Source organism: Adhaeribacter rhizoryzae (assembly GCF_008629685.1).
Classification (GTDB): Bacteria; Bacteroidota; Bacteroidia; order Cytophagales; family Hymenobacteraceae; genus Adhaeribacter; species Adhaeribacter rhizoryzae.
Window position 1 is genome coordinate 1 of record NZ_VWSF01000030.1, and the last position, 57,671, is coordinate 57,671.

At 45.2% G+C, this 57,671-nt stretch carries 45 protein-coding genes and 1 riboswitch (1 of these 46 running past the window's edge); of the genes, 31 read left to right on the forward strand and 14 right to left on the reverse strand.

What is annotated here, in order from left to right; translation table 11 throughout:
- Window positions 1-627 precede the first annotated feature (627 nt).
- The 4 genes from F0145_RS23690 to F0145_RS23705 form a co-directional block, all read right to left on the reverse strand.
- Complete coding sequence (locus F0145_RS23690; protein ID WP_150092712.1) at window positions 628-1,068, reverse strand: RrF2 family transcriptional regulator; 441 nt, start codon at window positions 1,066-1,068, stop codon at window positions 628-630.
- A gap of 13 nt (window positions 1,069-1,081) precedes the next feature.
- The gene (dnaA, locus tag F0145_RS23695; protein ID WP_150092800.1) at window positions 1,082-2,506 is read right to left on the reverse strand and encodes a chromosomal replication initiator protein DnaA; all 1,425 of its coding nucleotides are present in this window, start codon (window positions 2,504-2,506) and stop codon (window positions 1,082-1,084) included.
- 104 nt (window positions 2,507-2,610) lie between these two features.
- Entirely contained in the window at window positions 2,611-3,549 is a 939-nt protein-coding gene (locus F0145_RS23700; RefSeq protein ID WP_150092714.1) for a bifunctional metallophosphatase/5'-nucleotidase, read from the reverse strand.
- A gap of 22 nt (window positions 3,550-3,571) precedes the next feature.
- Window positions 3,572-4,333, reverse strand: coding sequence for a 5'-nucleotidase C-terminal domain-containing protein (locus F0145_RS23705; protein ID WP_150092716.1), 762 nt, complete (start codon window positions 4,331-4,333; stop codon window positions 3,572-3,574).
- A 200-nt stretch (window positions 4,334-4,533) separates the two neighbouring features.
- On the opposite strand from F0145_RS23705, the gene F0145_RS23710 reads away from it, so the two are divergent.
- Genes F0145_RS23710 through F0145_RS23720 form a run of 3 tightly spaced genes read left to right on the forward strand, consistent with a single transcriptional unit; the run spans window position 4,534 to window position 8,177 of the window.
- Window positions 4,534-6,393 carry a carbamoyltransferase family protein gene (locus F0145_RS23710; RefSeq protein WP_150092718.1) on the forward strand — a complete coding sequence of 620 codons (1,860 nt, stop codon included), beginning with the start codon at window positions 4,534-4,536 and terminating at the stop codon, window positions 6,391-6,393.
- Window positions 6,393-7,799 carry a GDSL-type esterase/lipase family protein gene (locus tag F0145_RS23715; RefSeq protein ID WP_150092720.1) on the forward strand — a complete coding sequence of 469 codons (1,407 nt, stop codon included), beginning with the start codon at window positions 6,393-6,395 and terminating at the stop codon, window positions 7,797-7,799. The genes F0145_RS23710 and F0145_RS23715 overlap by 1 nt, the downstream gene beginning before the upstream one ends.
- Window positions 7,800-8,177: an SxtJ family membrane protein gene (locus tag F0145_RS23720; protein ID WP_150092722.1), complete on the forward strand. Its 378-nt coding sequence runs from the start codon at window positions 7,800-7,802 to the stop codon at window positions 8,175-8,177.
- Window positions 8,178-8,181: 4 nt separating this feature from the next.
- On the opposite strand, the gene F0145_RS23725 is transcribed toward F0145_RS23720, so the two are convergent.
- On the reverse strand, window positions 8,182-8,925 hold the full coding sequence (locus tag F0145_RS23725; RefSeq protein WP_150092724.1) for a DUF72 domain-containing protein: 744 nt from the start codon (window positions 8,923-8,925) through the stop codon (window positions 8,182-8,184).
- Between the two features lie 121 nt (window positions 8,926-9,046).
- Window positions 9,047-9,226, reverse strand: a complete 180-nt coding sequence (locus F0145_RS23730; protein ID WP_150092726.1) for a hypothetical protein — start codon at window positions 9,224-9,226, stop codon at window positions 9,047-9,049.
- Window positions 9,227-9,583: 357 nt separating this feature from the next.
- Between F0145_RS23730 and F0145_RS23735 the strand changes: the two genes are divergently transcribed.
- From F0145_RS23735 to F0145_RS23775, 9 genes are all read left to right on the forward strand, one after another.
- A complete protein-coding gene (locus tag F0145_RS23735) occupies window positions 9,584-10,411 on the forward strand; it encodes a LexA family transcriptional regulator (RefSeq protein WP_150092728.1) in 828 nt (275 codons plus the stop codon).
- A 318-nt stretch (window positions 10,412-10,729) separates the two neighbouring features.
- Window positions 10,730-12,568: a methylmalonyl-CoA mutase family protein gene (locus tag F0145_RS23740; protein WP_150092730.1), complete on the forward strand. Its 1,839-nt coding sequence runs from the start codon at window positions 10,730-10,732 to the stop codon at window positions 12,566-12,568.
- Between the two features lie 275 nt (window positions 12,569-12,843).
- A complete protein-coding gene (gene scpA, locus F0145_RS23745) occupies window positions 12,844-14,985 on the forward strand; it encodes a methylmalonyl-CoA mutase (protein ID WP_150092732.1) in 2,142 nt (713 codons plus the stop codon).
- A 37-nt stretch (window positions 14,986-15,022) separates the two neighbouring features.
- Window positions 15,023-16,363 carry a DUF3472 domain-containing protein gene (locus F0145_RS23750; protein WP_223816223.1) on the forward strand — a complete coding sequence of 447 codons (1,341 nt, stop codon included), beginning with the start codon at window positions 15,023-15,025 and terminating at the stop codon, window positions 16,361-16,363.
- Between the two features lie 47 nt (window positions 16,364-16,410).
- Window positions 16,411-17,724, forward strand: a complete 1,314-nt coding sequence (locus tag F0145_RS23755; RefSeq protein WP_150092734.1) for a PAS domain-containing protein — start codon at window positions 16,411-16,413, stop codon at window positions 17,722-17,724.
- A 6-nt stretch (window positions 17,725-17,730) separates the two neighbouring features.
- Window positions 17,731-18,084 carry a histidine kinase gene (locus tag F0145_RS23760; protein ID WP_150092736.1) on the forward strand — a complete coding sequence of 118 codons (354 nt, stop codon included), beginning with the start codon at window positions 17,731-17,733 and terminating at the stop codon, window positions 18,082-18,084.
- 446 nt (window positions 18,085-18,530) lie between these two features.
- Window positions 18,531-19,235, forward strand: coding sequence for a response regulator transcription factor (locus F0145_RS23765; RefSeq protein ID WP_150092738.1), 705 nt, complete (start codon window positions 18,531-18,533; stop codon window positions 19,233-19,235).
- Between the two features lie 89 nt (window positions 19,236-19,324).
- On the forward strand, window positions 19,325-20,029 hold the full coding sequence (locus tag F0145_RS23770; RefSeq protein ID WP_150092740.1) for a hypothetical protein: 705 nt from the start codon (window positions 19,325-19,327) through the stop codon (window positions 20,027-20,029).
- Between the two features lie 180 nt (window positions 20,030-20,209).
- Complete coding sequence (locus F0145_RS23775; protein ID WP_150092742.1) at window positions 20,210-20,920, forward strand: pirin family protein; 711 nt, start codon at window positions 20,210-20,212, stop codon at window positions 20,918-20,920.
- 95 nt (window positions 20,921-21,015) lie between these two features.
- On the opposite strand, the gene F0145_RS23780 is transcribed toward F0145_RS23775, so the two are convergent.
- Window positions 21,016-21,297, reverse strand: a complete 282-nt coding sequence (locus F0145_RS23780; protein WP_150092744.1) for a hypothetical protein — start codon at window positions 21,295-21,297, stop codon at window positions 21,016-21,018.
- 227 nt (window positions 21,298-21,524) lie between these two features.
- Here F0145_RS23780 and F0145_RS23785 point away from each other — a divergent pair, with 227 nt between their 5' ends.
- The 4 genes from F0145_RS23785 to F0145_RS23800 all read left to right on the forward strand — a co-directional run bounded on the left by F0145_RS23785 (window position 21,525) and on the right by F0145_RS23800 (window position 23,583).
- The gene (locus F0145_RS23785; RefSeq protein ID WP_150092746.1) at window positions 21,525-21,800 is read left to right on the forward strand and encodes a DUF2798 domain-containing protein; all 276 of its coding nucleotides are present in this window, start codon (window positions 21,525-21,527) and stop codon (window positions 21,798-21,800) included.
- Between the two features lie 36 nt (window positions 21,801-21,836).
- Window positions 21,837-22,412: an AraC family transcriptional regulator gene (locus tag F0145_RS23790; protein ID WP_150092748.1), complete on the forward strand. Its 576-nt coding sequence runs from the start codon at window positions 21,837-21,839 to the stop codon at window positions 22,410-22,412.
- Window positions 22,413-22,510: 98 nt separating this feature from the next.
- Window positions 22,511-22,807: a hypothetical protein gene (locus F0145_RS23795; RefSeq protein WP_150092750.1), complete on the forward strand. Its 297-nt coding sequence runs from the start codon at window positions 22,511-22,513 to the stop codon at window positions 22,805-22,807.
- A gap of 236 nt (window positions 22,808-23,043) precedes the next feature.
- On the forward strand, window positions 23,044-23,583 hold the full coding sequence (locus tag F0145_RS23800) for a hypothetical protein (RefSeq protein ID WP_150092752.1): 540 nt from the start codon (window positions 23,044-23,046) through the stop codon (window positions 23,581-23,583).
- An 80-nt stretch (window positions 23,584-23,663) separates the two neighbouring features.
- Here the strand turns inward: F0145_RS23800 and F0145_RS23805 are convergent, their stop codons facing one another.
- From F0145_RS23805 to F0145_RS23815, 3 genes are all read right to left on the reverse strand, one after another.
- On the reverse strand, window positions 23,664-25,196 hold the full coding sequence (locus F0145_RS23805; RefSeq protein WP_150092754.1) for a sulfatase family protein: 1,533 nt from the start codon (window positions 25,194-25,196) through the stop codon (window positions 23,664-23,666).
- 218 nt (window positions 25,197-25,414) lie between these two features.
- Window positions 25,415-25,816, reverse strand: a complete 402-nt coding sequence (locus tag F0145_RS23810) for a hypothetical protein (protein ID WP_150092756.1) — start codon at window positions 25,814-25,816, stop codon at window positions 25,415-25,417.
- Window positions 25,817-25,922: 106 nt separating this feature from the next.
- Window positions 25,923-27,167: a sulfite oxidase gene (locus F0145_RS23815; protein WP_150092758.1), complete on the reverse strand. Its 1,245-nt coding sequence runs from the start codon at window positions 27,165-27,167 to the stop codon at window positions 25,923-25,925.
- 422 nt (window positions 27,168-27,589) lie between these two features.
- Here F0145_RS23815 and F0145_RS23820 point away from each other — a divergent pair, with 422 nt between their 5' ends.
- Both F0145_RS23820 and F0145_RS23825 read left to right on the forward strand, forming a co-directional pair.
- Window positions 27,590-28,912, forward strand: a complete 1,323-nt coding sequence (locus F0145_RS23820; RefSeq protein ID WP_150092760.1) for a M16 family metallopeptidase — start codon at window positions 27,590-27,592, stop codon at window positions 28,910-28,912.
- 18 nt (window positions 28,913-28,930) lie between these two features.
- Window positions 28,931-30,997 (forward strand): insulinase family protein, encoded by a 2,067-nt coding sequence (locus F0145_RS23825; RefSeq protein WP_150092762.1) that lies wholly within the window; start codon window positions 28,931-28,933, stop codon window positions 30,995-30,997.
- A 285-nt stretch (window positions 30,998-31,282) separates the two neighbouring features.
- On the opposite strand, the gene F0145_RS23830 is transcribed toward F0145_RS23825, so the two are convergent.
- Window positions 31,283-32,197, reverse strand: a complete 915-nt coding sequence (locus tag F0145_RS23830; RefSeq protein WP_150092764.1) for a DUF72 domain-containing protein — start codon at window positions 32,195-32,197, stop codon at window positions 31,283-31,285.
- 372 nt (window positions 32,198-32,569) lie between these two features.
- Between F0145_RS23830 and F0145_RS23835 the strand changes: the two genes are divergently transcribed.
- The 3 genes from F0145_RS23835 to F0145_RS23845 all read left to right on the forward strand — a co-directional run bounded on the left by F0145_RS23835 (window position 32,570) and on the right by F0145_RS23845 (window position 34,976).
- Entirely contained in the window at window positions 32,570-33,220 is a 651-nt protein-coding gene (locus F0145_RS23835) for a septal ring lytic transglycosylase RlpA family protein (protein ID WP_150092766.1), read from the forward strand.
- A gap of 288 nt (window positions 33,221-33,508) precedes the next feature.
- Window positions 33,509-34,123, forward strand: coding sequence for a YdeI/OmpD-associated family protein (locus F0145_RS23840; RefSeq protein ID WP_150092768.1), 615 nt, complete (start codon window positions 33,509-33,511; stop codon window positions 34,121-34,123).
- A gap of 103 nt (window positions 34,124-34,226) precedes the next feature.
- A complete protein-coding gene (locus F0145_RS23845) occupies window positions 34,227-34,976 on the forward strand; it encodes an MBL fold metallo-hydrolase (protein WP_150092770.1) in 750 nt (249 codons plus the stop codon).
- Window positions 34,977-35,332: 356 nt separating this feature from the next.
- Here F0145_RS23845 and F0145_RS23850 read toward each other — a convergent pair whose 3' ends face one another.
- The gene (locus F0145_RS23850) at window positions 35,333-38,224 is read right to left on the reverse strand and encodes a CHASE domain-containing protein (RefSeq protein ID WP_150092771.1); all 2,892 of its coding nucleotides are present in this window, start codon (window positions 38,222-38,224) and stop codon (window positions 35,333-35,335) included.
- 174 nt (window positions 38,225-38,398) lie between these two features.
- Window positions 38,399-39,616 (reverse strand): mannonate dehydratase, encoded by a 1,218-nt coding sequence (gene uxuA, locus F0145_RS23855; RefSeq protein ID WP_150092773.1) that lies wholly within the window; start codon window positions 39,614-39,616, stop codon window positions 38,399-38,401.
- 383 nt (window positions 39,617-39,999) lie between these two features.
- Between uxuA and F0145_RS23860 the strand changes: the two genes are divergently transcribed.
- The 8 genes from F0145_RS23860 to F0145_RS23895 all read left to right on the forward strand — a co-directional run bounded on the left by F0145_RS23860 (window position 40,000) and on the right by F0145_RS23895 (window position 51,552).
- Window positions 40,000-41,643 carry a TldD/PmbA family protein gene (locus tag F0145_RS23860; protein WP_150092775.1) on the forward strand — a complete coding sequence of 548 codons (1,644 nt, stop codon included), beginning with the start codon at window positions 40,000-40,002 and terminating at the stop codon, window positions 41,641-41,643.
- Window positions 41,644-41,779: 136 nt separating this feature from the next.
- Window positions 41,780-43,111 carry a TldD/PmbA family protein gene (locus tag F0145_RS23865; protein WP_150092777.1) on the forward strand — a complete coding sequence of 444 codons (1,332 nt, stop codon included), beginning with the start codon at window positions 41,780-41,782 and terminating at the stop codon, window positions 43,109-43,111.
- 213 nt (window positions 43,112-43,324) lie between these two features.
- Window positions 43,325-43,951, forward strand: a complete 627-nt coding sequence (locus tag F0145_RS23870; protein ID WP_150092779.1) for a DUF4159 domain-containing protein — start codon at window positions 43,325-43,327, stop codon at window positions 43,949-43,951.
- 104 nt (window positions 43,952-44,055) lie between these two features.
- Window positions 44,056-45,054: an AAA family ATPase gene (locus F0145_RS23875; protein ID WP_150092781.1), complete on the forward strand. Its 999-nt coding sequence runs from the start codon at window positions 44,056-44,058 to the stop codon at window positions 45,052-45,054.
- A 1-nt stretch (window position 45,055) separates the two neighbouring features.
- A complete protein-coding gene (locus F0145_RS23880; RefSeq protein WP_150092783.1) occupies window positions 45,056-45,934 on the forward strand; it encodes a DUF58 domain-containing protein in 879 nt (292 codons plus the stop codon).
- Window positions 45,935-46,057: 123 nt separating this feature from the next.
- Window positions 46,058-47,590, forward strand: coding sequence for a BatA domain-containing protein (locus F0145_RS23885; RefSeq protein ID WP_150092785.1), 1,533 nt, complete (start codon window positions 46,058-46,060; stop codon window positions 47,588-47,590).
- Complete coding sequence (locus F0145_RS23890) at window positions 47,587-49,743, forward strand: DUF4175 family protein (RefSeq protein ID WP_150092787.1); 2,157 nt, start codon at window positions 47,587-47,589, stop codon at window positions 49,741-49,743. The genes F0145_RS23885 and F0145_RS23890 overlap by 4 nt, the downstream gene beginning before the upstream one ends.
- A 6-nt stretch (window positions 49,744-49,749) precedes the next feature.
- Window positions 49,750-51,552 (forward strand): hypothetical protein, encoded by a 1,803-nt coding sequence (locus tag F0145_RS23895; RefSeq protein WP_190277626.1) that lies wholly within the window; start codon window positions 49,750-49,752, stop codon window positions 51,550-51,552.
- A 237-nt stretch (window positions 51,553-51,789) separates the two neighbouring features.
- On the opposite strand, the gene F0145_RS23900 is transcribed toward F0145_RS23895, so the two are convergent.
- The gene (locus F0145_RS23900) at window positions 51,790-53,298 is read right to left on the reverse strand and encodes a hypothetical protein (protein ID WP_150092790.1); all 1,509 of its coding nucleotides are present in this window, start codon (window positions 53,296-53,298) and stop codon (window positions 51,790-51,792) included.
- 259 nt (window positions 53,299-53,557) lie between these two features.
- Between F0145_RS23900 and F0145_RS23905 the strand changes: the two genes are divergently transcribed.
- Entirely contained in the window at window positions 53,558-54,142 is a 585-nt protein-coding gene (locus F0145_RS23905; protein WP_150092791.1) for a hypothetical protein, read from the forward strand.
- 164 nt (window positions 54,143-54,306) lie between these two features.
- Window positions 54,307-54,417, forward strand: a riboswitch (SAM riboswitch).
- Between the two features lie 97 nt (window positions 54,418-54,514).
- A protein-coding gene (gene metH / locus F0145_RS23910) for a methionine synthase (RefSeq protein WP_150092792.1) crosses the window boundary here: on the forward strand, window positions 54,515-57,671 show its 5' portion. The gene runs 548 nt beyond the window's last position; 3,157 of the gene's 3,705 nt are visible here — the first part of the coding sequence; it begins with the start codon at window positions 54,515-54,517; its stop codon lies off the right edge, out of view.

Consider the following 57,671-nt stretch of genomic DNA (forward strand, 5'->3'; position numbering starts at 1 on the left):
GTTATGCAGCAGACGGTAGTAACTCCGCTGCTCGGCTTCGCTCGCACTTAGCTGATGTATCACCACACTTTGCTTTTCTATTATCTTTTCTACTACTTGCTTGACCCGTCGCTCTATCCGAATATTGCTAAATATTGCATCTGCCATTTACCCCCAACAGCTCCCCGCTCCATTTTGTGTCCTAATCGTAGCCCTAATTTAGGGAAGGAGTTCGGCCTACCCGTATTGTTGCGGATTTGCTTTGTTGGGAGGTTTAATGTTTAAATCTAATAATTATTTATGTTTAGAAAAGCCGTAGCTACGAAGCAGATTACAGCAGTTTGGGCGATGAGGGCCTTCTAAGGTTGTGGTGCGTAGCATTCCGACAATAGGAGGAAAACAAGCTTAGACAGCCCGAGTGACCAAACGGGGCCCCGCGGCCGGGAGTAAACTTATACTTATAAATTTAATTAGCACGTCAGCATTGAAAGATGGAATCTTTTAAAAGATAAAATTAAAAACTTAAGCTACTTATGGAATATCGTTAAAAGCATTAGCATTAGTAATAACTTACTTAAAAGCTAACACAAATATTGCCCCAATAAGGCACTACCAAAATTTAAACGAGGATAGAATATTGGGTGTAAGCTAAACTGATTCTTCGTTTACCAATACCTTTATTTTTTGTAAATCGGAAAGGTAAGTTGTATCCAGAATAGCCGCAGTAGCATCGCGCACCTTTTTCATTACTAGCCGGATTTCGCAGGTTTCTTCGTTCAGGCACTCGTCGCATTTGCGGTAATACAAATGACTTACGCACTGAATAGGTGCCAGTGGTCCGTCAATCATCCGCACAATATTGCCTACCGATACCTGTGCGGGGTCTTTAGCCAGGGAATAACCGCCATTTTTACCACGCGTACTTTGCAACACGCCCTGGGTTTTCAGATCTACCAGAATAGCTTCTAAAAATTTGCGGGGAATCCGTTCGGTGTTCGCAATTTCGGATATTAGGATAAGGCCTTTATCCGCATTTTTAGTTAAATACAGAAGTGCTTTAAGTGCGTATTTGGCCTTTTTCGAAAGCATAGCAAATTATTCCCTACCCTGCTTTAACTTTAAATTTCTTTTGCAACTCCTGAATAGAAGCTTTAAATTTTTTATCGGTATCTATTAAATCCGAAACGGTTTGCACCGAGTGAATTACTGTGCTATGGTCGCGGCCGCCAAAATGGTAACCAATAGATTTTAAAGAATGGCTCGTAAATTCTTTTGCAAAATACATGGCAACCTGCCGGGCCGTTACAATTTCTTTTTTCCGGGTTTTGGCTTTTAAAGAATCTACGGTTACTTCAAAATATTCGGCTACTGTTTTCTGAATAAAATCGAGGTTTACTTCGGCTTCCACATCTTCAATAATGTGTTTTAAAGCACCTTTTGCCAGTTCCAGATCAATTTCTTTCCGGTTCAGCAGCGATTGGGCCATGAGCGAGGTAAGTACGCCTTCCAGTTCCCGCATGTTGGTATCTACGGAATAGGCTAAATATTCTACTACGTTATCCGGAATATCAATGCCATCGGACTGCATTTTTTTCTGGATAATGGCCATCCGGGTTTCAAAATCCGGACTTTGCAAATCGGCGGTTAAACCCCATTTAAACCGCGATAATAAGCGTTCTTCCAATCCTTTCAGGCTGCGCGGCGGCAAATCCGAAGTCATTACGATTTGCTTACCGGCCTGGTGCAGGTGGTTGAAGATGTGGAAGAACATTTCCTGGGTTTTTTCTTTACCGCTCAGGAACTGCACATCATCAATAATTAAAATATCGACCAACAAATAAAAGTTGGCAAAATCCTGGATGGTATTGGTTTTTACCGATTCGATAAACTGGTTCGCGAATTTCTCCGACGAAACATACAACACAAACTTTTCGGGGTTGTTGCTTTTAATGTGGTTGCCAATGGCTTGTACCAAATGCGTTTTTCCCAGCCCTACGCCTCCGTAAACCATTAAGGGGTTAAAAGAAGTAGTTCCGGGTTTATTGGCTACGGCATAACCAGCCGAACGGGCCAAACGGTTGCAATCACCTTCAATATAATTATCGAAATTATAAGACGCGTTCAGTTGGGAGTTCAGGAAGTTCCGGTCGATGCTTTTGGACTCAAACGGATTTTTTAAAAAGTGCTGCTCCGGCTGGTACGAATTGGCAATAGCCTGCGGTACTTTTTTAGTAGGAATATTTACCGTTTGGGGTTTATTAAAATTATCGCCCCGGTCAATAATAATCTGGTATTCCAGGCGACCTTCGCTGCCCAGCTCCTGGTAAATAACTTTTTTTAATAAACCAACATAATGTTCTTCCAGCCACTCGTAAAAAAACTGAGTTGGCACCTGTATCGTCAGTACATTATCTTTCAAAGCAAAAGGCACAATCGGTTCGAACCACGTTTTGTAGCTCTGCTCGCCGATGTTGTCTTTAATTACTTGCAGACAATTCCGCCATACTGTCGCACAGTCTTTTACCATTACACTCACCTGATACCACGTATTAATTAAGCTTGAAGACTACCCGTTTACAAAGGGGGGGCTACAAAAATGTGAAAAATTTAGATAACAAAAAATTATTTTATTCAGGAAGTTTTTACAAGAGAACCCACCGGTACTACCGCACTGGCTACGCTGTTTTTGGTTTTGCTGCGCCGGTTAAATGTAAAATCCAACCGACCTAAAAACAATCCATCTTTTCCTACCTGGTTAATCAGCGTTTGGGTACCGTCGGCATGTGAAATTATTTTGGGCTCCGGCATAAACAAGTGCGAATGGCCGCCTAAAATTACATCAATACCGGCTACTTGATGCGCCAATTTCTGGTCGTTTACTTTTTCGGGCTCGTTCGTAAAATCGTAGCCTAAGTGCGATAAGCAAATTACTAGCTGGCATTTTTCTACTGCGCGCAGTTGTTTTACCATTTCTGCGGCGCGTTGCAGGGGATCGAGGTAAATAGTTTGACCGTAGTTCCGGGTATCTACCAATCCGGCCAGCTCAATGCCTAAACCAAAAATGCCTATTTTAATATTTTCTTTTTCAAAAGTTTTATAATCACGGAAACGGCCTTTCAGAACGGTACCGCTAAAATCGTAATTAGCCGTCAGGAATGGGAAACCCGCATTGGGTAACTGGCGCTGCAAACCGGCTAAACCGTTATCAAAATCGTGGTTACCCAAAGTAGCGGCATCGTATTGCATCTGGGTCATGAGTTTATACTCCAGTTCCCCGTCGAACAAATTAAAGTAAGGCGTTCCCTGCCAAATATCGCCGGAATCGAGCAATAACACATTTTTCTCCTGACTTCGGATTTGTTTTACCAGGTGCGCCCGCCGGGCCATGCCGCCCAAACCGGCATTGGGCCGGCCATCCATCGGGTAAGGATCGATGCGGGAATGCACATCGTTGGTATGCAAAATAGTTAACCGCACGTGGTCGGCGGCCCAGGTAGGCGTTGGTACACCCAGCAAACTTAATCCGGCAGCGCCGGCTACTGTATTTCTGATAAAATCTCTTCTGTTCATCTCCTAAATATTACCCGTTCGCCTACAGTATTTTTATCCGGCCGTCTACGCGCGCTTCAATGGGTTTATTCTGGGCGGTTAGCTGCCTGATATGCTTAATCAGGGCATCGCGCACCAGAAGGCCCGTTGGTTCCACTTTAGTGGCTTCCTTCAGTAAAAACAAATCATCGCCGCCGTTTGCCAGGTAATCAGACACCACTATGGTATAACTTTTAGCGGGGTCCAGGGGCTTACCGTTTATTTTAATATTAAGCGGTTTATCGTTTTTAATGGTAAAAGTCGCATTTTTTAATACCAGATTTTTAGATTGCGCACCGTGCACAAATAATTTCTGCAAAGTGGTACCGGGCAGGGTTAGCACCACCAATTCGTTCTCGAAAGGCGAAAGCTCAAATATATTGCTTAGGGTAACAGGGCCTTTTGGGATAGTAGCGCGTAAGCCACCGGTAGTCATCAAACTTAAATCAATTGGCTTTTGGTAAAGCGGCAGCACCTGAGCCATTTGTACATCGGCCACAAAATTACCCAACGCCGATTCGCCGTTATTTGCTTTCCGGAGTTCCTGCGCCGAATAACCCAACACCTCGTTCATTTGGCTTTCCAGTTTCTGCCGGTAAGGTGCAATCAGGGTTTCTATTTCGGGATTAACCGGAACACTGGCATCTACTTTTATATCGGTTTCGGGCGGAAGCTGGGCCGTAGGCACCAAGGCCGGCTGGCAGGCAACCAGGAATAAACTAAACCAAAAACTATAAAAAATATGCCGGGGGCGAAAAAAACGCATTAAACTAAAATTTATTAAAAGTTTACAAAATTAGGCTATTTTAGAAGCTTAGGCAAGTAATTTCAGCATCCAGCCGTTAAGCCCGAAAAGATTCCGGGAGTTATAAAGATAAAGAAGGCGTAAGCTTAATATATGCTATTGCGGCCAGACCAATTCTGCTACTTTAAGCAAAACCATTATCTTGCGCGATTATCAGGCCTATGAATATATTAGGAATATCCGCTTTTTACCACGATTCGGCTGCTGCCCTGCTGCAACAGGGGCAAATAATAGCCGCCGCGCAGGAAGAACGGTTTACCCGGCGCAAGCACGACCCCAGTTTTCCGCTGCAAGCCATTAAATATTGCCTGCATGAGGCGGCACTGCAGCTAAAAGACATTGAAGCCATTGCTTTTTACGACAAGCCTTTCCTAAAATTTGAGCGGCTCCTGGAAACCTATTATGCCTTTGCGCCAATGGGGTTACGGTCGTTTTTGACTGCCATGCCCGTGTGGCTGAAAGAAAAATTATTTCTGAAACGCTTATTACGAAAAGAACTCGCCAAAATAGACCCGATAGCTGCTAAAAAAATAAAATTATTATTCCCGGAGCACCACCTCTCGCACGCGGCCAGCGCTTTTTATCCGTCGGGCTTAACAGAAGCCGCTATTTTAACCGTAGATGGCGTGGGCGAATGGACTACTACTTCGCTGGCCCTGGGGCGCGGCCAGGATATTACTGTTTTGCAGGAGCTGCGTTTTCCGCATTCATTGGGTTTGCTGTATTCGGCGGTTACGTATTTTCTGGGCTTTAAAGTAAACGCCGGCGAATACAAGGTTATGGGCCTGGCGCCTTACGGCAACCTCCAGGCCGAAAGCACCCAAAACTACATTAGGTTAATTAAAAGAACTTTGGTGCAGGTACAGGAAGATGGCTCGATCTGGCTGAATCAGAAATATTTTAATTATGCCACCGGGCTTACCATGCTACCTGATATCAAATGGCAAAATTTATTTGGCTTTCCAAGGCGGTTACCCGAATCGGAGCTAGAACAAAAGCACTGCGATATGGCTTTGGCCATTCAAACGGTAACCGAAGAAATAATGCTGAAACTGGCCCGGGAAGTAAAGCGGCTAACGGGCGCGGCCGATTTATGCCTGGCCGGCGGCGTAGCCCTGAACAGTGTAGCCAACGGTAAATTACAAAACAGCGGGTTATTCCGGCATATATTTATTCAGCCGGCCGCCGGCGATGCCGGCGGCGCTTTGGGAGCCGCTTTAGCCGCCCATTACCTTTATTTTAAGCAAGAACGAACAATTACCCCCGGTCCCGATGCCATGCAAGGCACTTACCTGGGTCCGGCTTTCCCAAACTGGGCGGTAGCCGAAATAATAAAAAAATACCGGGCGGTAGCCGAAATAGTAAACGAAGAAGATTTAACAACCCGAACGGCTACTTTACTCGCCGCAGGCAATATTGTGGGCTGGTTTCAGGGGCGGATGGAGTTTGGCCCGCGGGCGTTAGGCAACCGGAGCATTCTGGCCGATCCGCGCAACCCCGAGATGCAGAAAAAATTAAACCTGAGTATAAAATTCCGGGAAAGTTTTAGGCCGTTTGCCCCCACCGTATTGGTCGAAGATGCACAGCAATATTTTCAGTTACCGGGAACTTCGCCGTATATGCTTTTAGTACAGCCCATAAAACCAAGCTTACGCCGCGCACTACCTAAAAAATTTAACAAATTAACGCTCACCGAAAAACTGTATTGCCAGCGTTCTGCGCTGCCCGCCATTACCCACGTCGATTTTTCGGCCCGCATCCAAACCGTTCACGCCGAAACCAACCCGCTTTTCTGGAAATTATTACAGGCTTTTAAAAAAATAACCGGCCACGGCCTGTTGGTAAATACCAGTTTTAACGTACGCGGCGAACCCATTGTGTGCACGCCCGCAGATGCTTATACCTGTTTTATGCGCACCCAAATGGATTATTTGGTTATGGGTAACTATATTTTTACCAAAGGCCAGCAACCCCCTTGGCCCGAGAAAACAGATTGGCAGAAACAATACGGACTGGATTAATGAAACCCGAACCCAATATTCGAAATATTGAAACCCGGTTGGGCGGCATTTGGGCTATTTTGTTAGCTTTATGCCTAAACCCCTGGCTGGTGGCTTACCTGCTCACGGCTGATGGCAAATTCGAGTCCGGGAAAGTACCTTTGGTTTTGGGCTTTATTTCGGCCACGCTCATATTATACGGCTTTTTGTCCTTGGCGCAAAAAATCCGGCTAAGTGCTGCTTTTAGCAAAATATTGCTGTTACTCGCCAGCGGCTTCATTGCTTTTTATTGCACGGTTTTGGCCGATCGGCTGATTGGCAAATTATTGCTACCACCGGCGCAAAACCTGATTTTCCCGGCTAATTCAGCGGTTACATATAATACCCCAGAGTTTAACGTTACGGCCCGTATTAACTCTTTGGGGTTCCGGGACAGGGAATATTCGCTGCATAAAGGAAATAAATTCCGGATAATCGTCATCGGCGATTCTTTTACTTTTGGCTGGGGCGTGAATATTCAGGACACTTGGGTAAAGCTCCTGGAAAAGAAATTTCAGAAAGAACATCCGGAAATTGAAATATTAAACTTAGGGCGGAGCGGCGGCTCTCCGGAAACCTACGAAGCAATAGCAGCCCAGGCGGTACCGGTTTTACAACCCGATTTGGTAATTATTGCGCTGCTCCAAGGCAACGATTTACAGCAACTACTCCCAACCACCGAAGCTGATACCACTACCGCGCCATCGCCCAAATTAAATTTAAGCCGGTTACTAAATATTGCCACCGCCAATGCGTACCCGAATATTTTACGGTTATTGACCGCTACAACTTTACAAACCGAAGTTAAACCCGTTTGGCAGGAGCAAGCCGCTTCTATTACGCAACACCTCACCCCTACCGAAAAAATTAGATTTAGAAAATTAGATGCTACTGCCAAACAGTTGTTTTTAAACGGCGAACTAAATCCGGACTTGATTTATAGCTTTCTGAAAGACCCGAAAATTTACCTGCACCTGCAGCAAACCACCAGTAAACCAGTAAAACAGGCCCAGCAAAAGCTTGCCCAACATTTAAATAATATCCGGGAATTAACAGTTCAGCACCACGCCCGCTTACTAACCCTAACCGTACCAAACAAATATTATCTTTGCGAAAAAGCTATGCGGGAACATACTAGTCTGGGTGTCGCTGTAGATCCAGCCATCATTCCGCGTAATATTCCGGATAGTTTAGTAATGGCGGTTACTAAAGCCATTGGTATTCCTTTTTATTCGGCCACGGACAAGATGCAAGCCTACTGCCCTACGCAACAATTATATTATACTTACGACAGCCATTTTACCCCTTTAGGCAATAAATTATTCTCGGAAGCTATATTTGCGGAGCTAAAAGAACCGGTAAAGGCTATTATGAGTAAAAGAAAATAAATGAATAATCTCTCCTTATCGCGCGAAAAGAAACTGGAAACAGCCCTGGTGCTGGTAGTAGGTTTGCTGGTATTACACGTAATATTTAAATACGAAAGTTTTTTGCTGGCGGCGCAAATTATTGGGGCACTATGTATTCTATCGGAACACGTGCTTACCCTGGTAGCCTGGGGCTGGACCAAACTGGCACTCGCGTTAGGTTACATTAACGGTATAATATTGCTTACCCTTATTTTCTTTCTGGTACTTTGCCCGGTGGCATTTTTATACCGGTTTAAAAACAAAGACCCGCTGCAACTGAAAAAAAAATCTTCCGGCTCTTATTTTATTACCCGCAACCACACCTACACGGCCCAGGATTTAGAAAAATTGTGGTAACCGCTTACATATTCTGGAGCATTTCCTGTAAAGTTTTGGCGTTCTGAATAGCGCTGCCAAACATGGTATTGTTAAAAAATACCCACACTTCTTTGCCATCGAGCAACCAATCGTTAATCATAAAAGCGTAGCGTTCCAGTTGCTCATCGGTATATAAAGAAGAATACAGGCGCTCGTCGCCGTGCAGCCTCAAATACACTGTTTCGTTGGTGGTAGTTTCGAGGTAAGGCCAGCGCTTGCCCGCACTGGCAATTACATAAGTAATATCATAATCGCGCAGCAAATCCAAAGCTTCTTCGGTTTGCCACGATTTATGCCGGGTTTCCAGCGCAAATTTGGTATAGGGGTATTTCTCCCGCAGGGTACGGTAAAAACCTTCGGCCACGGGCCGCTCAAACCGAAAACTACTGGCAATCTGAATCAACAAAGGCCCGAGCCGATCGCCCATGAGTAAATACCGGCTCATAAACTTATCCAGCGGTTCGTCTATGTTTTCGAACTTGCGTTTATGGGTTATTTCCTGGTTTAGTTTGGCACAAAACTTAAAAGTAGATGGGGTTTCGGTTAGCCATTTATCAATGGTTTTGGCCATGGTAAAATGGTAAAAGCTGCTGTTAACTTCGGTGCAATTAAAATGCTGGGCGTAAAAAGCTAAATATTCCGCCGACTTCATTTCTTCGGGGTAAAACAAGCCTTTCCAGCGATAGCTCCAGCCGGAGGTTCCAATAAACAAATTTGCATCTGCCATGGCCTAACCTACGGAAAACCGGTTCAAAAAGATAGCATCTAATTTTATAAGCCGGCCGGAATATTCTATCCGGCCGGGCTTGGGGTATTACAGGAATATAATTGGTTACTGGTAAAAATATTCATTCGGTCTCCTGTTTCTCTTGTTTTTTGTTGCTTATCGATTTTAATAAGCCCACCGCTAAGGCGGCAAATATGCTGTGTTCGGTATGAATGCCCCGCCAGATCACATCTATCCCAATTACCAGTAAAATAAAAAGAGCAGCACCGGTGGTCCAGGGGTTTTCTTTAAACTGTTTCATTGTTGTAAGCTTTTATGTTTAAGTGATAAAATTGTTTTTGTTAGCTGTTGCGCTTGGTTTACTGCCATTATTTGTTTTAAACCTGGTTGCCACATTTTATTAATATTTGGCTCTGCCAGTAATTTCTTTTACCAATATTTTGCTCATTCTTAGTGTACAAATATTCCGAATCAGGCTTTATAGCATATTTTAGAACCTGCTACCTACTGCCTGCCTTGTTCCCACGGCAAGCTGTTTTACTTTCTTATACATTTTCCGTATCATTGTATTACCACGTATATATACGTGCAATTACCACGAAAAGGCTATCAATTGCAATAAAAATTCGTGTAATTACCTAAATAATTCTTTAAGCAATTGAAAGAGAGGCTGCTAAAATTAATTGAAGCGTTAGGCATGAATGTGCTCAGCTTTAGCAAATACATTGGCGTAAGCGATGGTACTACCCGCATGTACACCACGCGCGGGAGTAAACCGGGTTCCGACTACCTGGAAAAGATTATTCTTGCAAATGATAGGATAAATATTGAATGGCTGCTAACCGGCCGCGGTGAAATGTTTCGCCCCGATTCTTCAACTCTAACTAAGCAAACGCCAGCAGCTACGGTAAAACCCAACCAGATCATCCATATTAACCAGGATAATGAAAACGGCATTATTATCCCGATGATCGATCAGAAAGCGGCCGCCAATTACCTCTCGGGCTATACTTCGCAGCAATATTACAACGAACTGGCGCATACCACCTTACCGCCTTACATGGCCAAAGGCGGCATTCATTTCTGGCTACAGGTTAAAGGCGACAGCATGGAAACTACTTTTTACGACGGCGACTGGCTGTTGTGTGAGCAGATTCCGCGGGAAAACTGGCTGGATTTAAAAGATTACGACGTGCACGTAGTTGTTAGCAACGACCGGGGCGTACAGGTAAAACGCCTGAAAAATCGCCTGAAAAAAGGTTTTATCCGGTGCCGTTCCGATAACCGCGCGCACAAGCCTTACTCGCTGGTGTACGACGATATTTTAGAAATATGGCGGGTAAAATGGTACCTCTCGAACTACATGCCCAACCGGAACGAAGATTTATTTAACAAAGTAGATGCCTTAGAAGAGAACCTGGAGGATGTGCGCACGCTAACCGAAAGCCTGATGAAGCAACTTCACGAAATACAACAGAAAAAATAACTTTTATTCCGGCTTTCATCTCCAAAGCCTTATTCTTAAACAATTTATTTATCCGGGTTAAGTTTGCTTTCTACCTCCGGCTACTTCAGCTATATTTCTAAAAATGTTGCCTTAAATATTGCTGCTTTTGCCAGCTGTTGAGTATTATTTAAATGGTTACGGCGGCCAATAAAGCCACTTTTATTATTTGGTACATGCGGGGGTGGTAGTTTAGTACGTTCGGAAGGTAAGCCGTTCTTAATTTAAGGCGGCGGCCTCATGCATTAACTTTAAGTAAGCCCGAAACGTTTACCTTTACAGCAACCCGTACTAAAACGCATGGAGCAGAAACAAAACCAATCGCTTCTTTTTAACCAGTTTGCCGCTGCTGCGGCCACCGATTGGGCCGAAAAAATTAAGAAGGATTTAAAAGGTGCCGATCCGGCTACATTAGCCTGGCATAGCGCCGAAGAAATAACGGTAAAGCCTTTTTATACCGCCGAAGATATTGTTGACCTACCCCAGTCCGAAACGTTACCGGGTAAGTTTCCTTACATTCGGGGCCATAAAACCAGCGCCAACCACTGGCATAATTTACAGGATATTTCGGTTACCCACGATAGCCGGGCGGCCATAGACAAAGCGCTACTGGCTTTAACCGGGGGTGCCGACGGCATTCATTTTAAAATAAACGACCCGAGTACCTTTGATTTTGCTTATGCCCTAACCCACCTGGATGTCCAAAAATATACGGTTTGTTTTTCGGTAACGCGCCAGCCAGCCAGCTTCTTAAAAAATTATGTTGCGCAGCTTAAAAATCACCAGATCTCGCCGCACGGTCTGAAAGGATTTATTAATATTTCGCAGCCTTTGGCTTCTGAAACCTGGCAACTCGAATTTAATCAGCTGGAGGAAATTGTAGAACTAACCAAAGACGCGGTAGGTTTTTACGGCATTACGGTTAATGGTGCCATATTTGGTAATCGGGGCGGCACCTTGGTACAGGAACTGGCTTTTACCTTAGCCGCCGCCTTAAATTATACCGATGAATTGGCTTCCCGTGGCATTCTGTTGCAAACCATTTTCCGGAACATGCAGTTTCTGGTGAGCACCGGCACCAATTACTTTTTTGAAATAGCTAAATTACGAGCCTTGCGCTGGCTTTGGTCGGGTATTGTAAAAGCTTCGGGCGAAGCCCCGGAATTTGCAGCTTACCTGCGAATACATGCCCAAACTGCTAGTTGGTTTGCCACCACCTTCGATCCGCACACCAATATTTTACGGGCCACCACCGAAGCCATGGCCGCCATTATTGGGGGCTGCGACTCGGTGGCAGTAGCGCCTTTTGATGCCACCTTTAACCAAAACAATCCCTTTGCCGAACGCATTGCCCGCAATATCCCGCTAATCTTACATCATGAGGCCTATCTCCACCAGGCCATCGACCCGGCAGCCGGCTCTTATTACCTCGAAACCTTAACCTGCGAACTCGCCGAAAAAGCCTGGGCCTTGCTGCAAGAAGTAGAACAACTGGGCGGTTACACCAAAGCCTTGCAAACTGGCTTTATTCAGGAAAAATTAAATAAATCCGCCGAAGAAAAATTCAGAAATATTGCTTCTGGCAAAGAAGTATTGGTGGGCACGAATAAATTCGCGAACCAGCACGAAAAAATAAATTTCGACGCCGAAGCCCTGTTGCACAGTGCAGCTTTTGATAATACCCGGGCCAGTTACCCGTTTGAAGTAATGCGCCTGGCCGCCATGCTGCATTACCAGAAAAAAAACGCCCGCCCCAAAGCCGTTATTGCCATTATTGGCCACGATATTCAGGAACACATTCACGCCGCTTTTGCCAAAGAGTTTCTCGATTGCGGCAGCTTCCAGACCGAGATTTTGCACTTCGATTCCGTAAAAGCAGCCTTAGAAAAATTGCTCTTTATAGATTGTAAAATACTCGTGTTTTCCAGCACCGAAGCAGAATATTCCCAATTCTCCCAGCATTATTTCGCCGCCCTGAAAAACCACAAACACCGGCCTATCCTTATTTTGGCTGCGCCGCCCGAAAACATGAAAGAAGAACTCGCAGATAATGGTTTCGATGCCCGTATTTTCCAGAACTGCAACGCTCCTTCTATTATTGGCCGCATTCAGGAAAGATTGTTTACGAGTGAGGTTTAAATATTAATTACTAATAAGACATAGATAGCTAGGCAAAACAGATTCCATATAGTAAATGTCATTCAGGAGGAAACTTTTTAGCCTATTTCAAGGGCAGTAGCTATGTAAAATAGAAGGATTAGAAAGTATAAATAAGACTACCTTGTAGGGAGGCTTTTGAATCAGTTAAATAGGTTCCTCCTGAATGACAAAAGTGAAAAGTATAATCATGAGAAGTAAAATTTAAAATACTCCTCATTCATAATTTTTAATTTCTAATTCATAATTAACAGAACGTGCAACCTGATTTTTCGAAGATAGATTTTAAAGAATTAACGGCGGGAGTAAATCCGCCCGGAGCCGCTATAAAACCGGAAACCTGGCAAACGCACGAGCAGATTCCGTTGCAGAATTTTTATACGAAGGAAGATACGACCAATTTTGAGCATTTAGGTTTTGCGGCCGGTTTGCCCCCGTATTTGCGCGGACCGTATAGTACCATGTACGTTAAAAACCCCTGGACCATCCGGCAATACGCCGGCTTTAGTACCGCCGAAGAAAGCAATGCCTTTTACCGCCGCAACTTAGCCGGCGGCCAGAAAGGTTTATCCGTCGCCTTCGATTTAGCTACTCACCGGGGCTACGATTCGGACCATCCGCGCGTAGTGGGCGATGTGGGCAAAGCCGGCGTGGCTATTGATTCGATTCTGGACATGAAAATATTATTCGACCAGATTCCGCTGGACCAGATGAGCGTTTCCATGACCATGAACGGGGCCGTTCTGCCAATATTGGCATTTTACATTGTAGCGGCCGAAGAACAAGGCGTAAGTCAGGATAAATTAAGCGGCACCATCCAGAACGATATCTTAAAAGAGTTCATGGTGCGCAACACCTACATTTATCCGCCGGAGCCCAGCATGCGCATTATTTCGGATATTTTTGCGTACACCTCGCAGCACATGCCCAAGTTCAACTCCATTAGCATCAGCGGGTATCACATGCAGGAAGCCGGCGCCACCGCCGACCAGGAACTGGCCTACACTTTAGCCGATGGGCTGGAATACGTGCGTACCGGTTTAAAAGCAGGTTTAAATATTGATGCATTTGCGCCGCGGCTTTCGTTTTTTTGGGCCATTGGCATGAACCATTTTATGGAAATTGCCAAGATGCGCGCGGCTCGTATATTGTGGGCCAAACTCATGCAGCAATTTCACCCTAAAAACGAAAAATCATTAATGCTGCGGGCGCACTGCCAAACTTCTGGCTGGAGCTTAACCGAACAAGACCCATTTAATAATATTGCCCGCACCACTGTAGAAGCCTTGGCTGCAGCACTGGGCGGCACCCAAAGTTTGCACACCAATGCATTAGACGAAGCTATTGCCTTACCCACCGATTTTTCGGCCCGGATTGCCCGGAACACGCAGTTGTATTTGCAGCACGAAACCCACCTAACCAAAACCGTAGACCCTTGGGGCGGCTCGTATTACGTAGAAGCGCTCACGCACGAACTATCGCACAAAGCCTGGGAATTAATTCAGGAAGTAGAAGAATTGGGTGGCATGGCCAAGGCTATTGAAACCGGTCTGCCGAAAATGCGCATAGAAGAAGCCGCTGCCCGCCGCCAAGCCCGGATTGATTCGGGAAAAGACGTAATTGTGGGCGTAAATAAATATCGTTCCAGTACGCCCGACGATTTCCCGATTGAAATATTAGATATTGATAATACCGCCGTACGCGAAGCCCAATTGCAACGCCTGCAATATTTAAAAGAGAACCGGCACCAGCCGGAAGTAGATGCTGCCTTAAATGCTTTAACCGAAGCCGCCCGCACCAACACCGGAAATTTATTGGCTTTGAGCATAGAAGCCGCCCGCAAACGTGCTACCTTAGGCGAAATATCAACTGCTTTAGAAAAAATTTACGGGAGACACAAAGCCGTGACCAGAGCCATATCGGGCGTGTATGCCGCCGAACTATCCGACGACGAAAACTTTAAAAAAGCCCAGGAACTGGCCAATAAATTTGCGCAACTGGAAGGTCGCCGGCCCCGCATTATGGTGGCTAAAATGGGCCAGGACGGCCACGACCGCGGCGCTAAAGTAATTGCCTCTTCTTTCGCCGATTTAGGTTTCGATGTAGATATTGGGCCATTATTTCAAACACCCGAGGAAGTAGCCATGCAGGCCGCCGAAAACGACGTGCACGTAGTGGGCATCAGCAGTTTGGCGGCCGGCCACAAAACACTGGTACCCCAATTAATTGCCGAATTAAGCAAGCTGGATCGCGACGATATTTTAGTAATTGTAGGCGGCGTAATTCCGGCGCAGGATTACGGGTTTTTAAAAGAGGCTGGCGTAGCCGGAATATTTGGTCCGGGTACGGTAATTAGTGTAGCCGCGCAGGAAATATTAGAGCGGTTAATGCAGGAGTAATCATTTCAACTTTTAAAAAATCAGAAAAACTGCTATAGTGAGAATAATTATTTGCAAGCTCCTCGTCCTCTTTCTTGTCTTAAATATTTACTTCCAGCAAAACTGCCATGCTCAGGCAAATACAAAAAAACAAGCTGCGCCCGCTTCTGCTACCGAAGTACCGCTCGGCGGCAATACCTGGAAATCCCAAACCGGTAAAGCGGGCGGCCAACTAGATAAAACCGGTATTACCAACTGGACGGACCAAAAAAACACTTTTACCACGTATGTACGGGTTGCAAAACCAGGCAATTTAAAACTTTGGCTGCGTTTACAAGTGCCCAATGGCAAAAGCCGACTTAGGGTTACATTACTGGGCAAATCCCGGGAAATAAATATTACCGGCAATTTACCCCAAGATTATTACGCCGGAGAATGGCAAGTAACAGCCCCCGGCTACCTGGCCATAGAAATAGCCGGCCTTACAAAAACCGGAAACCAGTTTGCCGAAGTAAGCAGTTTAAAACTTGTCGGCGAAGCTATAGACAATAATATGGCTTTCGTGAAAAACGACGAGGGCAACTTTTTTTATTGGGGTCGGCGCGGTCCATCGGTGCACCTGAATTATACGGTTCCGGAAAATATTACCGCCGAATGGTTTTACAACGAAATTACGGTACCGGCAGGCTCCGATGTGATTGGTTCTTATTTTATGGCCAACGGTTTTGCCGAAGGATATTTTGGCATCCAGGTAAATTCGCCCACCGAGCGGCGCATCTTGTTTTCGGTCTGGAGCCCTTACCAAACCGATGACCCCACTAAAATTCCGGAAGACCAGCGCATCAAGCTTTTAGGAAAAGGCGAAGGCGTGTACGCCGGCGCGTTTGGCAACGAAGGCTCGGGCGGGCAGAGTTATTTAAAATATAACTGGCAAGCCGGAACTACTTATAAATTTTTGCTGCACGGGCTACCGGCCCAGAATAATTACACCAACTATACTGCTTATTTTTATAATCCCGAAACGCAAAACTGGCAGTTAATTGCCAGCTTTAGCCGCCCCAAAACAAGTACTTATTTAAAACGCTTGCACTCGTTTTTGGAAAATTTTATTCCCGAAACCGGCAATATTACCCGCCAGGCGCAATTTAGCAACCAATGGATTTGTGACCCGCAAGGCCAATGGCTGGAACTAACCGAAGCCCGCTTTACCGGCGATAATACCGCTCGTAAAAATTACCGCCTGGATTACGCCGGGGGCTTACTAAATAATACTTTTTTTCTGCAAAACTGCGGTTTTTTTAATAAATATACGCCCCTGAGCACTACTTATAAAAGGCCCCAAACCAATAAGCCACCCCAGGTAAACTTAACGCAGCTGCCAGTTGTGGTCAGGCCTTAAAATATTACGGTAGCAGTTTGGTAACTTAAAAATACACCTTGCTTTAGATGTTAAATACCCCATTAGATTTACACGAATTTTTTATAAATATTCCGGAAGCCCTGGTAGCCATTGCCCCAGATTACACGGTGTTAGCCGCCACAAATAAATATTTAACTTTGGTTTTGCGCACCCGCGAAGAACTAATTGGCCGCAATTTATTAGAAGCATTTCCCAATAGCCCTTCCGACCCCGATTCTAAAAACGAGTCGCTGCTGCGTAAAGCCATTGACCAATGCTTTCAGGAGAAAAGAACCATTTCATTTGAAGTGTTGCGCTACGATATTGCCCGGCCCGAATCTGTGGGTGGGGGTTACGAAACGCGGTACTGGCAGGCCTCGCACACGCCCGTTCTCGACCAGGAAGGTAACGTAAAATATATTATCCGGCGCACAGCCAACGTAACCGAACGCGAATTAGCCAAACAAGCCCAACTGGAATCGGAAAACAAATTTAAGTTTATGACCGATGCGGTACCGCAACTTATACATACCGCCGATACGCAGGGCAATGTTACTTACGTGAACCAACGCTGGCTGGCGTATACCGGCTTAACAGAGCAAGAATTATTAGGAACGGGCTGGCACCAAACATTTCACCCCGACGACCTGGCTGCCGTGCACCGCAAAATGCTGGCAGCCTTACCCAATAACCAAGAGTTTCAGGCCGAAGTCCGGATTAAAAACAAAGAGGGCCATTACCGCTGGCATTTAACCAAAAGCTTGCCCCTGGTTAGTTTGGCGGGGCAAGTGCAGATGCGCGTAGGCAGCAACACCGATATTCATGACACCAAGTTAATGGTGCAGGAACTGCTGGCCAGCAATGAGCAAATGGCGCAGCTATCGGACCAGGTGCAACTAGCCCTGCAAAAAGCCGAAGCCGAACGCATAACGCTGGAACGCTTAATTATGCAGGCGCCGGCGTTCTTCTGCATTTTAAATGGGCCGGAACACCGCTACAGCCTTATTAACCCCGAATACCAGAAACTTTTTCCGGGTCGTGAATTATTACACAAAACCGTAGCCGAGGCCCTGCCCGAAATTGTAGAACAAGGTTTTATTCAGTTATTAGATAAGGTTTACCAAACCGGGCAGGATTTTGTAGCCGAAGAAGTACCCGTAAAAATTGGCCGGACTAACGTGCAAACCCTGGAACAGATTTATATTAACTTTACTTACCAGGCTATTTATAACGAAGCCGAAGCGGTAACCGGCATTTTGGTTTTTGGCTACGAAGTAACGCAGCAGGTTATTTTTCGGCAGAAACTAAAAGAACTTGGTTTTGCCGCAGCTACCAGCGCCCAACCAGATAAGGCTTTATAAAAGCGGATGAACATAGCCGAAATCGATTTTCAACAGCTTCGGATTAAGCATATTCTCTACAAATCTAAAGTACGCTCGGTGCTTTATGTTAACGGCGGAGAATATGCGGCTTCGTTTTTTACCACCAACAGCCCGGTAAACGAATGGTTTAACACGGTTGGCCGTAAATACCGCCACGAACCCGGCATGCAGGCCTTACTACAATTGCAACAAGATATGGACAACACCGCCCGCCAATTATTTAACCTGTATAAAGCCGGCAAAATAGACTTGGCCCAGCAGGGCCTCAGCACCATCGAAGAAAAATCTCAAAAATTTGTTTCTCTGCTTTTAGAGTTAGAGAATAAGTTGAAGGATTAAGAAGTACTCCTTCAATTTATTTTACCCTTAAACCTTTGCTCTGGAGAAACTTTTAGCTGTTAAGTTTTTAGTTGTATGGTCGAAGAAAAAGTTCCGGTTTACCTCCTGTTTAAATTCTTCCAGAAAGCTTATATCTAAATTACTGGAATTAATTCTGCTCAATGGTATAATGTAAAGTTGTTCGGGCAAGGATGGCTCTCCACCTACTCCTTCAGCAAAAGCTTCTCCACCTCCCATCCAAAAACCCGATCTAATTAGCAGCTATTTGCGGACTAAAAATTAAGTTAAATAATTTACAAGAGTACTTACCTTAAGAATAATCATTTAATAATCAGAGCCGTATTATCCCATTAACATTTATCCCCAAAAAATATAAAAATCAGAAAATTTAATTGTACTATATTACAGGATTAATAAAGTAAAAGCCGGAAATTAGAAGCAGCAGCATGCGTTCAACAGATTCTGACCAGAATAATATTACAATTACCCTACAGCAAAAAATACAAAATAAAATTACCGAAATAGCAGCCGTTGCCGACGACCTACCCGGCGTAATTATTATTCACGATATTAGAAGTTTGTCGGTGGTGTATATGTCGCCGCGCGGAACCAGTACGTTGGGGGTAAGTCTGGAAGAAGTAATTGCCTTAGGGCCAGATTACCACAAGGCGTTTTTTAATCCCGAAGAATCGCAGGAGTATGTACCCCAGATTATTGAATTTCTGCAACGCAACAACAACGCCGAAAGCTTGTCTTTGCTGCAGCAGGTAAAAGGCCCGCACCAAACAAACTGGACCTGGTATGCCTCCACCATGAAAATATTACTTTGGAACAAGGCCGACGAACCCGTCCTGACCATAACCATTGCTATTCCTATCGATACCAAACATCACATCTCGGCTAAAGTTGGCCGGTTACTCGACGAGAATAATTTCCTCCGCAAGCACTTTCACTTGTTTTCGCAACTTTCTAAAAGAGAGCAGCAGGTATTAAAGCTGTTAGCCTTGGGCAAAAGCGCCACCGAAATTGCCGATGCATTATTTATTGCCACCGCTACCGCCGAAACCCACCGGCGCAATATCCGGCAAAAACTAAACGCTGAATCGGCTTACGAACTTTCGCAGTACGCCCGGGCTTTTAATTTAATCTGAGCTACCTTAAATTATCTGTTTATTTGGCATGATGCTTGGATTTAACTAGTTCTGGATGAACTCGCTAAAATCCTCATCTGCCTACTAACATGAAAAGATTAATAATAGCGGCTGGTTTACTCTTTGGAGTTGCCCTGGCCCAAACCGTTACGGCCCAGGTAGCGGTAATAAATATTGGCAGCCAGCCGGTTTGGGGCCCGGTCGGGTACGATTACGTAGAATATTATTACTTGCCCGATATTGATATGTATTATCATGTGCCCACGCAGCAATACGTGTACCTGGTAAACCGGCGCTGGGTCTTTGCGCGGGTTTTGCCACCCCATTTGCGGGGTTACGATATTTACCGGGACTACAAAGTAGTAATTAACGAACCCCGGCCTTATTTGTACCACGACCGTTATCGCAAATATTACGGGCATTACCGCGGCAGCATGGGCCAGGCAATAATCCGCGACAGCCGCGATTCGCGGTATTTTGTTAATCCGGGGCATCCGGCTTATAACCGGCCCAACTATGCTTATCGCAACCAAAACCATTACCGCGACCAGTACGACAATCGTTACGAGCGTTACGAATCAAATAATCGGCGGCCAAACGACCGGAACAATCAACGCGAAGACCGGCGCAACGACTACCGAACCGAAAATAATAATCGTTTTCGCAGCGACAATGATAACCGCTATCGTAAGGATAATGATGCGCGGTTCCGGGATAATAACGAGAGTCGGTTCCGTAATAACCAAAACGACCGGGATAGGTTTAACTCCCGCAGCTACCGCGCGCGAGACTAATTCTGCGGTAATAGCTTATTTTTATTATTTGTTCTAAAAGCCAGGTTTTTGCCTGGCTTTTTTGTTTAAGGTTTCTTAATTTCTTAACCTGACCTTAAAACAAATTTACATACAACCAGTTAATTTAATGTCAGAGCTTACTAACATTCGTTAGCGAGATTATTTACACCAACGTTACTTATGAAAACCACTCTTATCCGAGCCAATGAACGGGGCTTAAAAGATCTTGGCTGGCTGCAAAGCAATTTATCGTTTAGTTTTTCGGGTTATCAAAATCCGGTACGGCAGGGTTTTGGCTTGTTAAAGGTGTTTAACGATGATTTTGTATATCCCCGAAATGGTTTTGGGCTGCACGCGCACCTGAATATGGAAATTATTTCGGTTATGCTGCAAGGCCGCATGAGCCACAAAGATAATTTGGGCTACACCGAGGTGGTAGAAAAAGACTGGGTGCAAATAATGAGCGCCGGCAGCGGCCTGCGCCACGAAGAACACAACGTAGGCGAAGAAGATGTGAATTTTCTGCAAATCTGGATAGAGCCCAAGCTGCAAAATATTATGCCCCGGTACCAGCGCCGGCAATTTCCGGAAGATAAGCGGCACAATAAATTAATTACCATTGTGAGTAACGAAGAGGGCCAGGCGCATTGCTGGATTAACCAAAACGCCCGCCTGAGTTTGGGCTATTATGAGCAAGGCCAGCATATTACTTATTCGCTTAACCCACTTAACCGCTGCATATTTATTTTTAATATTAGCGGCCAGCTAACCATTGCAGACGAAACTTTGCAGCCGCGCGATTCTCTAGGTATTTGGGAAACCGATACCATTGCTATTACTACCAACGCCGAATGTCGCTTTTTAATAGTAGACGTGCCCATTAATAATTAAAAAAGCCACCGTTGCGGGTGGCTTCCAAAGTAAAATATTAGCTACTGCTGAAAAATCGTCGGTTACCGGCAGGTTAATGCAGCAGCTTTTATTTTTTATTCTTTTGGTTTATCTACTACGCCATCGTTATCGCGGTCGCGGGCACCTGTATCACCATCGGTTCTTTCGTAAGCATTATCCATGCTTTCTAAATTCGAGGGGTCGGTGCTGGTAGGTTGGTTGCCCGAAACATTATGGTCGTTCGGATTTTTATCTTTAGCATCACTTTCTTCCACGTTGGTGTCTCCGGAATCGGTGCCGGTGCTGCAAGCGCCTACACTCAGGCCCATTACCAACGCAAAAGCCACCACCCGTATTTTTTCTGTTATAATTTTCATAGTTTCTAGGTTAGTTAATTCTGTTTTCAATAACCTTAAACCTTAAGGTTGGGAATATAATGGTACCCAATAAGGCTTAATTCCGTAGTTTACGCAAGGCTATACGCATAAGTTAAACAGGATAAAGGTAAAATAAACCAAAGTTTAGCTTCCGGCAATTTTAAAAAGGCTTACTCCTATTTATTCTATAATTTTGAAGCCGGTAAGCGCCCCCGAACTAAAAACAAATGGCTAAAAGCAGAAAACTACCCATAAAAAAACCATCTACCCGCAAACCGGCGAAGAAAAGCTTTGATAGGCGGGGGCTTTTACGCCAGTTACTCATTATTTTTCTGCTGAGCTTTTTTATCTCTACTGCCTTAATTATTTACTTATTCGGCATGACCGAAGATTTTTTCTCCCGTTTGTTCTCGTGCCTGCTGGTAGTTTTCCTATTTATTTCTAGTATGGTGCTGGGCATTATTCCGGCCATCAACTACTTGGGCAATAAATGGCTAAAATAGTTATTTTTGTAAAAGAAGTTAATAAGTTCAACCGCCGTGAAAAACGCTCAACTGCACATTAAAAATATGGTTTGCCCGCGCTGCATTAGTACCGTAACCCGGGTACTAACCGAAGCCGGTTTGCCCGTAGCAGCAGTTACGCTCGGCGAAGCCCAAATATTAGCACCCGAAACCAACATAGATTTTGATGCACTAAACCAGGCTTTACAGCAGGAAGGCTTTGAACTGATTTACGACCGCGAAACACAACTTTCCGAAAAAATAAAAAACCTGCTGATTCATTACCTCGAACATTTTCAAACCCATTACGAACCTGTTACAACTTCTGCTTTTCTTTCAGATAAACTAAACCTGCCTTACCAGCAGTTAAGCAAGGTATTTTCGCGCCAGGAAGGTACCACCATCGAGAAATATTTTATTCGCCTGAAAATTGAGAAAGTAAAAGAACTGCTTAGTTATAACCAGCTTACTTTAAGCGAAATTGCCTACCAGCTAAAATACAGCAGCGTGCAGCACCTCTCTAACCAGTTCAAAAAAGTTACGGGTTTCTCGGTAAGCGACTACAAAAACAGCACGGCTGCCCCCCGCACCTCACTCGATTCGCTTATTTAACCCAAGCCACCCATTTACCGGTTCATCTATTTTGTCCCTGTCGCGGTATCAAGCACAAAAAATATATAAGCAAAAATAACAGGTAATACCATTATCAAATGAATACTGCGCTTATAAATAAAACAAAGGCTGTACCTCCCATCCCGGTCATTCTGCAGAATGACTGTGGTGAGTGGATATTCGTTTGTTATTATTTTATTGTTTCTAAAGCGCAATTCCTAATTAATATCGGTATAAATACTAGCGCCCCTATTCCGCTTAAAACAGGAGGGAAGGTTCTAGCACCTTTAATTATATATGCTTTAATTTATCTGGCTATTTATTTCCGGGGAAGAACAATAAATATCCCAAAACCGGAAAAAAAACAATCAGCCTTTTTCCTGAATGCGCTTTAAAGTTAATATGACTTACTTTATTTCATCCTGCTTCTGTTATAAATTAAACTTCCTGGCCCTGTTTAAATAATTACGATAACTATTTGGCCTCTGATAAATTACCTGACCGAATATTTAAAAATATATTGGCTCAAATTTTGCAACAGCTTAGATATTTTCTATTTTACCACAAACGATACTTCGTTCGGTATTTTATTATTTACGTAAAAGGATTATATGAATAAACATTTACTTGCATGATAACTTATAAGCATCATAAAATATGGATACTGGCAGTTCTTCTGTTGTTGAGTACCGCAACCATCGCGCAAAATAATAAACCTACGCATGCTGCGGGACCGGCGCACGCGCACAAAGCAAACCACGGCGGCACGGTAAAATCGGCCGGCGATTACCACATTGAATTAGTAGACCGGAAAGACCAATATTATATTTATTTGCTGGATGCCTCCGAACACGCTGTTAGTTTAAAAGGGGTAACCGGACTGGCCATTTTGCGCGACGGCGACCGTACCGTGCATACCCAAAGCCTTAGCCCTACTTTTAATACCCATTTTGTTCTGCAAACCAAAGGCGTAGCGCACAGTGCCGTAATTATTAACTTTATGGTGAACAACCAGAATATTACGGCTAAGTTCGAGAAAGGCAGTACTGGCGCCAGCGCGATGAACTTTTTCTGCCCGCAAAAATGCACCGGCAGCGATAGTAATATTGCCGGCGTTTGCCCTAAATGCGGTACCGCCCTGTTAGATCGCCGGTTATTGGCAAAAGAATAAAGATAGCCTGCTTTTTTTGTGCTGAATTGTTACAGAAATTAATACTCACATTTTATCCTGCGCAGCAATAACCGGTTCTTTTACCAGGTACCTTTATTTATATGATCGTTTTTCTTATTCTGAATTCTTTTTAGCGGAATTTGCAGGCCATTGGTTCCTTCCAGCCAATCCCAGAGTTGGGTGTTTAAATCTTTGGCAATTTGCTGGTGCGCTGCACTTCGGATTAAATTATTTACTTCCAGCGGATCTTGGGTTAAATCATAGAGTTCGTTTATATCCCAGGTTCCGTGGATGCGGGTAAATTTATAGCGGTCAGTGCGAATGCTGTGCATGGTGGGCGTTTGCGGAAAAGCATTTTCCCAGTAATATTCGTAAAATACTTTATCGCGCCAGGGCACTTGCTGCCCCTGCATTAAAGGCAACGCCGAAACGCCTTGCATCTGCTTTGGTTTATTCAGGCCGGCCAAATCCAGAATAGTAGGCGCAATATCCAGGTTCAAAACCATCTGGTTTATTTCGGTGCCGGGCTTAATTAAACCGGGTGCGCGGGCCAGCAGCGGCACCCGCATCGATTCTTCGTAGGCGTGGCGTTTATCAATCAGGCCGTGCTCGCCAAATGAAAAGCCGTTATCGCCCATGTAAAATACCACCGTTTCCTCATCTAAGCCATTTTCTTTTAAATAAGCCAGCACCCGGCCAATGCTATCGTCTATGCCCAGCAACGTTTCGAGGTAATCCTGATAAAAGCGGTCGAAGTCGGTTTGGCCGTGGTACATGTAATCTACGCCGTGCCAGCTATAGCGCTGCGCTCGTACCCAATTCGGAATATCCTGGTAGTTAAACTTTAACTGATTGCCTTCGGGCATTTGCCACTTGCCTTTGGTAAACTGTTTACTCTGGGGCGTAGCCGTTATAAACATAGAAGCCGGGTATTGAATTTGAATTTGCTGGTAGCGCCCTTTGTGCCGCTTGGCCGCACTAAACTCCGCGTGGACTGTTTTGTGCGAGAGATACATAAAAAACGGCTTGTTCTTTTTCCGCTGCTGTAACCACGCAATGGCTTCGTCGGTTAAAACATCCGAAATATAGGCGCTATCGGTATATTGTTTTTGCTTACCATTAATATTAAGTTTAGGATTGTAATAAACACCCTGGCCCCGAAAACTGATCCAATGGTCGAAGCCCGGCCTTGGCTCGTCGCTGTCGCCGCCCATGTGCCACTTGCCCAGAAAAGCGGTTTGGTAACCAGCCTTTTGCAAATATTGCGGAAAATAAACCAGGCTGGCGGGTGCCGGCGCTTCGTTGTCTACTACGGTGTGCGTATGGGCATATTGCCCGGTTAAAATAGAAGCCCGGCTGGGCGAACAAAGCGCCGTGGTAACAAAAGCATTTTTAAAGTGAGCGCCTTCTTTAGCCAACCTATCCATATTGGGCGTTTGCAACCCGGGTACTTTCCCCATGAAACCCATAAAATCATACCGGTGGTCATCGGAGAGAATATATATAACGTTTTTAGGTTTGGTTTTAGCCGTAGCAATTTGTGGCAATATATGCCAGTAAACAGCCAGTAATATTAATAGTAGAGATAACTTCCGGAGTAACTGTTTTGTCATGTTTGCGGATATGTTAGCCGGTGGGTAGGCAATAATATTTGTTATTTTATACAATTACTGACGTTACGCTACACTCTAGTGGAATATTAAATTTTGGTATTTCTAATTCAACCCTGTCATTCAGGAGGAAACTATTTGGCTGCCTGCTAAATAATTTCCTCCTGAATGACAAGTGTGGGTTACTTAAACTTCCTTTTTTAAGGTTTGTATAAATTCAGTTACAACTTATACCACTCTATACTCTTTAACGGTGGCCGGCGGCCTTCATTGGTAGGCGCGTAATTTTTGGCGAGGTAGTCTAATATTTCGGGTTCGGCTTTGCCCAGGTCCCACAAGCCTTGGGTTTGCTGCATCCACCTAATAGTAGCCAGCCAGCCGTCGCGGGTAGCACGTTTATCGGTTATGAGTTTTGGCGAATGGCAGCGCACACAATTTTGCTTTACCAAAGTGTACCCAGGGGCCATAATTAAACCTGTTTGTTTATCCACCGAATCAGCCACTACTGTAAACGCCAGCGTATAGGCATTATTAATAGTAGGCTGCTGGCGCGATAAACTGGTATTAATGCTCAAAACCAACAACACTAAAAAAACAACTACCCCCACCCCTGCCTTTTGCATTCCTTTAAAAGATTTATTCAATATTTTATTCACCTTAAATTATTCAAAGCAATATCAGACTTTAACTTATTAGCGGTTTATTTCGCCCTATACTATTTATCTATTATTAAACAACTTCTACGGCAATGCGGTGGCAGGCATTATTCAGGTAGCCCCCGGGGTTCCAGGCCGGTACCAGCATGGGCTGCATTACGTTTTCGCTATCGGTGGCGCGGGCCCATACCTCGTAGTAACCTTTCTGGGGTAATTTTAGGGCGGCACTCCATTGCTGCCAGCAGTTGCGGTTGCGCTGACTTTTTACCGTAGCTTTATGCCACGTAGCCCCAAAATCGTATGAAACGTGCATTTCCTTTATTTTGCGGTCGCCGGCCCAGGCATGGCCGCGTAATTCCAACGGTTTACCTTCGGTGAGTTGGGCACCGGTTTTGGGGTAAGTTATCAGCGATTTTACCGGCATGGCTTCTATAATACGCATGTTTTCGTTGGTAGCTGTAATTTTAGCGCCGGGGGCAATCGGGTTCTTGGGTAAGCGGTAATCGGTACCGTTCATTTTGGCGCCATCGTGTATTTTGTTCCGGATAGCAATACGGGTTAACCATTTACCACTGGTAGAGGCTGGCCAGCCGCCAAATAACACGCGTAGCGGGTAACCATGTACTACCGGAATATCTTGTCCGTTCATAGCCCAGGCAATGAGGGCTTCATCTTCCAGGGCTTTGCGCATAGGTACGCCCCGCGAAATAGGCACTTCGTCTTTGCCGCTCAAATGTTTATCGCGGCCGTAATAACCTATATATACCGCATCTTTTTTAATACCGGCTGCCTCCAGCACATCGCGCAGGCGCACACCCGTCCATTCGCAGCAACCCACGCCGCCCGTTGTCCATTGGTTACCGTGGCCCGGCGGACTATATTCGGAACGGCCATTGCCGGCGCATTCGTGCACCAATTGGTAGGTGTGGTGTTTAAACTTCTTCTTCAGATCGTCGAGGGTAAACACCGTTTGCTTTTCCACGGATTCGCCATCAATCGTTAACGTCCAGGTTTTCGCATCCAGATTTTCGGGAATCAGGCCGTTGTTCCGGACAAATAATTTATTAGCGGGGGTAATAACATCGTCGAGTAAGTGCGGTGGCGTTTCTATGTTCCAGGGCTTATCGCTCAGCACTACCAGGTCGGGGTGCTTTTCTTTCAGGCTGAAACCATCGCCTAAGGTTAGTTTTTGCTGGCCAGTTCCGGTTGTGCCGCTGCCCTTTGCCCATAAATTATTGCCCAATGCCAGGCCGGCTAAACCCAATCCGGTTTTTACTAAAAATTGCCGGCGGCTTTTCTGTATTTCATCTTTTGCCATTATTTGCAATAATATACTTTTATATAAACCAGGTTAACCTATGTTAAGCGCTGTTAAGTCCGGTTTAATTACGCTAATTTAAACTGGTATTAACTTTTATTTTATAATGAATATTGGCGGCCCTTTAAGCCGAACGTAGAATTGATTTCCGGCTAAATATAAAAATTATTCTCTTTTATTTTATCAACAGCTGCCACCAACAGCTTTTTCGCCCGATAAACTTAACTAATATTACATGCCATCTTTGTCCCCAACACCAAAGACTATTTTTCTTAACCTTATTCATTTAGTTTATCCGGATTCAAAACGAAAACAGAATAATTATCAGTATTGCTTTTCGTTTTAAACAGAACAGATAAAATCCCCTTTAATCCCATATATTTGCCTTTTAGTCAGATTATATTATTATCGCAGAACCCCTTATGAAAAAACTTTTTTTTACGTTACTGTTGCTTAGCGGTGGGCTGCTTAGTCAGGCGCAAAGCAATAAGCTTACCTTTACCGAATACGATTTAGACAATGGCTTGCACGTAATTTTGCACGAAGACAAATCGACGCCCATTGTTGCGGTTTCGGTGATGTACCACGTGGGCTCTAAAAACGAGCAACCCAACCGCACCGGTTTTGCCCATTTTTTTGAACACCTGATGTTTGCCGGTACTGAAAATATTGCCCCCGGCCAGTTTGCCAATTTGGTACAGCAAGCCGGCGGCGAACACAACGCCAATACCACCCAGGACCGTACTTTTTACTACGAGGTATTGCCTTCTAACCAACTGGCTCTGGGCCTGTGGCTCGAAGCCGAACGGATGCGCAGCGCCAAAATAGATAAAGCGGCCATCGATATTCAGCGCGGGGTAATAAAAGAAGAGAAAAAACAACGGATCGATAACCAACCTTACGGCACCATTCAGGAGAAGGCTTTTGCCAACGCTTTTACCGCTCACCCTTACCGCTGGGTACCCATCGGCTCCGACCAATATATTGACCAGGCTACGCTGGAAGAATTTATTGATTTTTACAAAATGTATTATGTGCCTAATAATGCCGTACTAAGTATTTCGGGCGATATTGATATAAACCAAACGCGGCAGCTCATCCAGAAATATTTTGGGCCGATTACCCGGGGCACCCGCCAAATAAACCGGCCTAATGGGCAGGAGCCGCCGCAAACCACCGAAAAACGGGAAATTGTTTTTGATGAAGTGCAGTTACCGGCCGTAGTACAGGCTTACCACATACCCAAGCAGAACTCGCCAGATTTTTACGCCATCTCTATGCTGACCGCCTTACTGACTGGCGGCGAAAGCGCCCGCCTGAATAAAGCGTTGGTAGATCAGCAGCAAAATGCCGCCTACGTAGGTGCTATCCCGATGCAACTCGAAGACCCGGGTTTGTTTTTAATGTTTGCCGTTGCCAACCAAGGCAAACAACCCGAAGCCTTAGAACAAGCCATTGATGCCGAAATTGAACGCATTAAAAAAGAACCTTTAGCCGAGCGTGAGTTTCAGAAGTTGCGCAACCAGGTAGAGGCCGGTTTGGTGCAGCAATATACCACCAACCTGGGCATAGCCGAGCAACTGGCCAACTACCACTTATTTTACAACAATACCAACCTGGTAAACACCGAGCTGCAGAATTACCTGAACGTAAAAAAAGAAGATATTACCCGGGTTGCCAACCAATATTTAAAGAAAGAAAACCGCGTAGTGCTGCATTATTTGCCCCGGGCTAACCAGCGCTAATTTTAATATTTAATCACCATGAAGCATATATATATTACTTTTATAGCCCTTGGCCTGAGTTTGCCGGCGGCTTTTGCCCAAAAACAAACCCCACCCCCACCGGCACCCGCCCCTATCATAAATATTGGCGAAGCCGAATCTTTTACCTTAAAAAACGGCCTGAAAGTTTACGTAGTAGAAAACCACAAAGTACCAACTGTTTCTATTTCGCTTATTCTGGACAACGACCCACTTATACAAGGCGATAAAAACGGCTACGTAGATTTAGCGGGTTCTTTGCTGCGCACCGGTACCAAAACCCGCACCAAAGAACAACTCGACGAAGAAATTGATTTTATCGGGGCCGAGTTGGCTACGTTTGGCGGCGGCCTGAATGCCACCGCACTGAAAAAACATTTGCCTAAATTATTCCAGTTAACTTCTGATGTGTTGCTGAACCCGCAGTTTAAACAGGAAGAACTCGATAAACTTAAAACTCAATCGCTTTCCGGTTTAGCTTCGGCCAAAGCCAACCCCAACCAGGTAGAAAGCATGGTACGTAATACGTTGGTGTTCGGCAAAAACCACCCTTACGGCGAGCAGCCAACCGAAAAAACCGTCGAAAATATTACCCTAACCGATGTACAGAATTATTACAACAACTACTTCCGGCCCAACGTGGGTTACCTGGCCATAGTAGGCGATGTAAACACCAAAGAAATTAAAAAACTGGTGAAGAAATATTTCGGCCCGTGGAAGAAAGGCAATGTACCGGAACAAACGGTGCCAGCACCTGCCCCCATTACTGGTACCCGCATCGCCATTGTTGATCGTCCTGGCTCCGTACAAAGCGTGCTTTCTTTTTCGAATATTGCGGATTTAAAACCCGGCAGTTCTGATGCTATTCCGGCCACGGTCATGAACTCTATTCTGGGTGGACCTTATTCGCGCCTGATGAATAACCTGCGCGAGAAACGGGCTTATACCTACGGCGCTTATTCGCAGTTAAGCCCCGATGAGCACATTAGCCAGTTTAATGCGTTTACCAGCGTGCGCACGGCCGTTACCGATAGCGCCGTAGCCCAGATGATACTGGAACTGTACCGGATGCGCGCCGGAGAACCCACCCCCGACGAACTACAACGTGCCCAGAGTATGGTTTCGGGGGCTTTTGCCCGTTCGCTGGAATCGCCGCAAACCGTGGCCTTGTTTGCAATTAATACGGCCCGCTACAAACTACCCAAAGATTATTATGCCAATTACCTCAAAAACGTAGCCGCCGTAACGCCGGCCACCGTTAAGCAGGTAGCCGAAAAATATATTACCCCTACCAACGCTTATATTCTGGCCGTAGGCAACGCCGATTACATCGAGCGACGCCTAGCCCGCTTCGATGCCGATGGCACCTTGGAATATTACGACGTAAACGGCAACAAAGTAGACCGCGCCTCTTTAGAAGTACCCGCCGGCATGACTGCCCAAAAAGTACTGGACCAATATATTCAGGCTTTGGGCGGCCGGGCTAACCTGGAGAAAGTAAAAGATGTTACCATTACCAGCACCATTACTTCGCCGGCGGCCAGCCTTACCATGACCCAGATTCAGAAAGGTACCGATAAAATTTACCAATCTTTAAAATACGGCAGCAACGAAGTGCAACGTACAGTTATTAACGGTGCTAAAGGAAAAGCCCAGAGCGCTGACCAAAACCGCAACCTGTCTGCTCAGGAAATACAGGAACAAAAGCTTAAACTAGCCCTTACCAGCATTATAAGCCTGGATAAATTTGGCATCAAGAAAAACCTGCTGGGAATGGAAAGAATAAATGGCCGGGCGGCTTACCGCTTAGAATTAACCATGCCCAACGGTAAACGCACCATTTATTACATCGATTCGGAAAGTGGCTTAAAGCTGCGCGAAATGGAAATTGAAGAAACCAATATTGGTAACGCAACCCAAACCACCGATTATGGCGATTACCGCGAAGTAAACGGCATTAAAATACCGCATCGCTCCATACTGCATGCTGGCCAGCAAGGTGTATTAACTGAAGTGCAGAAGGTAGAAATAAATAATAATGTAAAAGATGATGCCTTTAAAATTTAAGAGAGACTTTGGTCTAAAGTAAAAATAAAAAAGGGATGCGGTCGCATCCCTTTTTTTATACTCTTTTTTAGTGCCGATATTATTAGATAATATAGGTTTAAGCAATCCACCACTGTCATTCTGTGAATCCAAGTATTCAGGAGGAACCTATTTAGCAGGCAACCCAATAGTTTCCTCCTGAATGACACCGAGAGGTTAGAAATGTTGGAGATGCTAAAAATCAATATAACCCCAACATGTGCGTAACATCAGTTATTAAGTAATAAATAAATCCATAGGGCTTTCTTAGAATAAACGCCCTTGTACCGGCTGCGGAATAATTTGGGGTTTATCCAGCGCAATGCCGCACGTTTGGTTTAATTTATCCAGAAAGTAACTAATTAATATTGGTGCATGCTGAATATCCTGCTGATGAATAAAGAAGTAAAGCTTTTGCAGACCCCAATCGAACCAGGTTTTCAGGCGGTTTACCCAATCGTCGATGCGGGTGTAATCGGAGGCGTGCAAACCGTAGCCAACAAACCGCACAAAAGCGGTGGCATTGGTTAAACGCATGTGCAACACATCGCGCCGGCCGGCCACATCCGTAATTACGGTTGCCAGGTTGTAAGCTTCCAACAAAGCCCACAACTCTTCTGTTTGTAAATATTGCCGAAACCAATCCTCGTCGCGCAACTCCAGGGCCAGCGGAAAATCCCGCGGAAAATTATCGAGGTAGCGCATTAGAATATTTAATTGGCTGGGACCAAAAGTTGGCGGTAATTGTAAAAAGCTACAGCCCAGGTGCTCTCCTAAACCTACTAAACTCTCACAAAAATTTTTAGTTAAGCCTTCAGTGTTTTTAAGCTGCCATTCGTGGCTGATAACCTGGGGCAGTTTTGGACAAAAAGTAAAATTAGGCGTAACGGTTTCGCGCCACCGGTTAATGGTAGCAACATCGGGTATCTGGTAGTGAGTAGTATTTAACTCAATGGCATTAAACTGTTTACTGTAAAATGCTAGTTGAGCGCTGGCTTTGGCACTCGCCGGATAATAGCTACCCAACCAAGGCTTGTTGTTCCAGGTAGGGCAACCCACATATACCTGCGGCTTTAAGTAAGTAACCGGTCCGGCAGTCTTTAGTACCCGCGCTGTACCCAAGGCATCTGGTGGCAACTCAAACCTGATTTCCTGTATAAAATCTACTCGCCCAAAATCCATTCTATAAACCTTATAATCCTATTATTTTTAGTGAAAATAGTATTTAATCAGGAGAAAATAAAGACATGCCAAATAACTCGATATAAATACGTATTTAATGCGTTATAAATACTTAAAATTAATATTTTTTAAAATTATTTTTAGCCTAAAAAATATTAAGTTTTACAGATATTATAATTTGTAGCTACAAAGATAAAAATTGCTTATACTGCCCAGAATCAAAGATTTTTTATGCAATTACAGTCCTTTAAATCGCTTATCTTTTTTGTGTCGTGTCACCCACGGGCAAAACCTCATCGTTCGTTCTGGAGCCTTAGAATTAGTTTTTAATAAATTCCTTCGTAATTTTGCCCCACACCAATAGATGAACACATGCGTATTACGAAATTACACTATGTATTCAGCTTTCTCTTTATCTTATTTATCGGCCTGAGCCAACCAGGGTTCGCTCAAAAAAAAGGCAAAATTCAGAAAGGTTTAGCCACTTGGTACGGCATTCAGTACCACGGCAAGAAAACCTCCAGCGGCGAAGTATATAACAAAAACCGGATGACCGCTGCGCATCCCACGCTTCCTTTTGGCACCAAAGTAAAGGTTACCAATTCTATTACCAAAAAATCGGTAATTGTGCGGGTAAACGACCGGGGGCCTTTTGGCAACAAACAACGGATTATTGATTTATCGGAAGCTGCTGCCCGTAAAATTAAAATTTACCATCACGGCGAAGCCCAGGTAATCGTAGAAGTGCTTTCGGTTAGTTATTTAATGGAAGTAGACAAAGAAAATTTGCTGGCGCAAGCGCCGGCTTTTGCTCCCGAAAACGCTACCAATACCAATATTATTCCGGCCTATGTAATACAGGCCCTGGAACAGCCGCTAATGCCAAAGCGTGCATACGAACTAAAAGTTAGCCCCGCAGATTTGGAGCAGTTTGCGAGCGGTGTTGAAGACGAAGAATTAAATTCTCAGTTGGGCAAGAAAGGGATTAATAATTTTGTAAAGCAGCTATTTGGTGCCTCTTAACCCCTAATTTATTCTCCTATAATACAGTAAGATAAAGATAAGTAAAGCAATACAACAAAAAAGCCCGGCCATGTATAATAGCCGGGCTTTTTTGTTGCCCGATAATTTAACTTACCGCCGCTTACTGTTGGCAAATTTTTTATCAAACTCCGGCAAACTTATCCCCTATTATTGGGCATTAATCAAGAAAAAACGATGCACTCAAGTTAATATCTAGCTTACTAAGCACGGGTTGATTTTTCCAAAAATTTACTTATATTTTCCGGCTGATTAATAATTATCGCGAACATGCAAAACACCGATCCGCGCGTAACCGCTTACATTCAAAATGCTGCTCCGTTTGCCCAACCTGTTCTAACGCATTTGCGACACATTATTCATGCAGCTTGCCCCGAAGTTACCGAAACCATTAAATGGGGGTTTCCAAATTTTGACTATAATGGCATTATTTGCAGTATGGCGGCTTTTAAAAACCACTGCACCTTTAGTTTTTGGAAAGCTTCTTTGCTCTCCGACCCGTACAAATTATTTACAGCCGTAGGTAATACCGCAATGGGGCAATTTGGCCAAATAAAATCTTTAAGCAACTTACCATCCGATATTATTCTGACGGCTTATATTCAGGAAGCAGCCAAACTGAATAAAGAAAAAGTAAAAGGCGCGCCTAGAACCAAGCCAACCGCTGCACCGGAGTTGCTAGTACCAGAATATTTGCTTGAAGCTTTAACCCAAAACGAAAATGCCCAGCACACTTTCGAAAGATTCAGCTATTCGCATAAAAAAGAATACGTTAGCTGGATTACCGAAGCTAAGAGCGAAGCAACCCGGCAAAAAAGAATAAACACTGCGCTGGAATGGATGGCCGAAGGAAAAGGCAGAAATTGGCAATACCTGAAAAAATGACTTTTCGTTTAGCCAATGCCTATAAACCTTAATTTTCGTTAAGACTAAGAAACCGTCAAAACATCTGCCTGTTTAACAGGTTACTTCTTAAACATACATAACTATGAAACTCAAAAACATTTTAACCATGCTGCTGTCGCTGGTGCTGCTGCAGGCAAATGCCCAGAAACCCGCACCCGACCAATTGGAAACCAAGAAAGGTTCTTTAACCATTCAACCGGTGCAACACGCGGCTACTGTACTAAAATGGGATAATAAAACCATTTACGTAGACCCGGCCGGCGGAGCCAACCTTTTTACCGGCCTGGATGCCCCCGACCTGATTTTAATTACCGATATTCACGGCGACCACATGGATTTAAAAACTCTGGAAGCTATTAATACCTCTAAAGCTACGCTAGTAGTACCCCAGGCCGTGGCCGATATGCTGCCGGTTAGCTTAAAGCCCAAAGTAGTGGTGCTGGCAAATGGAGCTAAAACAACTAAGTTCGGTGTTACCATTACCGCTATTCCTATGTATAACCTCCCCGAAACCGCCGATTCCCGGCACCCCAAAGGCCGGGGCAATGGCTATGTTATAAACGTAGGCGATAAAAATATTTACTTTTCGGGCGATACCGAAGATATTGCTGAAATGCGGGCCCTAAAAAACATAGATGTGGCTTTTGTATGCATGAACCTGCCTTACACCATGGATGTAAACCAGGCTGCTCAAGGTGTGCTGGCGTTTAAACCCAAAGTGGTATATCCTTATCATTATCGTGGCCAGGATGTAAATGTTTTTAAAAGCCAGGTAAACACCGGCGACAACAAAATTGAAGTAAGACTGCGAAACTGGTATCCCGGCACTTAATTATTAACTATATTAAAATATCAAAGAAAAACCCCAGCTTTAAGGCTGGGGTTTTTCTTTAAAAATCTGGTAATAACCTTATCGAATGCATACTGCGGTTTTAAATAAAACAAAGGCTGTACTTCCCAATGCTGTGAGAGGGTAGTTGGTTGTAATTATTCTATTGTTTTTAATTTCTTCCTATTTGTCATCTTGAAAAGATCCATTGGATAAACTGCCTCACAGGTAAAACTAGTAAAGCGGTAATCACCTCCTTTACTTTCTAAACAATAGATGCTTTCAGCATGACACCTGGAGATTTTTATATTATGATTATGGAAGATGGTAATTACTATAAGGTTTAAATATTGAGTGCTTCAGGTAGCCGGTTGCTTTTTGAAAAATACTTTAAAGGTAGCGCCTTGGCCTTCCTGGCTATCTACAGTTACGTAGCCGCCGTTATTTTCTACAATGCGCTTTACAATGTACAAGCCAATACCGCTGCCCTCTACGTGCGTATGCACCCGCCGGAACATCGAAAAAAGTTTATGCTGCTGATCGGCCCGGATGCCCAGGCCGTTATCCGAAACGGTTAGCGTTATATATTCTTCTTCCTGGGCTGTTGAAATAATTACCAGAGGTTTTCTTTCTAAATGCCGATATTTAATGGCATTAGAAACCAGGTTATATAATATGCTGCGCAAATTTTTACGGGCGTAAATAATTTCGGGCACGGCAAAATCAGTCTGAATACAGGCTTCCGATTCTTCTATCATCGGCAGAATATCCTGCTGCACATCGGCCAGCACTTCGGCAAAAGATAGGTTTATCTGGCTTTGATCTACCTCCTTCTGAACGCGGGTTATATTGGTTAAATCAACAATGGTGCGTTTTAATTTATTTATTGATTCCTGCACTAATCTAAGTACAAATTGCTCCTCTGGTGCCAGGCGCGCGTACAGGTTGTACATCATGTCGTTGGTAAGGCCTTCTAAATTGGCAATGGGCGCCCGTAAATCATGCGAAGCGGTGTACACAAAATTATCGAGGTCGGTATTGGTGCGGCGCAATTCCACGTTGGTGCGGCTTAGTTCTTCGTTGGTTTGCATTAACTCTTTGCGGCTAAAAACCAGTTCGGTTACTTCTATGGCAAATATCAGCACGGCTTCTACTTCGCGATCCGGCGTAAACAAAGGCTGATATACTAAATTAAAATAACCCGTTTGCCGTTTGCCGTTTGCTTCTTTGCTAATGGCTACTTCTTTTCCCACAAACGCTTTCCCGTTGGCAATTACCTGGCCTATCTGCTCAAATAAGCCGGGCCCTTCTAAATCGGGGTGCGCCTCGCGAATGCTTTTGCCGGTTGCTACCTGATTGCCCAGCATTTTGCGGTAAAACGGGTTGGCAAAAACGTAGGTCTGGTCCTCGGCCCGGATTAAGGCTACCAGAGCCGGCACTTCCAAGAATATTTTTTGCAGCAGTTGGGCATTTTCCTTTATTTTCTGCTCAGCCTCTTTTCTCTCGGTAATATCAATTACAGAGCCAATATAACCCATAAACTTACCCGCCGCGTCAAAGCGCGGCGCCGCGTTGGTAGCCATCCAGCGGTAAACGCCGTCGTGCCGCCTTAAACGGTAATCCATCTCAAAACCTCTCTGATTTTTTAGCGCCTGCTCGTAAATAGGTCGTATTTTCGCTACATCATCCGGATGAACGGCCTTAATCCAGCCGAGGTTTAAAGCTTCTTCCGTAGTTTGTCCTGTAAATTCCAACCATTGCTTATTCAGGTAAGTAGCTAAAGCTTTCTCGTTATTCAGCCAAACCATTACCGGCGCACTATCGGCCATGTTCCGAAACCGGACCTCACTTTCCAGAATGGCTAGTTGGGCCTGCCGCTCTTCGGTTACATCGCGTACTTCCAAAACCATGTACACTAAAGCATCCTGCTCCATTACGGGCGTGGCCGAACAGCTAACGTTAAAAAAAGTGCCATCTTTCCGGATAAATATATCCTCGTGGTCCCGCAAACCTTTATTTTGTCTTAAAGCTATTTGTATCGGGCATTCTTCTATCCGGAAAGGAGAACCATTGGGGTAATGATGGTGCACCAGATAGTGAAACGGCTGCTGTTGTATTTCGTCAAATGTATAGCCCGTCATGCGCTCAGCCATTGGGTTCATAAAAGTACAATAACCTTTGGCATTTAGCATAAACAAAGCTACTGTGGCATTGTCCGAAATGGTTTGCCGCAATTTATTTGCGCGGCGGGTTCTGGCCACCGACAACAAAGCAAAGAAAACCAGCAGGCTGATAATGCTTCCGGCAGCTAACACAATTTCAGGAATTTTGCTTTGGGTTTGCTTAAAGGTGGGCTGCGCCTGAAACACAATTGTCCAGGTACGATTGGCCATGTTAATCCTGGTGCTTTTGGTTAAAACGGCATTCCCAGAGCCCTCAATATCCTGGTTGTTGGTGTATAAAAGATATTCTTTCCGGGTTTGCAGCCCATCGTAAATCCGAATAGAAAAATCTTCGAAATCATCAAATAAAACGTTTTGCATTAAATCTACGGCCCGGAATGGACTATATACATAACCTTTAAGCAAGCGCCGCCGCTCCGGTACGGTTTGGGGCAAAATCACATCCTGGTAAACCGGCAGGTATAACAAAAATCCCGGCTGTTTTTTATTGCCGCTTTCCTGCACCAGGGTAACTTTACCGGATAAAACCGGTTGCCCCGAATCCCGGGCTTGCTCCATCGCTTGCCGGCGAATAGGCTCGCTAAACATATCATAACCAAAGGCGCGCAGGTTGGCCCCCGAAAAAGGCTCTAAATATACAATAGAAGTATAAACCGGCCGCGTACCAGCCGGGCTTAGCTTATAATCCGGGAAGCCTTCGGCCCGTACCTTTCGGATATGGCGCTGCAAATTTTCTGGCCGGATTACTTCGGCAAAACCAATTCCCTGTATGCCCGGATAATTTTTGTAAACTTCCAGGGCTTCTATATAATTTTTCCACTCTACCCGTTCTATTTCCGTAGAGGCTGTAAATAATCCTTTTGCACCTTTCAGCACCTGAATATAGTGCCCGGTCCGGCGACTAACCAGATCTTCGGCCTGGGCCGCCTTTAAGTTAAAGCGGTTGATAACACCTTCTTCTCTGCGTTTTTTCAGGTAGAAATAAGCAAAAATGGTTACTCCTAGAAAAAACAAGAAAGGAATGAAAGTAAAGGAGAAATATTTAAATAACCGCTTAATATCTGTCATTCAGAATCCTAAATAAACTTCTAAATTAAGCCTATATATGATAATTCCCAGTTTTAAAATTAAAAACTTAAACGCAGCGGCCTCTAAACACATTTTAAAGCATTTACAAAGCTGGCCAGGCTGCAGCTAAAAAATATTACCCTAAATAAAATCTAATTTATTTAGGGTAATATTTTACGTTAACGACCGGATGATACCTAACTCCAGTCCCCGCAATTCGGCTAAACCTCTTAACCGGCCAATGGCCGAGTAGCCCGGGTTTGTTTTTTTGTGTAAATCATCGAGCATGCGGTGACCATGATCGGGCCGGAAAGGCATCTGGTAATCGGACCGGTTCTCGGCCCGACGGCGGTTTTCTTCTTCTACCAGGGCGCGTACCACCGCGTACATGTCTACATCGCCGGTCAGGTGATCAGCTTCGTAAAAGGTTTCGGGCTGTTCTGGGTCGCGCTTGGTGCTGCGCAGGTGCACAAAATTAATGCGGTGGCCGTGCCGTTCTATCATACCGGGTAAGTCATTGTCGGGCCGCACGCCGTAAGAACCGGTACACATGGTAAAGCCGTTGGCCGGCGAATCTACCACATTTAATAAAGCTACTAAATCGGCTTCAGTACTTACCACGCGGGGCAAACCTAATATGGGCCGTGGCGGATCGTCGGGGTGAATGGCCATGCGCACGCCTGCTTCTTCGGCTACCGGAATTATTTGCTGCAGGAAATAGGCTAAGTTCTGACGCAGTTCGGCATCCCCTATTTCTTTATAAGTATCCAGTACTAACTGAAACTCTTCCAGGGTAAAGCTTTCTTCGGAACCAGGTAAACCCGCAATAATGTTTTGCTGCAGTTTCTTTTTTTCTTCTTCCGAAAGAGCTTCAAAATATTTCCGGGCGGCATCTACCTGTTCCGGCGAATAAGTAGTTTCGGCACCGGGGCGTTTTAAGATAAATAATTCGAAAGCCGTAAAAGCTACTGCGTCAAAGCGCAACGCCTCCGAGCCATCTTCTACCACGTAGTTCAGGTCGGTGCGGGTCCAGTCGAGCACGGGCATAAAATTATAGCAAATAGTATCTATGCCGCAGGCCGCCAGATTCCGGATGGTTTGCTTGTAATTTTCAATGCAACGTTCCCGCTCCGGGTGAGCAATCTTAATATATTCGTGCACCGGTACGCTTTCTACCACCGACCAGCGCAAGCCACGGGGTTTGGCCGGGCTCACGGTTTCGTCTAATTCAATCAGGCGCTTGCGTTCCTGAATGGCTTCTACGGTCCAGACTTCGCCGTTAGGTATTTGGTGCAGGGCGGTTACAATGCCGGTAGCACCCGCCTGCCGGATATCCGATAAAGAAACCGGATCGTTGGGGCCAAACCAGCGCCATGTTTGTTCCATGCTCATATCTTAGAATTATTCGTGGTTGGTTGTTTTTTAAGAATTACTGATTTTTAAATTAATTAGCTGCTAGTAAACCCTGGCAAAAATATCTTTTAACCTGAATAATTGCTCTACTCTAATAGAATATATTTCCGGCAACGTTGCCAAACACCATTGTTTTACAAAATAAGTTTAACTAAATTTTAACCTGGTAAGCATTCGTAAGAATTACTGTTTTTAGGGTAAGTGTTTAATAGATACAAAGAAAACCTTTTAGCTATCAGGCATTATTTCTATTATCTAACTTCTAAATACTTCTGATTTCGTCCTGCTTATATACTCTTTTTTATACCTTTAGAACTTTAAAATTCCTAACTATATAATTTGCCTATTTTAAAATAACCAGCTTGAAAAGGAGAGATTTCATTCAATTAACTTCGATGGGTGTTGGGGGCCTGGCGCTTTCGCATATTCCGGTTTTCGGTAACCCAATTTCACCGGAAGTGGCACTGGAACCAATAGATTTGGCCGTAAAAAAACGGCTCGCCGATGCTGCCCTGAATGCTGCCAAATCCCAGGGTGCTACTTACGCCGATGTTCGCATTGGCCGGTATTTGCAGCAATATATTTTTACCCGCGAGAAACAGGTACAAAATATTGTAAACGCCGAATCTTACGGAGTGGGCATCCGGGTAATTGCCAACGGGACCTGGGGCTTTGCTGCCACCAACAACGTAACCGAAGCCGGACTTGCCCATGCAGCCTCCCAGGCTATTTCCATTGCTAAAGCCAATGCCCGTTACCAGCAAGAGCCGGTACAATTGGCGCCCGTAAAAGGGGTAGGCGAAGTTTCCTGGCGAACGCCCATTGTACAAAATGCATTTGAGGTGCCGGTAGCCGAAAAGGCCGATTTGTTGCTAGCGGCGAACGCCAAAGCTTTAGAGAACGGCGCTAGTTTCATTAACACCTCTCTTTTCCAGATAAACGAACAAAAATACTTCGCTTCTACCGAAGGTTCTTACATTGATCAGGACATACACCGGATTTGGCCTACCTTCTCGGTATCGGCAGTTGACCGGTCGACTGGTAAATTCCGGAGCCGGGAAGCCCTGAGCGCCCCCATGGGTATGGGTTACGAATACCTGAGCAAACCAGGTCCAAAAATCGCCGGTCCCGCCGGCACTGGTTTGCAAGGCTATAACAAATACTACGATATTCTGGAAGATGCTGTCCTGGCGGCCAAACAAGCCAAAGCCAAAATCACGGCCAAATCAGTACAACCGGGTAAATACGACTTGGTGCTTGATCCGAACCACCTGGGCTTAACCATCCACGAATCGGTGGGCCACCCCCTGGAACTGGACCGGGTTTTGGGTTACGAGGCTAATTATGCAGGTACCTCTTTTGCTACCCTGGATAAGTGGAAAACCAAAAACTTTAAATACGGCTCTAAACAGGTTAACATTTTTGCCGATAAAACCCAGCCGGGTTCTTTGGGCTACGTGGCCTACGACGACGAAGGCGTAAAAACCAAACGCTGGGATTTAATTAAAGACGGTGTCCTGGTAAACTACCAGGCAATCCGCGATCAAGCGCATATTATTGGCGAGCCGGAATCGCATGGTTGCTGCTACGCCGACCACTGGAGTTCCGTGCAGTTCCAGCGCATGGCCAATATTTCGCTGGCGCCGGGTAAAACCAAACTATCTGTAGACGACATGATTAAAAATGTAGAAAAGGGAATTTATATTGCTGGCCGTGGCTCTTTTTCCATCGATCAGCAACGTTACAATTTCCAGTTTGGCGGCACCGTGTTTTACGAGATTAGCAAAGGCAAAATTGTGGGTATGCTCGAAGATGTAGCTTACCAATCGAACACCCAGGAATTCTGGAATTCCTGCGCTGCCATTTGCGACGAAAGCGATTATCGTATGTTTGGTTCTTTCTTCGACGGTAAAGGCCAGCCTGCCCAGATTAGTGCCGTATCGCACGGCAGTGCGACAACCCGCTTTAACGGCGTAAACGTAATTAATACGGCCCGAAAGATATAATTTGTCTGGCCGATAATGCTAAACCCAGTTTAAATATTGGCCAAAAGATAAAATACCGGTTTAGGCCGGATTAATTAAAGCATAAAAAGATTAAGAATGTTGGCGGACGGTAGCGCCCCGACTATCGAGAAATAACATGGCAATATTAACGAAAGATGAAGCCCAGGCCATCTTAAAAAAAGTACTGAGCTACTCCAAATCCGATGAATGTGAAGCAAGCCTGAGCGGATCGGTGGGCGGTAATATTAGGTATGCCCGTAACAGTGTTTCTACGAGTGGTATGAATGAAGATACCTCCTTATCCGTTGAATCGCGCTTTGGCAAACGCGCCGGAGTGGCTACTGTAAACGTATTCGACGAAGAATCGCTGCAAAAAGTAGTGCAGCGGGCCGAAGAAATTGCCCGTCTTGCCCCGGAAAACCCTGAATATATTCCATTTCTAGGCCCGCAGACTTATTTACCAGCAAACGCTCATTTTGCTACTACTGCCAATATTAAACCTGAATTTCGGGCCGAAGTAGCTGGAAAAAGCATTGAACTGGCTAACGCCAAAGGGTTAACAGCAGCCGGCTTTCTGGAAGATTCGAGCGGTTTTAGAGCTACCATGAACAACAAAGGCTTGTTTAATTACGGACAGAATTCGGGCCTGGCTTTTTCGGTAACAGTGCGCACCGCCGACGGCACAGGTTCTGGATATGCCACCCGCGATTTTAGTGATGCTTCAAAATTTAATACAACCGAACCATCGCAAGTGGCCATTGCCAAGGCATTAGGCTCGGCCCAGGCCAAAGCCATTGAACCCGGCAAATATACCGTTATTATGGAACCTGCCGCCCTGGTAGCCAACACCGATGCCAGTTTGCTTGGGGCTTTGTTCAGCAGCCTTTCGGCCAGGCCGGCCGATGAAGGCCGAAGCTTTCTGTCTAAAAAAGGTGGGGGTAATAAATTAGGTGAGAAATTGTTTGACGAACGGATAACTGTTTATTCAGACCCAAACAACACCGAAATACCTTCGCTTACCTGGGCTGAAGATGGACGCCCACGTGAAAAAATAACCTGGATTGAGAAAGGAGTAGTTAAAAACCTTTTTACTACCCGTTACTGGGCGCAAAAGCAAAATATTAAACCTATTCCTACGCCGGGTGGTTTTATTATGCTGGGCGGTACCCAAAGCGTAGACGACATGATTAAATCAACGGACCGGGGTATATTGGTAACGCGCCTGTGGTACATCCGCCCCGTAGATCCGCAAACGCTGCTTTATACCGGTCTTACCCGCGATGGTACTTTCTACATTGAAAACGGCAAAATTAAACATCCGGTAAAAAATTTCCGCTTCAACGAAAGCCCCATTATTATGCTGAACAACCTGGAGGCGCTGGGTAAACCCGTGCGCGTTGGCGGCAACCTGGTGCCCCCCATGAAAATTCGTGATTTTACCTTTACCAGTTTATCCGACGCTGTTTAACTTATTAGCTTTTTACAGAAAGCCATTCTTGCTTTAATTGGCCAGGATGGCTTTTTGTTGAAGCATTTGTTTAATCAAGCAGAAGTTTCCTGGTTTAAATTTCTCAACCTGTAAACCAAATGGGAATATTCTGAATTATTAGCTATTTTCGGTAACCAAGGATTAAAATAGCAACGGAATAAAAAGCCGGTTGCCCCGTTTGAAATTGCACACATGCCTTTTTCTTCCACTTTTACGTTTGTTCGCTTGCAATATCGTTCCGGCGATTGGGACACCGACATCCGGATGCCATCCAATATTCTGAATTCTTTAATCGAATACACTACCTTAAAAGTTAACCTGCAGGAAAAAGTAATTTTACTTGAAAGTCAGGAATTATTCTCCTATCCTTTCTGCTACCTCAGTGGGCATAAATTGGTGCAGTTTAACGCTAAGGAAAAGAAAAATTTTGAGCAGTATGTCCGCAATGGGGGCTTTGTATTTGTAGATGATTGCAACCACGACATCGATGGCTTATTTGCCCGTTCGTTTGAGCGTCAGATGGAAGCCTGTTTTGGCGCGGGCAGCCTGAAAAAAATTCCCAATAATCACGCTCTGTATAAATTATTTTTCAAATTTCCGGATGGCCCACCGGCCACTGGTTTTGAACTGAATGGCTGGGGCGATGATCTGGTGCACGAATATCTGAAAGCCATCCAGATTAATGGCCGGATTGGCGTTTTATACAGCAATAAAGATTACGGTTGCGAATGGGATTACGACTTCCGGAACAAACGCTGGCTCGCCGAAGACAACACCAAATTTGGAATAAATATTATTATGTATGCCTTAACTTCCTGAGATGCCTTTTTTTTAAAACAATATTTTAGAAAACAATATTTTAGACTTTAAAATAAAATATTTCTGCTTACCATAGCTGCTTTTAGTTCACAGATAATTTTTAAATGAACACTGAAGAAAGAATAAATAATCTTTTGGCTAAACTTCCCGCTTTGCGCACCGAAATCGGGAAAATAATTGTGGGGCAGGAAAAAGTACTCGACGAAGTACTAATTACTTTGCTGGCCGGAGGCCACGGATTGCTGGAAGGCGTGCCCGGCTTAGCTAAGACCTTACTGGTGCGAACGCTGGCTGGCGCTACTGATTGCGCTTTTCGCCGGATTCAGTTTACCCCGGATTTAATGCCCACCGATATTTTAGGAACCGAAATATTAGAAGAAGACCATACCACCGGCAAACGTTTTTTCAAGTTTAACGAAGGACCCGTATTTGCCAATATTGTATTGGCCGACGAGATAAACCGGACACCACCCAAAACCCAGGCTGCCTTGCTCGAAGCCATGCAGGAATTTGAAGTAACCTATGCCGGTAAAACCTATTCGCTGCCTAAGCCATTCTTTATTCTGGCAACTCAAAATCCCATTGAACAGGCCGGCACCTATCCGTTGCCCGAAGCCCAACTCGACCGATTTTTATTGTACATCCGGATTCAGTATCCGACCGAGCAGGAAGAATTAGCAATTTTAACCGGCACCACTGGTAACCACCAACAACCGTTAAAACCCGCCTTAACTGCTGCTGACCTGGTGCAACTGCAACAACTGGTGCGGGATGTAAGTATCAGCCCGGATTTAGTGGAATACGTAAACCTGCTGGTACGCGCCACCCGGCCAACTACTTCTCCGGTAGCTTTTGTTAAAGAATACGTACGTTGGGGCGCTGGTCCCCGCGCCGGCCAAGCCTTAATATTAACGGCCAAAGCCCGGGCTTTGCTGCGCGGGCGCTTTGCCGTTACGGCTCAGGACGTGCAAACGCTGGCTTATCCCGTGCTGCGCCACCGCATGGTTACTGGCTTTAACGCCGAAGCCGACGGGGTAGACACCGATTGGGTAGTAACAGAATTATTGGCGGCCATTAAACTACCTACCCCTATCTTGAAGTAACATGGGTACGAAACTCCTTTCTCCGCAAACCTTAGCCGCTATCAAAGATTTGTCGTTGGTAGCGCGAATGGTGGTGGAAGGTTTTATGGCCGGCCAGCACCAAAGCCTGAAACGCGGAGCCGGGATTGAGTTCAGCCAGTATCGCAGTTACCAGGCCGGTGACGATTTGCGGCAACTCGACTGGAAAATGTTTGCCCGCTCCGACCGCTACTACATACGCGAATCCGAAACAGATACGAATCTGCGCATTCAGTTTGTGGTAGATGCCAGCAATTCTATGAACCACGAAGAAGATGGCTTGAGCAAACTAACCTACGCCAAATTAGCCGTAGCCTGTCTGGCTTACCTGGCTACACAACAAAGCGACGAGGTAATGTTGTATATGCTCCAGGAAAATAAAATAGCGAATATTTTGCCGGAAGGTGGTAACCGTTTGCAGCGACTCTGGCTAGCCCTGGAGCAAATGACAGCAGCCGGAAAGTTTGCCTCGAAACAAGTGGTTAATAGTCTCCTGCAAAACACCCGAAAAAAAACAATTACCATTTTTTTAAGTGATTTGTACGAGCAGGAAAACGAAATAACCAGCCTCTTGGGGAATTTGCGCAGCCGCGGCCAGGAAGTATTGCTGCTGCACCTGGTGGGCCAACGAGAAATAGCCTTAGATTATAAAGGCACCGTTTTATTCGAAGATTTGGAAACCGGCCAAACCATACAGGTAAATGCCCCTAATTACCAGGAACAATACGAAAAACAGTACCAAAGCTGGCTCCAGGAAATTGCCACCCTGATGCGCAAGAAACAAATTACTTACGACCGGTTTTTTATCCAGGAGCCCCTCGACAAGGCTTTACGCATCTTCCTGAAAGTCCGGAGAAGGTAAATCAGTAACTCAAAAACAAAATTTCAGGCAAATAATATTGCTAAAAATATTCATCTTAAAATATCATCAATATTTTACCCGCAATTAACGCTTAACTTTAATCTCTTAACACTATAACTTTTAATGCTGCAACTGCTTTCCGCTTATTGGCTTTGGGCGCTCACCGGCTTGCTGGTTCCGGTGCTCATTCATTTATGGAATAAAAAGCAGCCAAAGGTGATTAAAGTAGGCAGTGTCCGCTGGTTGCAGGCTGCCGCCAGCCAACAAGCCCGCCAATTGCAACTACACGACTGGCCTTTGCTGTTGCTGCGCTGTTTTCTTTTACTAACCTTGGTTTTATTTCTGTGCCAGCCGGTTTGGCAGCAAATCAGTCGCCAACCAGGCCACCGGTATTTGTGGGTATCGCCTTCGCTGCTCCAACCCCAGAATTTACCGTTGGTACAAACCACCATCGATTCCCTGTTAAAAAATAATTACCAACTTCGGGAATTTAGTTTAGGTTTTCTTCCTATTTCAACCCAATCCTGGGAAAACCTTAAAACCGGTAAGGAAGAAAAGAATAAACTTTCAGGCAATTTAAATTATTGGGCACTGGCCAATGCCGTTCACCAGCAATTCTACCGGGCGCAGGAACACCTCTTCGTAACCGATAACCAGTTTGTACACTTTGCCGGCGCCCGTCCCCTTTTCCCCGCTTCTAGTCGCTGGCTTACCATTCCGGTAAATCAATACGATAGCCTGTTTGTGCAGGAAGCTTTCCAGAACCGCCCGGATTCGTTAACAGTAGTTATCGGGCAGAAGAGAAAAGGGGGCATTCGTTTCTCCAATATTTCTTTTACTACCCCCACCCCAAACCAGGTCTTAAACTTGCCTGGCCTGCTACCTTTAATTTATACAAAAAGCATAAATCAGGCTTTTATTTCTTTTCAAAACAGCCCTAACCAGGTACCAGTAAAAAAATCCGGTAAAAATATAGCTTTGTACTATGATAAAAGCCGGGAACAGGATAGCAAATATGTGAGCGCCGCCCTGGCTGCGTTGAGCAGTTATACCGGCCGACGGTTAAACCTAACCCAAATTACGGCTACCCGCCCGATTAACATTAATCATATTGATTGGCTTTTCTGGCTTTCCGACCAGCCGCTGCCGGTTTACATTCAGATGGAAATAAAAAAAGGCCTCTCTGTATTTAAAGATGCTCCCACTACTCCCAAATTAATGCTAGCTAATTTCATAACTACCGAACAATTGCCCACACCTATTTCTTTGGCACAACAGGTCCGTTTGGTTCAGCAGGGAGGAAACAGCGTTTGGCAGAATAATTTTGGTGAGCCGGTGCTGCAGTATAAATCGGTGGGCCAAGGTGGCCTCTATTATTTTGGCAGCCGGTTTAATAACCAGTGGAATAATCTGCCCCAAAGCAGCTTTATCCCGGAACTGCTTAGCTATCTTATTTTTCCGGAAGCGAAAATTCGCCAGGACTGGCGTGAACTGGAAAATATACAGGTGCAACCTAGCTTAACCAAAACAACGCAGCAGCCAATGTTTTACAGCCAGGTGCAGCAGGACCTAAAATATTTATTGTTAGCTCTTGGTGCACTATTGTTTTTAACGGAAAGATGGTGGGCTTATAAGAAAGGGAAGCGATTAATATGAGCGGCCAGGAAATAATTTTAAACCTGAAGAAAGATTACGTGCAACGCAAAGGCCTGTTTTATCTGTTGCTGCTTTTTTCTTTTTCGCTGCTGTTCGGGTCTGTTTATCTGCGCTGGACAGTAGGCACAGCGGCTACCTGCATTATTTCAGGCTTCTGGCTCATTGGTTGCATGCTTCTTTACCGGGAATTTCAGAAAGTTAAAGAAACTTCGCTGCACAGCATTAGCCGCTATTTAAACCGGACGGAAACCAAACTGGAAGAAAGCTCGCACCTGGTATTACAGCCAACCGACAAACTAAACCCGCTGGAAAAGCTTCAGGTAAACCGGATTACACCAACCTTATCCACCCTAAATGCCCGGGAAGCCATACCTGTTTCGTATCGGCCTGCTTTAATAATATTTGGTTCCAGTGTGCTGTTATCAGCCTTGATGTTATTTTTACCGGGCCCAAAAGTCGCACAACCGGAAGTATCAATCAAGGCACCTTTTTCCCAAAAACAACTGCAAGCCATTCAACAGGTTGTACCGGAAATAAAAGAAATCACCATTCAGGTAACACCCCCAGCTTACACTCGCCGGGCACCTTATTCGGTCCAAAATCCCAGCTTTAAAGCAGAGGCAGGGGCTCGCCTAACCTGGCGCATTCAAACAGCGGGCGAAATTAAAGATATCCGGCTTTCCGTTCAGGAGAAAAAAAACCTGAACTTTCGAAAAGTAGCTAATGCGCCCCATACGTACGAAGCCACTTTTACGCCTGCTACCTCCTTTATTTATACCTTGGATCTTAACGGGAAAAAGTCCGACTTCTACGCCGTGGAAATAATCCCCGACCAGGCTCCTTCCATTACAATTACCCAACCAAAACAATACACCCAATTAACCTTCGGCCAGCCGCAACAGGTAACGGTACTGGCCACCCTAAGTGATGATTACGGTTTACATAAAGCTACCCTCACGGCCACCGTTGCCAAGGGTTCCGGGGAAAGCGTAAAGTTTTCCGAAAAAACCTTTCCGTTAATCCTGCAGCCTGCCGGTACAACCGGTAAGTGGACCGTCCGGCAAAAACTAGACTTAAAAGCAATGGGCATGACCTATGCCGATGAGTTGTATTTCTTCCTGCAAGCCCAGGACAACCACCGTAACAGTGCCCGATCCGAAACTTATCTGGTGCAGTTAGAAGATACAACGGTAATTACCGCTGGTGCCGATGTTTCGCTGCCTTTGTCGGTGGTGCCAGCTTATTTCCGGAGTCAGCGCCAGCTTATTATAGATACCGAGAAATTATTGCAGGAGAAAAACAAATTAAGTCCGGAAGCTTTTCGGGAAAGATCGAACGACCTTGCCGGGGAACAGAAAATATTGCGTTTGCGCTACGGCAAGTTTCTGGGCGAAGAATCGTCTACTACCATAGGACCCAACGGGAAAGAACCGGAAGAACATAGCGCGGACGATGGCCACGACCACACCAGCACCCCGGAAACGCAAAACAGTGCGGCGGAATTACTGGACCCCTACTTACACAAACACGACACGGAAGAAGATGCTACTTTTTTCGAGCCCCAGGTAAAAGCTCAATTAAAAGCCGCTTTGTCGCAGATGTGGGAAGCCGAACTGCAACTACGTTTAAGTCTGCCGGCTAAGGCATTACCTTTTGAATACAAAGCCTTACGCCTGCTGAAAGAAGTACAGCAGAAATCGAGGGTGTATGTGCGCAAAATGGGCTTTGATCCGCCACTTATTATAGAAAAAGAAAAACGCTTAAGCGGTGAGTTAGATAAAATTGCGGCGCCTACAAACCAGGCCGAACAGAAAGAAAAACAAAACTATCCTGCTATCCGGCAGGCCTTGCTCTGGTTGGGGCAGCAAACACCCGGCCAACCGGCTACCACCCCAGATGCATTAGTACTCCAACGGGGCGGTCAGGAATTAGCCCGGGTGGCGGCCAATAAGCCCGGCCAATATTTAAAAGGCTTGCAAGATTTGCGACAACTTATCCGGGAAACCCAGGCAGGAAAAAGCCTGTGCTCCTCTTGCCTAAGCTCGGTTACCGGCGTAATGGAGCGGGTTCTGCCAGCACCATTACCGGCGCCGGCGGCACCAACCAGGTACCGGCATGCTTTAGCCGAACAATATTTCAAAAGATTAAAATAATTAGGTTTGCAAACCACTATAATACTAGCAAGTGCGTTCGTTCTGACTTTAATTTTACTTTGGCTTGCCTGGCATCGCCCGAACCGCCGTTTGCTTCTTGCCCGGTGTCTGGCAACTGTATTAGCCGTGGCCAGCCTGGTACTTATGGTTTTACCGCCCCAGCGGAAAATCAGCCTTAATGCTTCGGATATAATCTTGCTTACGCCGGGCTTTTCTGCAGATTCGCTGAATTCTTTAAAGAAATTATTACCGCCTCGCCCAATTATACTGAGTTATAAGGATGCTGCCAGCCACTATCCTGCCCTGGCCACGGTAGCAGCTTTACCTTATTTATACCCAAGTACGCAAAGAATTCACTTGTTAGGGTTCGGGCTGGATAGAGCCGAATTAGCAGGGCTAGATTCGGTGGAACTTATTCCGCATTTAAGCGCTCCGCCAGAGGGTTTTACCACAGTGCATTGGCCAAACAAACTCCAGCTAGGCGAACCATTAAATATTACCGGGCAGTTCTACCAGAAAAAAGAGCAAGAAACAAAAATATATCTCCAGTCTGGCTCTTCTGTACTCGATTCCCTGGTCTTATCTGCTGCTGGAACTAACCGGTTCACGTTGCGCTACCAACCCAAACAGGTTGGGCGTTCTGTATTTTCTTTGCTGCGTAAAGATGCGGCCGGCAAACAACTAGCTGGTCTGGTACCGGTGCAGGTAGAACCCCGGAAATTATACCAGGTCTTATTGCTGTCCTCCTCTCCCAATTTCGAGTTTAAATTTCTTAAAAATTTTCTCGCCGGTCAGCAGCATGGCGTAGCTTGGCGTATTTCCATCAGTAAAGCTATCTATCAAACCGAATACCTGAACCTGCCTAAAAAGCCTTTAGAACGGCTTACGCCTAACCTGTTACGCAGCTTCGATTTGGTGATTACCGACCCGGATATGTTGCAAAGTTTAAACTCTGCCGAAAGAAATGCTTTGTTCTTAGCCGTACAGAATGGTTTGGGTTTGCTGCTCATACCCGAAAGTTTACCCCTAAAAGCCACTCCTGCATTATTTAAAAATTTCAAATTTATCAGCCATCCAAATCCGTCCGGAAACACAGTACCATTACAAGTAAGCTGGCAAAATCAATCAAAGACTTATCCGGCCACGGCTTTACCTTTTGCCATCTCAGTGCAAGCCAATCAGCAAAAACTGGTTTGGACAAATAAAAGCACTTTAGCTGCCAGTCAGCCTTATAATTGGGGTAAAGTTGGTGTAACGTTAATTCCGCAAACATTCAGCTGGCAATTGGCCGGCAACACCGCCCAGTATTCCGCTTTCTGGTCTCATTTGCTGGGCCAGTTAATTAAACCGGAAATTCAGGACTTTAGCTGGCACCTGCTCCATCCCTTATCCGCCGTAGTTCATCAGCCCGTTTCTTTACAGCTTTCAGATTATACTTTTTCTACTGGGGCGGCCCTGCCAGAGGCGGAAGTCAAAAGGGTCGGCACCAATCCTTTTGAGTTGCCGTTACTCCAAGATCAGGTATTGTCCCATCGGTTTACCGGCCAGTTCTGGCCGCTTGAATCAGGCTGGCATCAGGTAAATAAGTTAAATGGCCTACCATCTTATTTTTACATTTACCCCGATTCGGTCTGGCAAACAGTACGGCAAAACAAGCTCATCCAGCTAAACCAGGAGTATGCGCAAAAACACTCTGCGCCTTTGCTAGCAGGAAAAATAAGGCGGCAGGAAGTGCCCATTTCGCCGGTTTGGTTTTTCTGTTTGTTCTTATTGGCAGCCGGCTTTTTATGGGTAGAAGAAAAGTTATAAACTATACTTTAAATGAATAATAGCCCATTTTGCCGGATAATTATTACCAGGCATTTAATTAGTACCCGTTCAAGGGCAGGACAAAGACTGTTAATCAGATTAAACCGGATTGGGCTTTACGAATTCTTCTTTAAGAAGCGGTTTAGTTTGAGAAATGAAATATTCCTCCTGAATAAATATTCTTTAACAAAAAGGCTAAAGAGATTAATTACTGGGCTATAACTTTTAAATCCAAGTTTAACGGGCCAGTTCCAGCAGCACTTCGTAATATGGCCGGCTGACCATTTTAGATTTAAGCCATGCGTAGTAGCTCATGGCCTGTAAATCTTCGCGTTCGGCGGGTACAAAACTTAAGGCATTTTCTACGTACTGTAAAAAGGCGCGGCGGGTAGCGGCATCGGGCTGCAGAAACAACTGCTCCAGCAACTGCAGAAAAGCATGTACATTGCTGTAAACCGGCTGCGCTAACAATTCCCCAAAATTTTTCATCAGGCTCTTTAATTTATCCAGCGCTAAATCCGGGTTCCCAAATTCGTACTGCAATATCAGTTCGCCCAGGCATTTTTTTAAGAGCCATTCCTTGCCCATTATTTTTTCGCACCATTTATCCGAATGACTGATGCCCAACAAAACCCGGTTGGCTTTCTGGTAAGCGCCCTGGGCAAAATACAGAAAGCCTAAGCCCAAACTAGCTGTTAAAATATCGCGCTGACTTAATAAATGGCTTTTGCGCTGCAGCAAATCTTCCATCAGGGCTAAAGATTCGGATAAGTTGCTCAAGAAGGCATCGTTGGCAGTTTTCAGAAAAACGTATTTGGCATAAAACGCCGCGTACAAACTTTTTCCTTCGCCGGTTAGGGCTTGGTATAATTCGGCTAAATAATGGTTCGATTGAGCAAACTTGCGGTTGCGATACAGAACGTGGGCAATCATGTACAGCAAACTAATTTTGTAATGCTGATGGGCCGGCGAAAACCCGTGCGTAGCCCTAACTTGCTCATACTGGCTGATAATATACGGCTCAAAAGAATAAAAATCTTTCCGGGCCAGCACCGAGCTACGGGTAATGGACATGAGTTTGTAAAATAACGCCGGCCGCTGGCTTACCGCTTCCGTCAGGCCGTATGCCTTTAAAACCGATTGAATAGTGGCATCTATCTGCAAATCGCGGCCTTGCCGGCGGGCGGCTTCCAGTTGTTTTGTAATAATACTATTGGCAATATTGGCGCGTTCGTCTTCGTCGGCGGCCAGTTTATTTTCGTTGCGCTTCCGGATTACTTCGTCCAGATCATCGGCAAATTCAGAGTCGGCTTTTTCTATTTGCACATTATAAATGGTGTTCAGCAAATCGAACTGCTCGTTCGTAGCGGCCAATTTCTCGGCTTTGCGCAGCATGTTCCAGGCCAAGCGGTCTACGCGTACATCAAACAAATATTTAGCTACCGCCAGGGTTCCCATAATGGATGATACCGCCGTCGGGTCTTCTTCCATGCGTTTCAGCACAATAAAATCGGTGAGGTGCTGCGTCAGGCGCTTGCGGAGGGCATAATACGCCACGGCATTGGGTTCGTCGGGGTACAGCCGGTGTATTATTTCCTGGGGCTTGTACTGCTTTTTGCCTTGCAGCAACTGGAATAACTCGTAATCTTTGCGGTTTCGTTTCGATTTCTGTCGCTGAATAAAATAATTAAATTCTTTTTTGTCTTCCGCCGACAAAGTATCAATGGTAATTTTCAGATCATCCATATATATTTTAAACTAAACTGCCACCAGAACTAGCCAGGAGCAGCCACCACTATTTTACAAAGTACACAAAACCAATATATAATATGTTGATTTACAAAATATTACCTAAATTAATAAATAAAAACAAAAGTCTGATTTCCGAAATATTAATTACCCAAAGGCTATTATTGGTCCTTAATTTTGGTGCATAAAATTATTCAATTTACTACCCGAAACACAAGCCCGTAACTGGGTAAAAATATTTAATGCGTTATCTCCCATGAAAAAACACCTACTCCTCTTATTACTTTTCTCTGCAATACAATTTAGCTTGCAAGCGCAGGACCTGATAATAACCCTAACCGGCGATGAATTGCTGGTGAAAGTAACCGAAATAACCCAACAAGATGTGGTTTACAAACATCCGGATTCGCTGCAAAGCCTGCCGCGTACCATCCCGAAAAAGCAGGTCTTTATGGTTAAATACAGCAATGGCACCAAAGAAATCATTTCCCATATCGACCCGCAGACGAACTCTCTGACAGCCTTAGATTCGCGGGAAATGTATGAACGCGGCCGGGCTGACGCCAGAAAATATTACAAAGGCAATGGCCCCATGTGGGGAACCGCGGCAGCAACCATGCTGGCTGGCTTACCTGGTCCTATCATTATTGGGGCCATTCCGCCGAAAATAAATTACCAACAGGTATCGGAAATAACGTTGCTGCAAAACCAGCATTACGTACGCGGCTACAAACAACAAGCCCACAACAAAAAAATTAAAAAAGTAGTAGCGGGTACCGGCATTGGCGCCGGCCTGATGGTGGCCCTGCTGTATGCATTTATTTCATCGGCGGGCTATTAAATAAATGCGCTGTCGCTGATTTAAACGCCTCATTTTTAAATATTCTTATTCCTGCCCTGCCACCCGCCAGTACCATAATAAAATTTTGTATTCGGAAGTCCTACTTATATAGGAAGTATAACATATAAATTTGCTAATTATCTTCTAAATATTTATATTTGCACCACTTATCAAGAAAGACCGAGGGATATGGCCCGCTGAAGTCTTAGCAACCCTGGCAAGCAGGGTGCTACTTCCATCCCGTAAACGGCGCACGGCCGTGGGAAAGATGAGATAAACAGATTGCATAAATCCGGACTAACTCACACGAATATCTTGATAAGCAAAAAAATAGCTTAAAAAGCTTTAATTTTTGCTTAACGCACGATTGCTATGACAACAATTGCTACCGAGAGCGCCATTACGCGCATCGAAGAAGAAATTAAAAAACGCATTCTGGTGCTGGATGGTGCCATGGGCACCATGATTCAGCAGTACAAGCTGGAAGAAGCCGATTACCGGGGCGAACGCTTCAAAGATTATCCTTCGGACCTGAAGGGCAACAACGATTTGCTGTCGCTTACGCAGCCGCACATTATAAAGGAAATTCACAGCCAATATTTTGAGGCCGGGGCGGATATTGCCGAGACCAACACCTTTAGCGCTACCTCCATTGGTATGGCCGATTACGGCATGGAAAGTCTGGCTTACGAGCTGAATTACGAATCGGCGCGGATTGCGCGCGAAGCTGCCGATGAATTTACGGCCCGCGAACCGCATAAGCCCCGCTTTGTAGCCGGCGCTATGGGACCAACCAACCGCACGGCTTCTATGTCGCCGGATGTAAATAACCCGGCTTACCGGGCCATTACCTACGACGATCTGGTCATTGCTTACACCGAACAAATAGAAGGTTTAGTGGACGGCGGCGTGGATGCCTTACTAGTAGAAACAATATTTGATACACTGAATGCGAAGGCCGCCTTATTTGCCATCGACCAATATTCGCAGCGCACCGGTAAACGCCTGCCCATTATGGTTTCGGGTACTATTACCGATGCTAGTGGTCGTACCCTTTCGGGCCAAACCGTAGAAGCCTTTTTGTATTCTATTTCGCACTTGCCATTATTAAGCGTGGGCCTGAACTGCGCTTTGGGGGCGAAGCAATTGCGTCCGCATATTCAGTCTTTATCTAAGGCTTCTAAGTTTTATGTGAGTGCTTACCCCAATGCCGGTTTACCGAATGCTTTCGGCGAATACGACGAAAGTCCGGAGCAAATGGGGGCGCACATCCGTGATTTTCTGGAGCACAACTTTGTAAATATTGTGGGTGGTTGTTGCGGTACTACGCCGCCGCACATTAAAGAAATTGCCCGGATTGCTGCCGAATATTCGCCGCGCCAAAAACCCCAGTTACCAGCCGTTCCTAAATATTCCGGCCTAGAGCCTTTAACTATTTTTGAAGGTTCCACTTTTATAAATATTGGCGAACGCACGAACGTAACCGGTTCTAAAAAATTCGCCCGCTTAATTCTGAACGATAATTACGATGAGGCCCTTTCGATTGCCCGTGAACAGGTAGAAAACGGTGCCCAGATTATCGACGTGAACATGGACGAAGGCATGCTCGATTCGGAGAAAGCCATGACGCACTTTCTGAACCTGATTGCCTCCGAGCCCGATATTTCGCGGGTGCCCGTTATGATTGACTCTTCTAAGTGGAGCGTGATTGAAGCCGGACTGAAGTGCGTGCAGGGCAAGTGTATTGTTAATTCCATCAGTTTAAAAGAAGGCGAAGAAAAATTTAAAGAAGTAGCCCGCAAAGTGCGCAGCTACGGCGCTGCCGTGGTGGTGATGGCTTTCGATGAGCAAGGCCAGGCCGATAATTACGAGCGCCGCACCGAAATTTGTGCGCGGGCTTATAAAATATTAACCGAAGAAGTAGGCTTTGCGCCCGAAGACATTATCTTCGACCCGAATATTTTAACCGTAGCCACCGGTATTGAAGAACATAATAATTACGCGGTTGATTTTATCCGGGCAACCCGCTGGATAAAAGAAAATTTACCGGGCGTAAAAGTAAGTGGCGGCGTTAGTAATATTTCGTTCTCGTTTCGGGGCAACGACACGGTGCGCGAGGCCATGCACTCGGCTTTCCTGTACCACGCTATTAAAGCCGGTCTGGATATGGGCATTGTAAACGCCGGTCAGATTGAAGTCTACGAAGAAATTCCGAAAGACCTGCTGGAGCGCGTGGAAGATGTGTTGTTGAACCGTAGACCAGATTCTACTGAACGTTTGTTAGAGTTTGCCGAGCAGGTAAAAAACAAAGGCAAAGTAGTGGTAAAAGACGAAGCCTGGCGCGATGCGCCCGTACAGGAACGCCTCACCCACTCGCTGGTAAAAGGCATTACCGATTACATTGAAATAGATATTGAAGAAGCCCGGCAACAAGCCGAAAAACCTTTGCACGTAATTGAAGGCCCTTTAATGGCCGGCATGAACGTAGTAGGCGACTTGTTTGGCGAAGGTAAAATGTTTTTGCCGCAGGTAGTAAAAAGCGCGCGCGTGATGAAAAAAGCCGTGGCTTATTTATTACCCTTTATCGAAGCCGAAAAACAACCCGGCGACGAATCCAAAAACGCCGGTAAAGTATTACTAGCGACTGTAAAAGGTGACGTACACGATATTGGTAAAAATATTGTGGGTGTGGTACTGGCCTGTAACAACTACGAAATTGTGGATTTGGGCGTAATGGTGCCTACCGATAAAATATTGCAAACCGCCATCGAAATTGGGGCCGATGTAATTGGCGTAAGTGGTTTAATTACCCCGTCGCTCGACGAAATGGTGGGCGTAGCCAAGGAAATGGAACGCCTTAAACTTAATATCCCGTTACTCATTGGCGGCGCCACTACTTCTAAAGCGCATACGGCCGTTAAAATCGACCAGAATTACAGCGGCCCGGTAGTGCACGTGCTGGATGCTTCGCGGAGTGTGCCGGTGGTAGGCAATTTATTACAGCCCGAGCAAAAAGAAGAATACGCTAAGAAAATAAAAGCCGAATACGTGGAATTGCGCGAGAGTTATGCCAGCCGCAAAAAAGACCGCAATTATTTAAGCTTAGAAGCCGCTCGCGCAAATAAATTCAAGATAGACTGGTCACCGGCCGAAGTGTATACGCCTAAGTTTATCGGCACCAAAGTATTCGAAGATTACCCGCTAAGCGAAATCCAGAATTACATCGACTGGACACCATTCTTCCAGGCCTGGGAACTGCACGGCAAATACCCGAAAATATTAACCGATGAAGTAGTAGGCGCTGAAGCTACCCGCCTGTTGCAGGATGCGCAGGTAATGCTGAAGCAAATTGTGAAAGAAAAATGGTTAAAAGCCCGTGCCGTCATTGGTATTTACCCGGCCAACACCGTAAACAGCGATGATATTGAGGTTTACGCCGACCGGGAACATAGCCAGTTACTAACTACATTCAGGACGTTGCGTCAGCAGGGCCAGAAAGGCCAGAATATACCCAATATTGCCTTAGCCG

Coding starts and splice junctions, on each gene's coding strand:
- F0145_RS23690 (WP_150092712.1), bottom strand. CDS start 1,068: ATGCTTTCGAAAAAGGCCAAATACGCACTTAAAGCACTTCTGTATTTA.
- dnaA (WP_150092800.1), bottom strand. CDS start 2,506: ATGGTAAAAGACTGTGCGACAGTATGGCGGAATTGTCTGCAAGTAATT.
- F0145_RS23700 (WP_150092714.1), bottom strand. CDS start 3,549: ATGAACAGAAGAGATTTTATCAGAAATACAGTAGCCGGCGCTGCCGGA.
- F0145_RS23705 (WP_150092716.1), bottom strand. CDS start 4,333: ATGCGTTTTTTTCGCCCCCGGCATATTTTTTATAGTTTTTGGTTTAGT.
- F0145_RS23710 (WP_150092718.1), top strand. CDS start 4,534: ATGAATATATTAGGAATATCCGCTTTTTACCACGATTCGGCTGCTGCC.
- F0145_RS23715 (WP_150092720.1), top strand. CDS start 6,393: ATGAAACCCGAACCCAATATTCGAAATATTGAAACCCGGTTGGGCGGC.
- F0145_RS23720 (WP_150092722.1), top strand. CDS start 7,800: ATGAATAATCTCTCCTTATCGCGCGAAAAGAAACTGGAAACAGCCCTG.
- F0145_RS23725 (WP_150092724.1), bottom strand. CDS start 8,925: ATGGCAGATGCAAATTTGTTTATTGGAACCTCCGGCTGGAGCTATCGC.
- F0145_RS23730 (WP_150092726.1), bottom strand. CDS start 9,226: ATGAAACAGTTTAAAGAAAACCCCTGGACCACCGGTGCTGCTCTTTTT.
- F0145_RS23740 (WP_150092730.1), top strand. CDS start 10,730: ATGGAGCAGAAACAAAACCAATCGCTTCTTTTTAACCAGTTTGCCGCT.
- F0145_RS23755 (WP_150092734.1), top strand. CDS start 16,411: ATGTTAAATACCCCATTAGATTTACACGAATTTTTTATAAATATTCCG.
- F0145_RS23760 (WP_150092736.1), top strand. CDS start 17,731: ATGAACATAGCCGAAATCGATTTTCAACAGCTTCGGATTAAGCATATT.
- F0145_RS23765 (WP_150092738.1), top strand. CDS start 18,531: ATGCGTTCAACAGATTCTGACCAGAATAATATTACAATTACCCTACAG.
- F0145_RS23770 (WP_150092740.1), top strand. CDS start 19,325: ATGAAAAGATTAATAATAGCGGCTGGTTTACTCTTTGGAGTTGCCCTG.
- F0145_RS23775 (WP_150092742.1), top strand. CDS start 20,210: ATGAAAACCACTCTTATCCGAGCCAATGAACGGGGCTTAAAAGATCTT.
- F0145_RS23780 (WP_150092744.1), bottom strand. CDS start 21,297: ATGAAAATTATAACAGAAAAAATACGGGTGGTGGCTTTTGCGTTGGTA.
- F0145_RS23785 (WP_150092746.1), top strand. CDS start 21,525: ATGGCTAAAAGCAGAAAACTACCCATAAAAAAACCATCTACCCGCAAA.
- F0145_RS23795 (WP_150092750.1), top strand. CDS start 22,511: ATGAATACTGCGCTTATAAATAAAACAAAGGCTGTACCTCCCATCCCG.
- F0145_RS23800 (WP_150092752.1), top strand. CDS start 23,044: ATGATAACTTATAAGCATCATAAAATATGGATACTGGCAGTTCTTCTG.
- F0145_RS23805 (WP_150092754.1), bottom strand. CDS start 25,196: ATGACAAAACAGTTACTCCGGAAGTTATCTCTACTATTAATATTACTG.
- F0145_RS23810 (WP_150092756.1), bottom strand. CDS start 25,816: ATGCAAAAGGCAGGGGTGGGGGTAGTTGTTTTTTTAGTGTTGTTGGTT.
- F0145_RS23815 (WP_150092758.1), bottom strand. CDS start 27,167: ATGGCAAAAGATGAAATACAGAAAAGCCGCCGGCAATTTTTAGTAAAA.
- F0145_RS23820 (WP_150092760.1), top strand. CDS start 27,590: ATGAAAAAACTTTTTTTTACGTTACTGTTGCTTAGCGGTGGGCTGCTT.
- F0145_RS23825 (WP_150092762.1), top strand. CDS start 28,931: ATGAAGCATATATATATTACTTTTATAGCCCTTGGCCTGAGTTTGCCG.
- F0145_RS23830 (WP_150092764.1), bottom strand. CDS start 32,197: ATGGATTTTGGGCGAGTAGATTTTATACAGGAAATCAGGTTTGAGTTG.
- F0145_RS23835 (WP_150092766.1), top strand. CDS start 32,570: ATGCGTATTACGAAATTACACTATGTATTCAGCTTTCTCTTTATCTTA.
- F0145_RS23840 (WP_150092768.1), top strand. CDS start 33,509: ATGCAAAACACCGATCCGCGCGTAACCGCTTACATTCAAAATGCTGCT.
- F0145_RS23845 (WP_150092770.1), top strand. CDS start 34,227: ATGAAACTCAAAAACATTTTAACCATGCTGCTGTCGCTGGTGCTGCTG.
- F0145_RS23850 (WP_150092771.1), bottom strand. CDS start 38,224: ATGACAGATATTAAGCGGTTATTTAAATATTTCTCCTTTACTTTCATT.
- uxuA (WP_150092773.1), bottom strand. CDS start 39,616: ATGAGCATGGAACAAACATGGCGCTGGTTTGGCCCCAACGATCCGGTT.
- F0145_RS23865 (WP_150092777.1), top strand. CDS start 41,780: ATGGCAATATTAACGAAAGATGAAGCCCAGGCCATCTTAAAAAAAGTA.
- F0145_RS23870 (WP_150092779.1), top strand. CDS start 43,325: ATGCCTTTTTCTTCCACTTTTACGTTTGTTCGCTTGCAATATCGTTCC.
- F0145_RS23875 (WP_150092781.1), top strand. CDS start 44,056: ATGAACACTGAAGAAAGAATAAATAATCTTTTGGCTAAACTTCCCGCT.
- F0145_RS23880 (WP_150092783.1), top strand. CDS start 45,056: ATGGGTACGAAACTCCTTTCTCCGCAAACCTTAGCCGCTATCAAAGAT.
- F0145_RS23885 (WP_150092785.1), top strand. CDS start 46,058: ATGCTGCAACTGCTTTCCGCTTATTGGCTTTGGGCGCTCACCGGCTTG.
- F0145_RS23890 (WP_150092787.1), top strand. CDS start 47,587: ATGAGCGGCCAGGAAATAATTTTAAACCTGAAGAAAGATTACGTGCAA.
- F0145_RS23900 (WP_150092790.1), bottom strand. CDS start 53,298: ATGGATGATCTGAAAATTACCATTGATACTTTGTCGGCGGAAGACAAA.
- F0145_RS23905 (WP_150092791.1), top strand. CDS start 53,558: ATGAAAAAACACCTACTCCTCTTATTACTTTTCTCTGCAATACAATTT.